Genomic DNA, 57,671 nt, shown 5'->3' on the forward strand with positions numbered 1-57,671 from the left:
CGGATAGGACAGGATCGCGGAGTCGAATTCGCTTTCCCGCGAGAGGAAATACCAGTTCTCCAGGCCGAAGCCGTAATACACATTCGGCTCGACCTGCTCGGGGTGCTCGAGTATCGCGCGCCAGAACGGGCCGTCGAAGATCAGTTCTTCGAGCAGTTTGTTCACCACGTGTTCGACACTGCTGAGCACCGCCATCGGCGATTCGGCCTCGGGTATCGAACGGTCGGCGAGCAGGCCCGCGATCTGCGCGGGTAGCAGGATCGTCGTGAGCTTGTCCGGCGCGACGCCGGTCTTCGCCGAGATCTCCGACAGCGAAGCGGTGCCGTCGGTCGAGCGCAATACCGCGCCGAGCTGCTCGGCGGTGATATCGTCTTCCGGCTCGACCTCGAATGTCACCTCCCCACTGCGCAATTCGAGAGTGTTGGCAGAGGTGTCCGACACCTCTGCCAAGAGCTGGGGCTTGCCCGGGATTGTTCGAGTCACCGCGCCGTCGACCTTTCGTGCCAGGAATTAAAGGGTCGGGTGGGGCGCCCCGTTCGGGCCGCCCCATCCTTACTCTGCTGCGAACTCAGAGGTGAACCGCGGTCAGAGCAACAACCTTCGAAGTGCGACGAATTTTCATGACCAAACCTCCCCTCGGGAATCCTGCGCCCGGTGCCAACCGCTGGGTGGGCTGACGCCGAGCGGTTGCTGAATTGTCCGATGATCGGACGAGCCAAGAATAACAGGACCGGTCCGATTCAGAGGTCAATTCTATTGGCACACTTGATATTTAGCGTTTAACCCCCTTTCTGGGGGGATGACAACTTGCAAAGTGTCAGTTACGTCAGTTCACCGCCGCCGCGACCCCGAGGAGTGTGCAAACGGCATAGCAGAAGACACCGAGGTAATTGAGCGATCACTTACTTCATGGCGGTGAGTTCCCGTGCGCCGCAACATATCCAAAAGAAGACACGACATCGAATAGCAAGGAGACCTACCGACCGAACCCGGAAGTGCGATGCACTCCCGGGTTCGAGGTAATCGGTTCAGTTACCTGACGTCAATGCTGAGCGGCGGCCAGCAGCGCGCGAATCTTCGCGGCATCGGCGGGCGCGGCGGCCTTCTCCCAGAACGGAACTCCCGTCGCGTACGCGTCGGTGTAAGCCGGGGTATTCGGCTGGAAGCGCCAGCTCTCACTCAACGGGCCGGCATCGACGGTGTCGTAGCCGAGCACGTCGAGCAGTTGGGCCGCAGCGGCTTTCGCGTCCACATCGTCGCCCGCGATCGGCAGCGCCGTGCGGTCCGGCGAGCCGACGGGACGAGCCAGCGCCGCGAGGTGCAGGAAGTAGATGTTGTTGAACGCCTTGACGACCTTCGAGGTCGGCAGCTGCTTCTGCAACAGCTCGCTCGTCGTCATGGCCCCGTCCGCCAGCTCGGGCAAGGTGCCGTCCCGGTCCGGGTAGTAATTGCCGGCGTCGATCACGACCTTGCCCGCCAACGGCGCCACCGGTATCTGCTGGTAATTGCGCAGTGGCACGGCCACCACCACGATGTCCCCCGCCGCGCCCGCCTCCTCGGCGGTCGCCGCCCGCGCCCGTGGGCCGAGTTCCGCAACGAGCTCGGCCAGGGTCTGCGGACCGCGCGAGTTGCTGAGTACTACGTCCAACCCCGCGGCGATCGCGAGCCGCGCCACCGTACTACCGATGTTCCCGCTGCCGATCAATCCAAGGGTGGTCATAGCGCCTGGAACACCGCCTAGACCTGCGATGTTCCCGCCGCATGCCGTTTACGGCGGCGGAGCGTGAGCGACGTCACGCGCAGCGCGGACTGCCGGGAACGCGCCTCGCCGTGAACCTGGTGGTGCGCACATCACCTCTTGGTTCCGCTCAAGGCACGTCGGCGTTGGCGGTGAGGTCGCGGATAAGCAGCGCGGCGTGCAGCGACGTGCGCGACTCCCCGTCCTCGAGATCGACGGCGAGGATCCGCTCGATCCGGGCCAGCCGGTCGTACAGGGTCGGCCTGCTGATATTGAGCCTGCGCGCGAGCTCGGTCTTGTTGCCCGCCAGGTCGAGGAACTGACGCAGCGTGCGGGTCAGGTCGGCGGTGTGCCGAATGTCGTAGCGCAGCAACGCACTAAGCTCCGTTTCGGCGAAACGCTGGACGCCGGGTTCGTTGCGGATCAGCGAGAGCAGGCCACGCAGCCGTACATCGCCGCTGCGGTAGAACGGCCGCGAAGTCTCCAGCGAGAGCGCCACTTCCGCGACGTGGGCGGCGTGCGGCAGCTCGTGCGCGGTGTCGAGCAGCGAATCCGATTCCGCGCCAACGCCGATCACCACGCGCTCGACGCCGTCGACCCGGCGCACCTCGCCGATGATCGCGGTGCAGGCGGCGGTCAGGCTGTCGTCGAGCGCGCCGGTGCGCGGCAGCGCCAGAATCATGCCGACCCGGTCCCCCTGGTCGGCGGCGGCTAGTGCGGTCAGCTTCGCCAACCCGAGGCCGTGGGTGACCGCGTCCAGGATGCCCGCGGCCCGGCGTTGCCTGGCCACCGGATCGGTCTCCGCGACGGCGGCGATGTCGATGGCCAGCGGCACATAGGCCGCGCGCCGGGCCAGGCCCAGCGCGGCGGCTCGGGCCACCGCGTCCCGCTCGTCGAGCACCCGGCCGTTGACCATGTCGTCGATGAGGCCGGTCTGCGCCTGCCGGTGCAGGCCGAAGCGGTCCTTCTCGATCATCCGGTGCAGGGTGAGCGTCTGCGCGGCCCGCTCCAGCACCATCCTGGCGCGGGCGGTCGGCACGTCGCCGGACGGCAGGATCAGCCGTCCCCAGCGCTGGGTGTGCGGGCCGACGGCCACCGCGTCCCAGCCCTCGGGCAGCAGCCGCGAGGTGGTCTCCCAGTTGTCCAGCAGCGCCGAGGTGGACGCGTGCCTGGCGGTGAGGGTGAGCACCCGGTGCGCCAGGTCCTCCAGCACCACCGACGAATCGAGCATCTCCGCAGCGGTTTTCACGATCTCGGCGAGCGAGGCGCGGCGCACGCTGAGGTCGGTGAAGGTCTCGTGCACGGTGCGCGCGAACTCGAGCTCGGCGTACTGTTCGGCCACGATGACCCGGTGCACCGCCTCGGTGATCTCGACGAACCGGGTGACCTTGTGCAGCACGATCAACGGCAGGCCCAGCGCGTCGGCGGTCGCGGCGACGACCGGCGCGAGTTCGGGCACGTAGCCGCCCAGCTCGATGACCAGTCCCGCCACCCCGGCGGCGGCCAGCGCGGTCAGGTAACCGACCGTCGCGATGTCGCCGTGCCGCATGGCCTGCCCGGTGGTGAGGATCAGTTCCCCGCCGACGAGCAGCTGCGCCACGTCGGCCACATCGCTCACGTGCACCCAGCGCACCGGCCGGTCCAGCGATCCACCGGCCACGACCTGGGGATCCCCGGCACGCACGGCCGGCATCGCCAGCACGTCGGCCACGGAGGGAAGCACCGACGAATCGTAATACGAAATCGGAAATCACGTACAGATCGTCGGGGCACCGAGGATCGTTGATGCCGCAGAGTAGTACCCAGGAGGCGTCCACCCGCCGACGCACCGCGACGCTCACGGATCGAATCGAGGAGAAATGCAGACAATCGCGCACTGGCTCGACGGCAAAGCTTTCGCAGGCACCAGCGAGGCGACCGCGCCGGTGACCAATCCGGCGACCGGGGTGGTGACCGGACAGGTCGCGCTCGCGAATGTCGCGGACACCCGCGCTGCGATCGACTCCGCAGCGGACGCCTTCCCGGCCTGGCGGGACACCTCGCTGGCCCGGCGCACCCAGATACTGTTCCGGTTCCGTGAGCTGTTGAACGAGCGCAAGGAAGAGCTGGCGCAGCTGATCACCGCCGAGCACGGCAAGGTGCTCGCCGACGCCATGGGCGAGGTGAGCCGCGGCCTGGAGGTCGTCGAATTCGCCTGCGGCGTCCCGCATCTGCTGAAGGGCGGCTACACCGAAAACGCGTCAACGAAGGTGGACATCTTCTCCATCCGGCAGCCGTTGGGTCCGGTGGCCGTCATCTCGCCGTTCAACTTCCCGGCGATGGTGCCGATGTGGTTCTTCCCGCTGGCCATCGCGGCGGGCAACACCGTGGTGCTCAAGCCGAGCGAGAAGGATCCGTCGGCGTCGCTGTGGCTGGCCCGGCTGTGGGACGAAGCGGGTTTGCCCGCAGGCGTTTTCAATGTGGTGCAGGGCGACAAGGTCGCGGTCGACGAGCTGCTGGACAACCCCGCTATCAAGGCCGTGTCGTTCGTCGGCTCCACGCCGATCGCGCAGTACGTCTACCAGCGCGGCACGGCGGCGGGTAAGCGCGTGCAGGCACTGGGCGGCGCGAAGAACCACATGGTGGTGCTGCCGGATGCCGATCTAGACCTGGCCGCCGACGCCGCGGTGAACGCCGGATTCGGTTCCGCCGGTGAGCGATGCATGGCGATCAGCGTGGTCGTCGCGGTGGCCGGCGCGGGCGACGAGCTGGTCGGCAAGATCACCGAGCGGGCCACCACCATCAAGACCGGCGACGGCACCCGCGACGCCGACATGGGCCCGCTGGTCACCCGCGCGCACCGCGATCGGGTCGCCGAGTACATCGCGGCGGGCGAATCCGCCGGTGCCACCGTCGTTCTCGACGGCCGCGGGATCGACGCCGACGGCGAGTCGGACGGGTTCTGGCTCGGCCCGACGATCCTCGATCACGTCGGCACCGACATGAGCGTCTACACCGACGAGATCTTCGGCCCCGTCCTCTCGGTGGTGCGGGTGGACACCTATGACGACGCGCTCGCGCTGATCAACGCCAACCCCTACGGCAACGGCACCGCCATCTTCACCAACGACGGCGGCGCGGCCCGGCGCTTCCACAACGAGGTGGAGGTGGGCATGGTCGGCATCAACGTGCCGATCCCGGTTCCCATGTCCTACTACAGCTTCGGCGGCTGGAAGAACTCGCTGTTCGGTGACTCGCACGCGCACGGCGCCGACGGCGTGCACTTCTTCACCCGCGGCAAGGCGGTCACCACGCGCTGGCTCGATCCGAGCCACGGCGGGCTGAATCTCGGGTTCCCTGAGAACAAATAGCTGCCTACCCCCTTGCCGACAACACCAGCGACGCAGGAGAACTCGCCGATGACCCTCCCGAACGGATTGACACCGGAGACCGCCCGTGCGGCGGCCGAACGCGCCTACGAGCTCGATCGCCGCCATGTCTTCCACTCCTGGTCCGCCCAGGCGCACCTCGACCCGATGACGATCAGTGCCGCCCAGGGCTGCTATGTCTGGGACGGCGAGGGTAACCGGCTGCTCGACTTCTCTTCCCAGATGGTGAACACCAATATCGGCCATCAACACCCGAAAGTCGTTGCGGCGGTGCAGCAGCAGGCGGCCAAACTGTGCACCGTCGCACCGCCGCACGTCAACGACGCACGCTCGGAGGCGGCCAGGCTGATCGCCGAGCGGACCCCCGGCGAGCTGAACAAGATCTTCTTCACCAACGGCGGGGCCGAGGCCATCGAGCACGCGGTGCGGTTGGCCAGGCTGCACACCGGTCGCTACAAGGTGCTGACGCGCTACCGCTCATACCACGGTGGCACCGAGACCGCGATCAACCTGACCGGTGACCCGCGCCGCTGGCCCAATGATCACGGGAACAGCGGAGTGGTGCACTTTTTCGGTCCGTTCCTGTATCGCACGCAGTTCCACGCCACGAACGAGACCGAGGAAGCCGAACGCGCGCTGGCGCATCTCGAACAGACCATTGTGTTCGAAGGCCCGAGCACCATCGCCGCCATCGTGCTCGAATCCATCCCTGGCACAGCGGGAATCATGATTCCGCCGCCCGGGTATATGGCCGGGGTCCGGGCACTGTGCGACAAGTACGGCATCCTCTTCATCGCCGACGAGGTGATGTCAGGGTTCGGCCGCACCGGAAAGTGGTTCGCCATCGAGCATTTCGAAGGCGTCGTCCCCGACCTGCTGACCTTCGCCAAAGGCGTGAACTCCGGGTACGTGCCGCTCGGCGGGGTGGCGATCAGCCCGGCCGTCGCCGCGACCTTCGACGACCGGCCGTATCCCGGCGGGCTCACGTACTCGGGTCATCCACTGGCCACCGCCGCCGCGGTCGCCACGATCAACGCGATGGCCGACGAACACCTCATCGAGAACGCCGCCGAGATCGGCGACCGAGTGCTCCGCCCCGGCCTGCGTGAGCTCGCCGCGCACCACCCGAGCATCGGCGAGGTGCGCGGCACCGGGGTGTTCTGGGCGCTGGAACTCGTCCGCGACCGGGCCACCCGCGAACCGCTCGCGCCCTACGGCGGAACCAGTCCGGCGATGACCGAGGTCGTCGCCGCGGCCCGGGCCGCCGGCCTGCTGATGTTCGTCAACTTCAACCGGCTGCACGTGGTGCCGCCGTGCATCGTCGGCGAGGCCGAAGCCAAGGAGGGCCTGGCCATCCTCGACCGCGTGCTGACCGTGGCCGACCAGCACACTTCCTGACGCCAACGGCCGGGGCCCGCGATGGCGGGTCCCGGATCTCGCCGGGCCGGAATGTCTTTGGCGCACCGAGCGTTCCAGTTGTGCGTGACCGATACGGCTGAGCTTTCCCAAGATCTGAAGAAGCATCTGGACGAGTCGAAGGTGTTCGCGACCGTGGCGACGGTCAACCCGAACGGGGAACCGCACCTGACCGTCATCTGGCTGAAGCGCGACGGCGACGACCTGCTGTTCTCCACCACCACCGATCGCCAGCAGGGCAAGAACCTGGCGCGCGACCCGCGAGTCACCGTCATGATCAACCCGCCGGAGAGCCCGTACACCTACGCGGAAGTGCGCGGCACCGCGACGCTCACCCCGGACCCGGACAAGACGCTGCCGGACGAGCTGTCACTGAAGTACACCGGTCAGAAGTACCTGGACTTCAATCCCGCCTCGGTCAACGACGGCCCGCGCGTGATCGTCCGGGTGACGCCGCGCAAAGTCGCGGGTCGCCTCTGACATCTGGCGGCGGCGCTACAGCACTGCCCGTCACCGGCCTGGCAGGCACTCGCCTATGGTCGGCTCCGTCGAGCGCCCGGCAGGCTCACGCCTGCTGGGCCTCTTCCTGCGCGTGCTGCGCCTGCGCGAGCTGCTGCGGCGTGAACCGCAGCGTCAGCGCGATGAGCCCGGCCACGAACGCGACGATCGCGCACACGAACAGCACCAGCGTGTAACCGCTGCCCAGCGCCGCGACCTCGGTCGCGTTCATGTCGGTCACCTTGCCGGTACGGCCGCCCAGCGACAGCGTGCGCGAGGCCGCGATCGGGCTGAGCAGCCCGATCGCCACCGGCGTCGCCAGGTTCATGAACATCTGCCCGACCGCGGACAGCGGCCCGATGTTCTCGGCGGACACCCCGACCAGCACACACAGCGGCGCGAGCACCATCGCCATGCCGACGCCGAAGCCGATCACGATCAGCAGCGGCAGCAGCGTGGTCAGGTACTGCACGTCCCCGTCGAGCGTCGCGCCGAACAGCAGTCCGATCCCGAGCACCGTCGCCGCCCCGGCCAGCAGCCAGCGTGGCGCGACGAACATCGCGGCCTTGGAGGCCAGCGCGCCGCCGATGCCGATACCGATGGTGAACGGAATGGCCGCGACACCTGCTTGCAGCGGGCTGTAACCGATCACGTTCTGCAGGAATTGCGCGACGAAGAAGGTCATCGCGCCGAGCACGCCACCCGCCAGGAAGATCAGCAGGAAGGTCGCCACCCGATCGCGGCTGTCGAACAGCGACCATGGCAGCAGAGGATCGGCGATCCGGCGTTCCATGAGTACGAACACCACGAGCAGCACCGCGCCGCCGACCAGCGCGCCGATGATGGCCGGATGGTCCCAGCCCATCTCGGGCCCCTCGGTCGCGCCGAACACGATGGCGGCGCAGGCGAGCGTGCCGAGCACCGCGCCGCGCACATCCAGCGGCGAGCGGTGATGGGCGGTGTCGGCGAGCTTGTACACCGCGCCGAGAATGATGAGGGCACCGATCGGCACGTTGATCAGGAAGATCCAGCGCCACGACACCTGGGTCAGCGCACCGCCGACGACCAGGCCACCCACCGAGCCGATGCCGACCATCGAGCCGACGATCGCGATCGCCTGGTTACGCGCCTTGCCCGGCGCGAAAGTTGTTGCCACCAGGGCGAATGCGGTCGGCGCCGCGATCGCCGCGCCCGCACCCTGGATCGCCCGGGCGGCCAGCAGCATGCCCTCGTTCTGCGCCAATCCGCACAGCAGCGAGGCGAAGGTGAAGAGCGCGACGCCGATGATCAGCATCCGTTTGCGCCCGAACGCGTCGCCGAGCCGGCCGCCGAGCAGCATCAGACCGGCGAAGGTGAGGCCGTAGGAGGTGACCGTCCACGCGCTGCCCGCGCTGGACAGGCCCATCTCCTCCTGCAGCCGGGGCAGCGCGAAGATCACCACGGTGCCGTCGAGCACCACCATGAGCTGCAGCCCGCTCAGCACGAGAATGGCGAGTCCGAAGGCCCGCTGCGTCATCGGATACTGCGTTTTCGCAGCGGGATTCTGGAGCACAGTGAGCCACTGTAATTGATGGGTCTATCGGCTTCCGGTCGCGTCGTCCGCCGAAAATCCCGCCGTGGGGCCGATCACCACGATCGCGGGCGGGCGGATGCCTTCCTCGCGCACCCGGGCGGCGACGGTGCCGAGGTCCGCGCGCAGCACGCGCTGGTTGCGCATCGTGCCCTCCTGGATGACGGTCGCCGGGGTGGTCACCGGGCGGCCGCCCTCGATCAGCACCGTCGCGAACTGCTCGATGCGTTCGACAGCCATCATCAGCACGATGGTGCCGCGCAGCCGGGCCAGGGCCGGCCAGTCGACCAGCGAGTCCGGGTGGTCCGGGGCGACATGGCCGCTGACCACCACGAATTCGTGGGTGACCCCGCGATGTGTCACCGGGATACCGGCGGCCGCGGGGACCGAGATCGGGCTGGTGATGCCGGGGACGACGGTCACCGGGATGCCCGCGTCGACGCAGGCCTCGAGTTCTTCGAAGCCGCGGCCGAAGACGTACGGGTCGCCGCCCTTGAGCCGGACCACGAACTTGCCCGCCTTGGCGCCCTCGATCAGCGCGGCATTGATCGCATCCTGGGCCATCGCGCGGCCGTAGGGGATCTTGGCCGCGTCGATCACCTCGACGTCGGGGCCGAGTTCGGCCAGCAGTTCCGGCGGGGCCAGCCGGTCGGCGACCACCAGGTTCGCGCGGCCGAGCAGCCGGCGCCCGCGCACCGTGATCAGGTCCGGATCGCCCGGTCCGCCGCCGACCAGCGCGACGCCGGGCGTGATCGGTGTCGAATCGTCGGTCACCACACCGGATTGCAGCGCCTCGAGCAACGCGTTGCGCACCGCGGCCGAGCGCCGATGCTGGCCGCCGGCCAGCACGCCGAGGGTCATGCCGTCGTAGCGGGCAGTGGCTGGGGTGACCGCGGTGCCGAGGCGCGCATTGTCGGCGCGCACACAGAAGATCCGTCGCCGAGTGGCCTCCTCGACGACGGCGGCGTTGGTCGCGGGCTCGTCGGTGCAGGCGATCGCGTACCAGGCGCCGTCCAGGTCGCCGTCGGCGTAGGGCCGCAGCGTGACGGTGAGTTGCCCGGAGGTCGCCATACCCTCGACCGCCGGGGTGACCTCGCGGCTGATCACGTGCACGTCCGCGCCGGAGGCGATCAGCAGGCCGAGCCTGCGCTGGGCCACCGAGCCGCCACCGACCACGACGACGCGGCGGCCGTCGAGATCGAGCCCGACCAGGTAGTTCGGATCGCCCTCATTGGGCGAGGCGGTCTCGGATACCGCCTGGTCGGCGGTGTGGTCTGACGTGTTCGGCACAGTTTTCGAGCCTACGGCCTGTGTGCGAGGTGACGGCAATCGACTCGGTCACCGCCGATAACGGGCTGTGGAAGCAGCGGGAATTGGCCGAAACCGGGTCGGCCGCGCGCGATGATCATTCCTATACTCGGCCGCATGAACCGCTGGAGTCGGGCAGTGCACGTGGTGGTGGCGTCGATGGCTCTGGCTTGGCTGCCTGCCGCGGCCGGTGTGGCGCACGCCGAACCGGCACCCTATGTGCCGGCGCAGGGAATCGAGTCGAAGTACTTCCAGCCGGGTCCCGCCGCGGTGACCGAGCGGATCGGGTTCGGTTGTTGCGACACCACCGGGGCGAAGTTCGATGTGTGGTATCCGACCGATCTGGGACAGGGTCGGCATCCGATTGTCTTGTGGGGCAACGGGACCAAGGCGGTGCCGAGCCAATACACCTATCTGCTGCGGCATCTGGCGTCGTGGGGCTTCGTCGTGATCGCCACCGAGAACCAGAACACCGGGTCCGGGGTGGACATTCGGAAGTCGTTGGACTTCCTGCTGGCGCAGGCCGACGATCCGGCGAGTGTGTTCTTCGGAAAGCTGGATACGACGGCCGTTGGCGCGATGGGACATTCGCAAGGCGCCTCGGGAGTGCTGAATGCCCTGCGTGATTCGGGCGGGGCGATCAAGACCGCGGTGCCGATGGAGATTCCGGCGCAGCACTTCTGTTCCACATCGGAAACCTGTGCCGACACCCGTTCGCTGACAACGGGCTCGGTGTTCTTGGTCAACGGGTCATCCGACGCTCTCGTCTCCCCCTCCCATCAGCTCGTGCCGTGGCAGGTCGAGGGCTTGCAGTCGAATCAGGCGTACTACGAGGCGACTCCGGCGAACTTGCCGAAGGTGTGGGGCACGCTGATCGGCCCGAATCACAACGACGTGCAGGGGCAGCCGGACTGTGCTTCCGCCTCGGACCCGTGCACGAACGGGGTGTACGGCTACCTCGGCTATCCGACGGCCTGGCTGATGGCGCAGCTGCGCGGCGATGCCGCCGCCCGCGAGGCCTTCCGCACCGGCAGCGGTGAGTTCTTCGCGCCATCGCCGAATTGGCGGCATCAGGTCGGCACCAGCTGAGGCGGGCGAACTGTCCGCCCTGCGGTGCCGACAGACGTACGGATCGTCGGTTGCCGACCCGGCCCGCACCGACGAGTGTTCAGGCATGGCTTTGACCGATGACCCGCCGCTGGCCTCCGGGTACGCCGACCGCGTCATCGCGGTGGAGCCCGGCGGCAACGAGTACATCCCCGACGACGCCAGGCACGGCAAGCCGCGGCAGCTGTTCTGGACCTGGATGTCGCCGAATCTGGAGTTCGCCACCATCTTCATCGGCGTGCTGTCGGTCACCGCGTTCGGGATGAACTTCTGGCAGGCGACGCTCGGTCTCGCGGTGGGCGTCGGGCTCGGTGCGGCGGCGCATTTCGTGCTGTCCGGCCGTGGGCCCGCGCACGGCGTGCCGCAGATGGTGCTGGGGCGCTTGGCCTTCGGATATCGAGGCAACGCGCTGCCTGCGGCGTTCATGTCCATCATGTGCGGCGTCGGCTGGTTCGCCACCAACAGCGTGAGCGGCGCGTGGGCGTTGAGCACGCTGACCGGCATGCCGAAGCTCACGGCGCTGATCCTGATCGTGGTGGCGCAGACCGGATTCGCCGTGTTCGGGCACAACCTGGTGCACGCGTTCGAGCGGTTCGTATTCCCGATTCTCGCGGTGGTGTTCGTCGTGGTCACCGTCGCGATCTTCAGCAAGGCCGAGCTCGGCGGGGGTGCGTCGTCCGGCGGGGTCGGCGGAATCGGCGGTTTCCTGCTGACGGTCGGTACCGCGTTCGGTTATGCGGGTGGTTGGAATCCGTACGCGGCGGACTACTCGCGGTACCTGCCCAAGACCGTTTCGCGGGTCGCCACGGGCGGATACGCGGCGGCCGGATTGTTCGTCTCGTGTCTGTGGCTGTCGACGCTCGGGGCAGCCTCGGCGACCATTGTCGGTGCGGCGCAGGGCAGTCCGACGGATGTGTTCACCGCGAATCTGCCTGACGTGCTGGCAAAGTTGACGCTGCTCGCCATCGCGCTCGGCGCCGTCGCGGCGAATGCGCTGAATGTGTATTCGGGCGCAATGGCATTTGTGACGATCGGCATCGAACTGCCGGTCCGTACGCAGCGAGCCGTGGTCTCGATCTGTTTCGGTGCCATCGGATTCCTGGTCGCGTGGTGGGCGCTGCCCGATGCCGCCGCCAGTTATGAGGCGTTCTTGCTGATCGTCGCGTACTGGATCGGGCCGTGGCTGGGCGTGATGTTCGTCGATCAGTACCTGCGTCGTGGACGCAGGATCGATGACCTGCTCTACAACCGCGCATACACCAATTGGCCTGGCGTAGCGGCATTTCTGTTCGGTCTGGTGCTGTCGGTGCTGTTGTTCTCGCACCAGGCGAAGTTCACCGGCTATCTCGTCCGGCAAGTCCCCGAGCTGGGTGACATCACTTTCTTCGTCGGCTTCCTTGTCTCCGCCACCGCCTACTTCCTGCTGGCCCAGCGGCGCACCACTCCCGCCTGAGCGACCCGCTGTTTGTCCGCGGGCATCAAGAAAGGCGGTGGGCGCAGAGGGCGAGCAGGAGGGTGCCGGTGAGGGCAGGGGCGGCCGGGTCGTAGCCGAGGAGGTCGCGGATGCGGTCCAGGCGCTGGTAGAGGGATTGGCGGCCGATGTGCAGGGCGGTGGCGCAGCGGGTCGGGCTGCCGCCGTGGCGCAGATAGACCTCCAGGGTGCGCGCCAGATTGCTGTGATGCGTTGTGTCCCAGGCGATCAGCGGGGCGATCGTGGTGGCGATCAGGCGGCTTCGTTCCGCCGCGGGCAGAGATTCGACGACGAGCTCGGTAGCCAGTTCGCGGCAGGTGGAGATGGGACTGCCCGCCAGCCAGTCACGGCGATGACGGGTCGCCAAGCGCAGCGCGGACCGGGCGGCGTCCAACGATCCGGTGAGTGCGGCGGAGGTGAAATCACAGGGATCACCGACCACCAGCGTCACACCCTCGACGGCGTTCGTAGCGAAAGCATTGCGCAGCAACCGAACCGCTTCGCCGACCGGGTCGGCGGTCGCCGGGTCCATGGCGAACACCCCGTAGCTGGTGGCATGCACCTCGGCCACCAGCCCGGGTCTGCCGAGTTCCTTTGCCGCGGTGTCGATCAGACGCGTTGCGATGCGGGTCTCGGGTGCGTCGGCCGCTACTGGAACAAGCGTGCGCCCTGCCAGCGCGGGCACTCCCGCCGCCGCGGCTCGTACCTTCAGATCAGCTTGACGAATCGTCTTACCGTCCAGCAGATCCGCGAGCAATGTCGCGGCCGCGAGCTGCGGACGCCCGGTCGGGGTGCCCGAATTCACCAGTGCCAGGCCAAGGCTCGGCGCGGACTGGTCGAGAACGGTTGCGAGGGTGGCACTGTCGAGAACCGAGCCGGGTCCCGCGGTGAGCGTTCCCCAAGTGTTCTCCCTCGCCCGGATGGACGCGGTGGCCGTCGCGGATTCGACTGCCGCCCAAGCCGATCGGTCGTCATCCACGCCGTGCGCGGCGATCAACGCGCCGTTGCCGCTCGTCACGATCAGCGCACAACCGGTGACCTCGCCGATCCGGCCGAGCAACTGCGCGAGGCCGTTGCCCGCCGCCAACTCGCCGACCAGGTCCCGGCCCAGCTCGTTGAGCAGCCGCAACGACCGCACCTCCCGCGACACGATCTCGGTATTCGCAGTGCGGCACAGATCGATGAACGGCACCACGGCGCGCAGCGCGATCAACGGCAGGCTGTGCCGCGAGGCCTCCGCCACCATGTCCTGCGGAATGGCGTCGAAGGTCCGGCCGAGCTCGACGGCCACCCCGGCGACCCCGCGCCCGGCGATCTCACCCAGGTAGTGTCGCCGCGTTCCCGCGTCCACCCCGGCCAGCCCGAGCCCGGTGGTGAGCAGGAGCTCGCCCCCGGACAGCAACGGGCTGATCTCGTAGATCTCGCTCGAATGCACCCAGCGCACCGTCCGCCCGAGGGCCCGGTGACCTGCCAAGACGAGCGGTTCGGCAGCCGCGAACTGGTCATCGAGCAATTCGCGCACGGTGGGCAACATACGGTCATCCTGTCATCCATGGCCACGACCTGTGCGGACGATCTGTACGTTGCGGTCGGTGGCCTTCCCTTGGAGGCTGGACCCATGACGCAGGCGACACCGGCACGACAACTGCTAGAGGTGGCATACGACGAGGCGCAGCGCGGGCTCGCCGAGGGCGGCATCCCGATCGGCGCGGCACTGTTCGCGGCCGACGGCACGCTGCTCGGCCGCGGCCACAATCGCCGCGTCCAGTCCGGCGATCCGAGCATCCACGCCGAGACCGACGCCTTCCGTGCCGCGGGCCGCCGCCGCGACTACGGTTCGACAATCATGGTGACCACCCTGTCGCCGTGCTGGTATTGCAGCGGACTCGTCCGCCAGTTCGGCATCGGCGCGGTCATCATCGGCGAATCCCAGACCTTCCACGGCGGCCACGACTGGCTGGCCGAGCACGGCGTCGCGGTGACCGTGCTGGAGGACGAGCGGTGCGTCCAGATGATGACCGACTTCATCGTCGACCATCCGGCCCTCTGGCACGAAGACATCGGTGTCGCAACGGAAGTCGAGACACAGTGAGCATCGGGCGCACGGCGGCACTCCAGCAGAAGTGAGATGACATGAACGCGATCGCATCGATCGACCTGTCCCGATGGCGTGCCGGTGGTCCGGCGGCGGCCGAGATCGAGCACGAGGTGGACGAGGGTCTGCGGCGCGCCGGTTTTCTGCTGGTCTACGGCCACGGCGTGCCCGAGGGGCTGGCCGGTGACGTGCGCGCCGCCGCACGGCGCTTCTTCGCGCTGCCTGCGGCGGTGAAGGAGAAGTACGCCGTCACCGTCGGCGGGCGCGGCTGGATCGGTCCGGGCAAGGAGGCCAACGGTTATGCCGAGGGCACCCGGACACCGCCGGATCTGAAGGAGACCTTCGCCGTGGGGGCCGACACCGCGACCGGCGACCGGGCCGTCGACGACGTCTGGTTCCTGCCCAATGTCTGGCCGGACGAAGTGCGCGAGCTGCGCGAATTGGTGACCTCGTACACCGCTGCCGTGCGCACGCTCTCCGACGAACTGCTCGCCCTGTTCGCCGCGGCACTTCACCTGCCCGCCAATCCTTTTCAGAACCTGACCGGCCGCCCCACCTGGACCTGCAACATCAATCACTACCCACCGTTGACCGCGGTCGGCGCACCCGAACCCGGTCAGTTCCGGATCGGCCCGCACACCGACTTCGGCACCGTCACCGTGCTGGACCGGGAGCCGGGCGCGGGCGGGCTCCAGGTGTACACCGAGGCGGAAGGCTGGGCCGACGCGCCATACGACCCCGCCGCGCTGACGGTGAACATCGGTGACCTGCTTGCCTATTGGAGCGGTCAGCGCTGGCCGTCCGGACGGCATCGGGTGCTGCCGCCGCAGGCCTCAGCACCCGAGGAGGACCTGGTGTCGCTGATCTACTTCTACGAACTCGACCATGACGCCGTCGTCACCCCGCTGACGCCGCCGATCGGGCGGGTCGGCGGCTTGCCACCCGTCATCTCGGCGGAGTTCCTGCGCGTCCGCCTCGACGCCATCACCATCGGCTGAGCTGTGCCCCGGTCAGAAGGCGGGATAGTCCTGGACCCATTTGAACCCGGTGCTGCGCAACGGGAATGACTGGAGGTCGACCTGTTCCAGCCTCAACGTCACCTGGTGGCCGTCGAGCTGGCCATCCAGTCGCAGCCGGTCCGGCGCCTCCTGGGTGAAGGTGAAGGAGGCGATCTGGGTCGGCGCGGCCTCCGCCATCACGCCCGGATTCGCACCGGGCGACGCCGAGAGGGTGAGGGTGTGCGCTGCGGTGTCCACCGCGCCGACGACGGGGACCAAGCTGTCGTCCATCTTCTGATACGCCATTCCGGTGACGTCGACAACCAGTCGCCGCCAACGGTTCTGGTCCGTTGTCAGCGGCGGGACGACTTGCCCGTCCCTGCTGAATTCCGACACCGTCCAGATCCCGTACAGCTCGGGTTTCGGGGTACCGCCGCCACCTTCGTTCCAGAACCGCAGACCCTCCTGGATACCGCCGGCCAATACCCACAGGCCGAGTACCGCCTGTAGACCGACCGCGAACCACCGCATGCGTCGCGAGCGGAACGGCTCCGGTTGCCGAGCCGGCTCCGTCCACCGCTGCAACACAAGGACATTCGCCAATCGACGCGCCTGTGGCGCCAGCAAGACCAGCGAGATCAGCAAGAGGTGACCCGACAGGATCTTCACCGGCACGTCGAAGCTCATGTTCAGGATGAACACCTGAAGCATGCTCACCAGGCTCACCAGCGCCCCCAAGGTCGCGGTTCTCGGCACGAAGAGCAACAGCCCGCCGAGCACCTCCGCGGCGCCGAGCAGAATCTCGTACGGTTGGGAACTGCCGACCTGGAACCAGAGCACCGACATCGGCGTGAAATCGCCGTACCGGGAGATCAGCGCCGTCAGCGGCGGCTCCGCCATCTGGGTCGGAATCACCTTTGCCATTCCGTACCACAGCATCTGCCCGCCGAGGCACAACCGCATGGCGAGCAGGAACCAGGCGTTGAGCCGGTGGTAGTTCGGACGGCGTCGGTCCAGCACACTCCACACCACGGCGGCGACGAGGGCGACGACCAGGACGCAGAACAGGAAGACCCAGATGATGGCCTGGTCGCCACTGCCCGAATCCAGGTGCAGCTCGACGTCGGCACCGAATACGTGGCGGCCGACCCACTCCCAGATCGGGCTCAAGGGATAGAGAAATCCGAGGATCGCCAGTTCGGGAAGCTTGTCTTTGAGGACCCCGGTGTATACCCACAGGAATTGCGGAAACATCAGGCAGAACAGGCTGAAATAGGCGAAGCAGAACCGGAATGCGGTGCGGGTCACCGGATTCCATCTCGAATCCGGGTCCTGCGCTTCCGTCGCTTCCCTCGCATTCGCCCGATCGACCGGCTCCACACCGACAGCACTCACAACGAACCCCTCACTCCGAACGCTCTGCGTCAGCGAACGGTATCGAGGTGCGCAGGGCTCGAGCATCCAGGAAATCCCTGGTCTTCCCCTCGGCAATAAGTCGTACGTGCCAGCCACACCAAGCCGGTCGGGCCGGCCCGACCACGTGCCGATCCTCGCATGTCAAGGCCCGGTTCCAGCCAGTGAGCGGGTTCGGTGGCCTCGCTCGTTTCCGCCCCACCGGCCGACTGGAACGCGTTACTGTCGCGTATCGCGGCGGACCGCCGCCGAGGTGGGCTGTGCCGAAGGCACGCCCGCGTGTCATGGCGTCAGGAGGACAACGATGGCCGAAGATCCGGATCCCGCTGAGCGGCAGCAGCTGACCGTGAGCGAGCGTGATCTCGACGTGCTCGCCGAGGACCTGGCGCGCTGGCTGGATTCGAAGGTCTCCGCCGATCACCCGCCGAAGGTCGCGAATCTGTCGCGGCCGCAGTCCGGCGGAATGTCCAGCACCACCATTCTTTTCGATGCGGAATGGAGCGTGGACGGACGGCACGAGAGCGGTTCGTTCGTCGCCAGGATGGCGCCGGAGAGCGGTTCGTTCCCGGTGTTCGAGACCTATGATCTGGCCACCCAGTACCACGTGATGGCCGGCGTCGCCGAAAACACCGACGTGCCGGTACCTGCGTTGTGCTGGCTGGAGGAAGACGAGACACCGCTCGGCACACCGTTTTTCGTGATGAAGCGGGTCGACGGCCGCGTGCCGACCGACAATCCGCCGTACGTGTTCGTCGGCTGGCTCTTCGACGCGACCCCCGAGGAGCGGGCGCAGCTCACCGCGAACACCGTCGCGGTGATCGCGAAGGTGCACGCCATCGCAGATCCGGCCCAGCGATTCCCGGCCCTGCGCGGGGCGGGCCAGTCGCTGCGCAGGCATGTCGAGGCCCAGAAGGCTTGGTACCGATGGGCTTTGGCCGATGACGGCTTCGAGATTCCGTTGCTCGAACGAGCCTTCGCGTGGCTCGACGAGCACTGGCCCGCCGACCCGGGGCCCGACGTCCTCAGCTGGGGTGACGCCCGGCCCGGCAACATCATCTACCGGGGCTTCGAGCCCGCGGCGGTGTTGGACTGGGAGATGGCCGCATTGGGCCCCCGCGAACTGGATGTCGCCTGGGTGATCTTCATCCACCGGTTCTTCCAGGACATCGCCACCCGATTCGATCAGCCGGGCCTGCCGGACTTCCTGCGCCGGGCCGACGTCGTCGCGAAATATGAAGAACTGACCGGACATACGGTGCGCGACCTGGACTGGTACCTCGTCTACGCCGCACTGCGGCACGGCATCGTGATGGCCAGGGTCAAGCGCAGGATGATCCATTTCGGCGAGGACACCGACACCCCGGACCGGGATGACTACGTGATGCACCGAGCAAGCCTGGAACGGCTGCTCGACGGAACCTACGAGTGGGATTGAGGGCAGCCATGCCAGTTCCTTTGGACGAGTACCCGATTCATCAGACCGGGCTGTCACTGGCGCGGGTCGCCAGTAGCGACCGGAACTTCTACGACCGCAGCTATTTCAACGGTCACGACCGCGACGGCGGCACCTTCTTGATCACCGGGTTCGGCGTGTACCCGAACCTCGGGGTGACCGACGCCTACGCCGCCGTCCGGCGCGGCGATATCCAACGGACCGTGCGCTTCTCCGACGCGCTCGGTGACCGCAGCCTGGAGCAGCGGGTCGGCGGCTATCGCATCGAGGTGCTCGAGCCGCTGCAACGGATCCGGGTGATCTGCGAGCACGACGACCTGTCCTTCGACCTCACCTGGGAGGGCGCGTTCCCCACCGTGCAGGAGCAACCACACCTGATCCTGGCGGGCAACCGGCCGATCATCGACGCGAGCCGGTTCGCCCAGGTGGGCTCGTGGGCGGGGACGCTGCACGTCGACGGCGACGACATCACCGTCGACCCGGCGGTGTGGACCGGCACCAGGGACCGGTCCTGGGGCATCCGGCCGGTCGGCGAGAGCGAGCCTGCGGGCCGGGCGGCCGCCGAGCCGTCCGGCGGTTTCTGGTGGATGTATGTGCCGCTGCGCTTCGACGATTTCGCGATCGTGATCATCGTGCAGGAGGAACCCGACGGCAAACGCACCTTGAACGACGCCGTGCGGATCTGGCCGGACGGGCGCACCGAACAGCTCGGCTGGCCGCGCATCGCGATCGATTACCGTTCCGGCACAAGGCTTCCCGTCGGCGCCCGGCTCGAGATGCCCACGCCGGACGGCAAGCCGCTGGAGATCGAGGTGACCACGGGCACCCATGTGCCGCTGCACGTGGGTTGCGGCTACGGTGGCGATCCCGACTGGCAGCACGGGCAGTGGAAGGGCCGGGACTGGTCGCTGGCCAGCCGGTACGACCTCACCGATCCGGCCATCGTCGCCCGCGCACCATACGGCGTGATCGACCATGTGGCACATGCCCGCTGCGGCGACGCCGAGGGGTGGGGGTTGTTCGAACACGCCACCTTCGGCCGCCACGATCCCAGCGGTTTCGCCGACTGGGGTGCGGTGGCGCCGTAGGTCAGAACGCCGGTCGTGCCAGGTCAGGGCGTTTGAGGTAGTCGGTCAACCCGATCACGTTGCCCCACGGATCGGCCACCTCCACACTCCAGCCGGTCGCGACTTCGAAGGGCGCGGTGAGCATGTCGACACCGCGTCCTTCGAGTTCCGCCGCGGCGGCCCGCGCATCCGGCACCTCCAGCCAGATCCGGATGGCCGGCGGCGACCCCTGCCCCGCAGCGGGATCCACCATCGCCATGATGCCCGGCGTCTCCGCCGCGACCCCGAACAACGCGATCCCCCGCTCCGGCACCGTGAACCGCACCGAAAGCCCGAGCCCGTTCGCGTAGAACTCCAGCGCCGCAGCCAGATTCCCCACCGGAACCAGCACATTGTCGATCCCTCGGATATCCACCCCGCCATAAAACCACGCGGGAGACCCAAGGTCATCTGGTTCGATCACCCAGTTGCGCGCCGGACAATCAGCCCGTTGTGCGTTGCGCCGCAGCGATAGTCACCCCGGCGACGATACGTTTGGTGATCACCAACGTGCCGCGCCCAGCCGCAAGGATGGCAGCCGCCTCGGCAACACTGCCCGTGCCGACGGCAGCCGCCGTACGCGAGTCCGGATTCGGTACAGGAACGTCGGCCAGCTCGGCGGCAGCGTACCCCCGCACCGCCACTCCCAGCTCGGCAGCCGCATCACGCAGACCGGGTTCGCCGATCCGGCGATCAATGGTCGCCAAACAACTGACCACGTTGTCGCCCAACACCTCCCGCACGGCGGCAACGATCGAGTCAGCGTGCGTACCAGAGCGCAGACCGAGCCCAACGGCGAACTCAGCCACCTGCCACCTGCACTAGCGCACGCCTTCGCTCAACGGTCCGCACGAGCGCCTGCGTACTCGGCGACTGCGGTAACGAAACTGCTTGTAGCTCTCGGGTTTCCGGCTGGGTGAGTGTGCAGGTAGGAGGCGTGGACCTGCTGGACCAGCGCGCCCTCCTTGACGCGCGCGCCGTCACTGCCGTGCCAACCCCAGGCTGGGGTGTCCGAGCCTGCCGCGGTCAGGCGGGTGCGGTGGAATTCGTGGCCGCGGACGCGTTCCCCGGCTCGCCACAGCGGCGAATCGACCAGCGCGACCGCGTCGCGGTAGCCGAGGGTGAGGCGGGGGCCGAACTCGGCGTCGGCGTCGATGACCCCGGCCATCGGGTGTCCGTCGAGGGAGCGGGTCAGGTAGAGCAAGCCCGCGCATTCCGCGTGTACGGGCATGCCGCGCCGGGCCTGCGCCGCCACTGCGGTCAGCAGTGGGGTGTTGGCTGCCAGCGCTGCCGCGTGTTCCTCCGGGAATCCGCCGGGCAGCACCAAACCAGCTGTGCCGCTCGGTAGTTCGTCGCGTAGCGGGTCGAATACCACCACCCGCGCCCCAGCGGCCAGCAGCAGCTCGCGGTGCTCGGCGTAGCCGAAGGTGAACGCAGGCCCGCCTGCCATGGCGATCAATGGACCGGATCCCGCTGCGGCGACAACTCCATCGCGCTCCGGCCTGCCTAATCCAGGTGATACGCCGGAAACCGCTGCGGCGTCAGCTCCAGCGTGCTCCGGCCGGTTTGAACCGAGCGATACGCCGGACCCCACCGCGGCAGCAGCTCCATCGTGCCCCGGCCGGGCTGAGCCGGGTGATACGCCGGAGACCACCACGTCAGCTATAGCTTCCGCCGGATCCCAGGCCGGACCAGCCGCGGTCGAACGGGCCAGCGCAGCGATTGCTCGCAGATCCACATGTGCCGCAACCAAATCCGTCATCGCCGATACCGCTGCCGTGGCGGCCGTACCATGCTCCACCGCGGGGATCAGCCCGAGATGCCGCGACGGCACCTCCAACTCGGTCATGCGCGGGAGCGAGCCGAGCACCGGCAGCCCGACTCGATCGCAGGCCGCACGCAGCACCTGGTCGTGCCGTTCACTGCCGACCCGGTTGAGAATCACCCCACCGAGCCGAATACTGCTGTCGAAAGTCGCAAAGCCGTGCAGCAATGCCGCCAGGCTCTGGCTGTGCCCCCTGGCATCCACCACCAGCACCACGGGCGCACCGAGCAACCCGGCGACCTGTGCGGTGGAACCTTCGGCGACCGGCCCGGCATGGTTCTCATCGATACGGCCATCGAACAGCCCCATCACGCCCTCGACCACCGCGAGATCACATTCTCGCGCACCGTGCTGATACAGCGGCACAACACGTTCCGCGCCGACGAGCACCGGATCCAGATTGCGTCCCGGCCGCCCCGCCGCCAGCCCGTGATACCCGGGATCGATGTAATCCGGCCCCACCTTGAAGGGTGCGACCCGATGACCGACCCGCCGCAGCGCACCGATCAATCCCGTTGCCACCGTGGTCTTCCCGCTCCCCGACGCGGGCGCGGCGATCACCACTGCGGGCACACCCCCGCTCATCGACACCACCGCCGCACGACCGCGCGAGCCGACGCGACGCAGCAGCCGCACCACCTCTCGGGATCCGCACCCACTCCGGGGGCCCGGAGCGAGTGCGAGTCCCGAGAGTCGGTGCGGGAGATCACCATTCGATGCCGCGCTGGCCTTTACGGCCCGCGTCCATGGGGTGCTTGAGCTTGGTCATCTCCGTGACGAGGTCAGCGGCGTCGATGAGCGCCTGCGGAGCGTCGCGCCCGGTGATCACCACGTGCTGGTTGCCGGGACGGCTACTGAGGGTGTCGACGACCTCGTCGATGTCGACCCAACCCCATTTGAGCGGGTAGGTGAATTCGTCGAGGACGTAGAAGCGGTGCTGCTCGGCCTTCAACCGGCGGGCGATCTCCTGCCAACCGGCGAGCGCCGCGGCGGCGTGGTCCTCGTCGCTCCCTTGTTTGCGCGTCCAGGACCAGCCCTCACCCATCTTGTGCCACTCGACCGCGCCGCCGGCACCGGTCTCCTCGTGCAGGGTGCCGAGGGTGCGAAAGGCAGCCTCCTCCCCCACCTTCCACTTGGCGCTCTTCACGAACTGGAACACCGCGACGTCGAAACCTTGGTTCCAGGCCCGCAGCGCCATCCCGAAGGCGGCCGTCGACTTTCCCTTGCCCGGCCCCGTATGCACCGCGAGCACCGGCTGATTGCGCCGCTGCCGTGTGGTGAGCCCGTCGTCGGGCACGGTCTCCGGAACACCCTTGGGCATGCACTCTCCTTGCTAGTTCGATCCCCTGTGGCTCAAGCGGCGCGAGCACCCGGGCGTCCGGACCCCGCACGCACCACCTCGGCGACCGAATCCCCGGTCAGCTCAGCCAGTCTCAGATATCCGCCACGCAGCTCCCGAGCCAGCTCGGCGGCCAGACCGAGCCGGATCATGCCGCGCTCGCAGTCGACCACGATCGAGGTGACCGCGTCGTTCGCCAGCAATGCGGCGGCGGCACGGGCGCGCGCCACCGGATCGACGCCGCCGGTGGCGCGACCGTCGGTGAGCAGCACCAGCATCGGGCGCCGGCGCGGGTCGCGGACCCGTTCCCGCAGCACGATCTCGCGGGCCTTCAACAGACCCGCGGCGAGCGGAGTCTTACCGCCGGTGCGCATGCCGGACAGGCGACGCACCGCGATATCGACCGAAGACGTCGGCGGCAGTACGAGTTCGGCGTCCTGCCCACGCACGGTGATCACGGCGACCTTGTCGCGGCGCTGATAGGCGTCACGCAGCAGAGCGACGACCGCGCCGGTGACGGCGGAGAGCCGATCCCTGGCCGCCATCGAGCCGGACGCGTCGACCACGAAGACCACCAGATTGCCTTCGCGCCCTTCGCGATACGCGCCACGCAGATCCTCGGCGACCAGCTTCAGCGGACCGTCGCCGCGACCACGCGACCGCTGGTGCGGCGCGGCGGCGAAGATGGTGCCGAGCAGGTGCAGGCCGGTGCCGGTATCCGTGCTCGGCCGCACGACGCGACCATGCCGGGACTCGGCCCTGGAGCGGCGGCCGGGAGCACCTTCGCCGATACCGGGAACTTCCCAGCGCGGCGGTGTCGCGGCGGCGGAAACCGGTGCGCCACTGCGGCTTTCACGGCCGCCGGGCCGCTGCCCACCACCGGGACCGTCGGGATCGTCGTCGGGATCGTCACCGCGCGGGTTCGATTCGTCCGTCCGCGACTGAGGATCGCCGGGGTCCGGCTCGTCGTCTTCCGGCGACCGGAAATCGTCGCCGCGCTGGTTCTGCTGGTCGTCCGCCCGTTCATTCTCCGTCGACTGGCTCGAGTCGCCTGAGTCCTGCTGCCCTCGGTTCGACGGCTCCGCGTCCTCGGGCACCTCACTCTGTTCGAGTTCCGCTGCGTCCTCGTCGGATCGGGCCGAGCGGTCCACCTCCGCAGCGGCATCCCGCATCGCATTGTCGAGCTGATCCTCGCTGATGCCCGGCTCGTCGAACGGATCGCGCCGCCGCCGGTGCGGCAACGCAAGTTCCGCGGCGACCCGCACATCGTCCTCGGTGACCGTATCCGCACCACGCCACGCGGCGTGCGCCGTCGCGGTCCGCGCGACCACCAGGTCCGCCCGCATGCCGTCGACGTCGAATGCGGCGCACAGCGCGGCGATTCGACGCAGCTCGCCATCGTCGAGCCGCACCTGCGCGACCCGGTCCCGCGCGCCGAGGATGCGCTCGGCCACCGCCCGGTCGGCGGCGGCGTAGCTCTCGGCGAATCCGGCCGGATCGGCCTCGTAGTCCAGTCGCCGCCGCACCACCGCCATGCGCACGTCCACGTTCCGCGAGGCCGCCACGTCGACGGTGAGCCCGAACCGGTCGAGCAGCTGCGGGCGCAGCTCGCCCTCTTCCGGATTCATGGTGCCGACGAGCACGAACCGCGCCGGATGCGAATGCGAGACGCCGTCGCGTTCGATGTGCACCCGGCCCATCGCAGCGGCGTCGAGCAGTACGTCGACCAGATGGTCGTGCAACAGGTTGACCTCGTCGACATAGAGCACGCCGTGATGCGCCGCAGCCAGCAGTCCGGGCCGGAACGCCTGTTCCCCGTCGCGCAGCACCCGCTCCAGGTCCAGCGAGCCGACCACCCGGTCCTCGGTGGCGCCGACGGGCAGCTCCACGAGCCGCGCGGGCCGTGCGCCGGTCTCGTCCACCACCGGCGGCAGCAGCTGCGCCAGCGCACGCACCACGGTCGATTTCGCGGTGCCCTTCTCGCCGCGCACCAGCACACCGCCGATGCCGGGGTGCACCGCGCACAGGATCAGCGCCAGTTGCAGCCGCTCCTGACCGACCACGGCGGAGAACGGAAAACCCGCCTCACCCTCGGCGGCCGGACGCGTCCGCGATCCGGTCAACGAGTGAGGCGACACAGTTTCGGCATGGGACAAGGACACGCCCCAACTCTATGCGCGCGACGCGCACCCGCCGACGCGGCCCTAGGCCCTGTGTCGAAGTCCGGCCGGATGCATCCGGGGGCTGGATCGTCGCCTGGCAAGGCGGAGGAGTTGCCGATACCGGGTTTGTATCGGCGACGACGACAACGCGGCCAGGCGGCGATCCAGCCCCCGGAGGCGCCGGATGGGACTTCGACACAGGGCCTAGGCGGACAGGACCGCCCTCGTCGCTCAGGTGCGACGAGGGCGGAGCCGGCCAGCGGGACGGTCACCCCTTGCGCATCGGAATGTGCAGGACCCCGTCCTCGTCGAATTCGTCGCCGTCGGGCTTGAACCCGTGCTTGGCGTACATGTCGACGAGATAGGTCTGCGCGTTCAACCGCACGGTCGCCTCGCCGACCTCGGCGAGCGCGGCCTGCAGCAGGCGCGTGGTGTAGCCGTGGCCGCGGGCCGGGACGACGGTGCACAGGCGCCCGATGCGGAAGGACTTCACGCCATCGTGGTGCTCCTCGAGCAGCCGCAGCGTGGCGATCACCTCGCCCTCGTCATCGAGCCAGAAGTGCCGGGTCTCCGGCAGCAGGTCCAGCCCGTCCAACTCGGGGTACGCGCACTTCTGCTCGACGACAAAGACTTCGACGCGAAGTTTCAACAGCTGATAGAGGGTGGCGGTATCGAGATCCAACGCCCATGACCGTTTGAGAACAACCGTTGACATCATCGCCTGTTGCTATCACACCTAGCGGCTCGCCGCGACCCCCGCATGCCTCGGCGTGTTATCTGTGCCACCCGCGAGGTTCAGCGTCTTGGACGTCCAGTCCCATACTTCGTGGAACAACGCCTGGTCCTCGGACAGCTTGACGCCCAGTGAGGGAATCATCTCCTTGAGCTTCGGCGTCCACTGCGCGTACTCGGTGGGGAAGCAGCGCTGCATGACGTCGAGCATCGCCGTGACGCCCGTCGACGCGCCCGGGGAGGCGCCGAGCAGACCGGCGATGGTGCCGTCGGCCGCGGCGACCACGGCGGTGCCGAACTCCAGCACGCCGCCCGCGCCCTTGCGCCGGATCACCTGCACGCGCTGGCCCGCGGTGATCAGCTCCCAGTCCCGGCCGTCGGCGCGCGGGATGAACTCCGAGAGGGTGTCGACCTTGCCCGCCTGCGACTTGAGCAGCTCACTGATCAGGTACTTGGTCAGGCCGAGTTCGGTGACGCCGACACCGAGCAGCGAGAACAGGTTGTTCGGCTTCACCGACTTGAACAGGTCGGTGAGTTTGCCGTCCTTGAGGAACTTCGGCGTCCAGCCCGCGTAGGGGCCGAACAGCAGGCCGGGCGTGCCCTTGATGACGCGAGTGTCCAAGTGCGGCACCGACATCGGCGGTGCGCCGACGGCGGCCTTGCCGTACACCTTGGCCTCGTGCTGCTGGATGAGCTCCGGGTTGGTGCAGCGGAAGAACTGCCCGCTCACCGGGAAGCCGCCGAAGCCGTCGATCTCCTTGATGCCGGACTTCTGCAGCAGCGGCAGCGCGCCGCCGCCCGCGCCGACGAAGACGAATTTGCTGATGAGCGTGCGGGTTTCGCGGGTGCGCAGGTTGCGCACCTTGACCAGCCAGGATCCGTCGGACTGCTTGGACAGGTCGCGCACCTCGTGGCCGAAGGCCAGGTCCGCACCGCTGGCGCCGAGGTAGGCGAGCAGTTCCTGGGTGAGCGCGCCGAAGTCGATGTCGGTGCCGCCGTCGGTCCAGTTCAGCGCGACGGGGTCGGAGAAGTCGCGGCCGCGCGCCATCAGCGGCAGCCTGCGCGCGAACTCGTCCGGGCTGTCGATGTACTCCATGCCCTCGAACAACGGATGCCGCGACAGCGCCTCGTAGCGCTTGCGCAGGTACTCGACGTTGTCCGCGCCGTGCACGAAGCTCACGTGCGGGATCGGGTTGATGAACCGGGACGGGTCGCCGAGGATGTTGTTCTCCACGGCGTAGGACCAGAACTGGCGCGACACCTGGAACCGCTCGTTGATGTCGATGGCCTTGGTGATGTCCACCGAGCCGTCGGCGTTCTGCGGGCTGTAGTTCAGTTCGCACAGGGCCGAGTGGCCGGTGCCCGCGTTGTTCCAGGGGTCGCTGCTCTCCGCCGCTGCGGCGTCGAGCCGCTCGAACAGGGAGATCGACCAGTCGGGCTGCAGTTGGCGCAGCAGCGCACCGAGAGTGGCACTCATGATGCCGGCGCCGATGAGTACAACATCGGTCTTTTCAGTCATGGCAGCGTTCGGCACGGCTAGATCGACTTCCTTGTCCTTCTCGCGGGCCCACCGGGCGGGTGGACCTGCCTGGGCACGGTGCTTGCGGTTCTTGCCTCGGTCGGTAAACCACGGCGGGAGTTAGGTTACCCGCCGTTCACCTAGCTTCAATTGTGCACCTCACCACGTCGATCCCCCGCGCCGAAACCGCGGAATGTGACTTAGATTGTGTATGTGACAAAGGAAACTTCACTTGCCGCTACGAAAACCGACACCCACCACGGGGCGGAGTGGAAAGCCGATGTCCTAGGCGAGAAGTACCAGCAACGCACGCTTTCTTTCGGGCCTGATCCCGATGGTGAAGGCGAGGCCGTGGCCACGCTGGTCCGCTATCTGCCCGGCGACGATGTCGAACTGACCGCCGGCGCCGTGCTGTATGTGCACGGGTTTACCGACTACTTCTTTCAAGAGCATCTCGCGGAGCATTTCGCGACGCTCGGATACCACTTCTACGCGCTGGACCTACGCAAGTGCGGACGATCACTGCGTGACGGGCAGACACCGCATTATGTGACCGATCTCGCACTGTATGACGACGAGTTGAACGAGGCATTGCGAATCGTGCGGGAGGAGACCGGCGCTCCGGTCGTCCTGAACGCGCACTCGACCGGCGGCCTGATCTTGCCGCTGTGGCTGGATCGGCTCAATCGGACCCGGGGGACGGCCGCGGCCGGGGTCTCCGGTTTGGTGCTCAACAGCCCTTGGTTCGACCTGCAGGGACCGGCGTACTACCGGACCGTCGGGACGCCGATCATCAAGGCGCTCGGCCGTTTTCGGAAGATGATCGAACTGCCCGGCGGCAAGGTCAGCACCTACGGCGACAGCCTGCACCACAGCGTCGCGGGCGAGTGGGATTACAACCTCGACTGGAAACCGTTGCACGGCTTCCCCGTTCGGTTCGGCTGGCTGCGTGCCATCCGCAACGGCCATGCGCAACTGCACGCCGGGCTCGACATCGGGGTGCCGTCGCTGATCCTGCGTTCCCGGATGACGAAGTTCGCCCGGCGGTACGGCCCCGCCGTCGACGTGGCCGATGCGGTGTTGGACGTCAAGCAGATTCAGCGTTGGTCGGGGTGCCTCGGCGACCGCACCAACATCGTGCCGATCGACGGCGCCAAGCACGATGTGTTCCTGTCCGCGGCCGAACCGCTGGCTCATGCCTTCGCCGAACTCGACAGCTGGCTGGAGTGGCTTGCCGTCTATCAAGCCAAGTCCGGCAACGGCTCACCAGGTGCTGGTGCGTAGCACGATCTCGGTCGCCAGTTCGTGGTCGGCCTCGGTCGCCACATTGGTGACGTCGACGTCGACCACGCGGAACTCGCCGTAGACGAACCGCCCCGAGGCGTCGGCGACCGAGCGCGGCAGGTTCTTGCTGACCAGCACCGTGGTCGGCAACTCCACTGGACGGACCGTAGCGTCGGCCACGGTCCCGTCCGGACCCGGAGCCGCCGGATGGCCGCGATCGGCCACCACGAGGCTGATGAAGCGGCCGAATCCGGCCGCGCACGCCCGCCACGCCAGGTCGGCGCCCGCGCCACGGGCAGCGACGTTGGCCCAGGGCACGCCGATCTGGTCGAGGATCGCGGTGACGCCCGCCGCATCGAGGCCCTCGATCGACTCCAGCACCACGGTGCGCAGATCCGAATTGTGCAGTCGGGCACATACCTGGTCGTAGACGTCCGCCGGGTCGCCGAGGTCGGGCAGCAGCAGCACGCTGTGCCGAGATTCCGGGCCGTCTACCCGCACGGTCCAGGTCCCGTCACCTACCGTGATCTGCCGAGATTTCATGCCGAATGACGCTACACGGGTCTGCTGAACGAAGCCTTATCTTCGGGTCAGGCCAGTAGACGCATGCCCGCGCGTTCCCCGGCGTTGTGGTCGAAGGTGACGGTGAGGTCGCAGCCCGCCTCCTGGCCGAGTTGCTGGATCAGCGCGTCGGCGAAATCCGCGCCTTCGGCGGCCTGGCGCAGCGCCTGGCGCACGGTGTCGGCGCGCTCGACCACGATCTCGGTCGAGTCGAGCAGGCCCAGCAATACGTCGGTGACTGCCTCGGGGTCCTGTTTGTAGCCGCGGCGTAGCACCCAATGGATCTCGGCGAGCACGATCATCGTCACATAACCCGGGCGGCTCTCGCTGAGGCCGTCGATCACCTGATTGGCGCGCGCGGACTGCTCCGGATCGTCCTGGGTGAGGTAGCGGATCAGCACATTGGCGTCCAGACCGATCATTTCTGCTTGCCTTCCACGACATTGCCGGTGATCGCCTCGTTCATCTCCGCGAGGCCGATGGGCGAGCCGGACCAGCCGACTATCCCCTTGAGCGACTTGATGGTCCGGGTCTCCGGCACCAGTTCGTAGGTGCCGTTGTCGGTGGGAACGAAGGCGACCCGGACACCGGCCCGCAAACCCATGGCGACTCTGACGTCGATCGGAATGGTGATCTGCCCCTTGCTGGTCACCGTCGCGGACACCACATTCCCCGCCCTACCGGCGGACTTCTTCTCTGCTGCCACTTCGATCACCGACCGTGCTTCTCCCGCGCCCATCGACCCGCGCCTTACCCGGAGCCGAATTCCTTACTGAAAGGTAAGGGGCGACGTTCGTCACGTCAACAGTTCAGCTACCGAGGGTCGCGGTGGTGGGGAACAGCTGGGTGGCCAGCGTCGGCAGATGGGCGGGCGCACCGTCGGCGAGTAGGCGGTCGAGCTGGTCGAGATCGAGGTGTTGTTCGATCAGGTCGGCGAGCAGATCGAGTTGCGCCGAGCGGACGGCGGCGACGGAAACGTCCTCGGCGACAACGAAACCGGTGCGTCCGGCGGCTGTGGCTACCGAACGCAGCCAGGCGCGGCGGAAGTCATCCGATTCCAGCAAGCCGTGCAGATGGGTGCCCCAGAGCGGCCCGCGCACACTGCCTTCCGGATTTCCCTCGAGGTCGAGCCAGGCCGGATCGCCGCTGCCGGCCACCCGGCCGTGGTGAATCTCATAGCCGTGCACCGGTATTCCGGCGGTGTCGGCGGTGGCCCCATGGCCGGTGCTGTGGCGCAACACTTTCGGATCGGCGAAGGCGATCTGTAGATCGAAGAGGCCCAACCCGTCGACTTCTCCCCGGCCCGACTCCACCGGGTCGACGATTCGCTTGCCCAGCATCTGATAACCGCCACAGATGCCCAGAATCGGGCCGCCCGCCGCCGCACGTGCGCGCAGTGCCTCGGCGATTCCGCTGCGCCGCAACCACTCCAGGTCCGACACGGTGGCCTTGCTGCCGGGCAGCACCACGAGGTCGGCCCCGGCCAGCCGGGACGGCTCGCTCGCCCAGCGCACGGAAACCCCTGGCTCGCAGGCCAACGCTTCGATATCGGTGGAGTTGGAGATGCGCGGCAGGCGGATGGCGGCGACGGTCAGCCATTCGGTACCGACCGGCGGGAGCGGACGACCGACCGGTGCGTCCGCGACGGTGCCGAGGGAGTCCTCGGCGTCGATCCACAGGTCTTCGGCGTACGGGAGCACGCCGAGGGTGGGGCGGCCGGTCAGCTCCGTCAGCCGGTCCAGGCCGGGGCGCAGCAGCTCGACGTCGCCGCGGAACTTGTTGATCACGAAACCGGAAATCAGTTGCTGGTCTTCGGGTTCCAGGATGGCGACGGTGCCGAACAGGTGTGCCAGCACGCCGCCGCGATCGATATCGCCGACCAGCAGCACCGGCAGCCGCGCGGGCTGGGCGAGCCCCATGTTCGCCAGATCCGTAGCCCGCAAATTGATCTCGGCGGGCGATCCCGCGCCCTCACAGATCACCACGTCGAATTCGGCACGCAGCGAGGCGAGTTCGGCGGCGACCACCTCGCGCAGCTCCTGCCGGTGCCGGAAATAGTCCCGCGCGCCGACCGTGCCGACCGCCTTACCCCGCACCACCAACTGCGAGCGCCGATCGCTGCCCGGCTTCAGCAGTACCGGGTTGAACCGCACGCTCGGCGCGAGCCCGCACGCCTGCGCCTGCAACGCCTGCGCCCGCCCGATCTCGCCACCGTCGAGGGTGACCACAGAGTTGTTCGACATGTTCTGCGCCTTGAACGGCGCGACCCGCACGCCCCGCCGCGCCAGCATCCGGCAGATGCCCGCCACCACAACGCTTTTGCCAGCGTCCGACGTAGTCCCCGCGACCAGCAGGGCACCTTTCACGGCACCAACCACTTGCCGCACACTTTCTGATGCGCCGCATACGGATTCGCATGCGATTCCCTGTGCGGCAAATCAAGAAGTGTGCGGCTGTGGCGCCTCACGGGAGCGTGAGGATTTCCGCGCCGGTGTCGGTGACGACGAGGGTGTGCTCGAACTGCGCGGTCCACTTGCGGTCCTTGGTGACCACGGTCCAGCCGTCGTCCCAGATCTCGTAGTCGATACCGCCCAGATTGATCATCGGCTCGATGGTGAAGGTCATGCCCGGCTCGATGATCGACTCGATGGCGGGCTGGTCGTAATGCAGGATCACCAGGCCGCTGTGGAAGGTGGGGCCGACGCCGTGCCCGGTGAAGTCGCGGACGACGCCGTAGCCGAAGCGGTTGGCATAGGACTCGATGACACGGCCGATCACGTTCAGCGCCCGGCCGGGCCGGACCGCCTTGATCGCCCGCATGGTGGCCTCTTCGGTCCGCTCGACCAGCAGTCGGACCTCCTCGTCCACGTCACCGGCGAGGTAGGTCTTGTTGGTGTCGCCGTGCACGCCGTGGATGTAGGCGGTGACGTCGATATTGACGATGTCGCCGTCCTCGATCACCGTGGAGTCCGGAATGCCGTGGCAGATCACCTCATTGAGCGAGGTGCAGCAGGACTTCGGAAACCCCTTGTAGCCCAGGGTCGACGGGTAGGCGCCGTGGTCGCACATGTACTCGTGCGCGATCCGGTCCAGCTCGTCGGTGGTGACGCCGGGCGCGACGGCCTTACCCGCCTCTTCGAGCGCCTGCGCCGCGATCTTGCTCGCGATCCGCATCTTGTCGATCGTCTCGGCCGTCTGCACCCAGGGCTCCCGCCCCTCGTTGACAGTCTTCTTCCACGCGTACTCCGGGCGCTCGATCGTGCGCGGGACCTCGCGGGTGGGTGACTGGATGCCGGGGACGAGCGGCTTGCGAGTGCGGACAGACATGCGAACAGAGTAATCGGACTGCGCGCGCTGCGGCAGCGCCCGGCCGACGCAGGGCCGCAGAGTCAGATCCGAGCTGCGCCGAAAACCATGCGGAATACCTTCGGACTGCGGTCCGTTTACGGTATTGGTTGACATCGACACTACTGAGGAAAGAGGCTCGACCGTGGAATTGGGACTCACGACCTTCGCCGAGCTGTACCCCGTCGGCGACCGCCCCGCACCTACCGCGGGCGAGCGGTTGCGTGAGGTGGTCGAGGAGGCCGTCGCCGCCGAGCGGGCCGGACTCGACGTCTACGGCGTCGGCGAACATCACCGCAAGGACTTCGCCGCCTCCTCCCCCGCAATGGTGCTGGCCGCCATCGCGGCGCGCACCGAGAAGATCCAGCTGACCAGCGCGGTCACCGTGCTGAGCTCCGATGATCCGGTACGCGTGTACCAGGATTTCGCAACACTGGACGGACTGTCCAAGGGTCGCGCGGAGCTGATGGCCGGGCGCGGCAGCTTCACGGAGAGCTTTCCGTTGTTCGGGTACCAGCTGTCCGACTACGACGAGCTCTTCGAGGAGAAGCTGGCGCTGCTGCTGCACCTGCGCGAGGACGAACCGGTCACCTGGTCCGGCAAGTTCCGCGCGCCGCTGCGCGACGCCATCGTCTACCCGCGCACCGACAACCGGCCGCTGCCGGTATGGATCGCGGTCGGCGGCAGCCCCGAGTCGGTGGTCCGCGCCGGACTGCTCGGACTTCCGTTGGCCATCGCGATCATCGGTGGGCAGCCCGCAAGATTCAAGCCGCTGGTCGAGCTGTACCACCGCGCCCTCGCCGAAGGCGGCCACGAGAAGCAGCCGGTCGCGGTGCACGCCCACGGCTACCTCGCCGACACCGACGAACAAGCCGTCGCCGACTTCTACGAGCCGTACGCACACGCCATGAGCGTCATCGGCCGCGAACGCGGCTGGGGCCCGATGACCCGCCCCCAATTCGAGGCCCTGCGCTCCAAAGAAGGTTCCCTGTTCGTCGGCACCCCCGACTACGTCGCCGAAAAGGTCGCCGACATCCGCGACACCCTCGGCCTCGACCGCTTCATGCTGCACACCAGCGTCGGCACCCTCCCGCACGAGAAGGTCCTGCACAACATCGAATTGCTGGGCGAGAAGGTGGCCCCGCAGGTCCGCTGAGTTACTGGGTGAGGTGCGCTTCGAAGGCGATTCGGTCGCCGCGGTAGAGGCCGCGGACGCGTTCGATCGGATCGCCTGTGGCACTGGGAAATCCAACAGTCAGTTGCGCGGCGCGCGAACGACTCGGCGGGTCAGCGGGATTGGAGCCAGGCATAGAAGGCCTCGGCGTTGAGTTCATTGCCTGCCAACGCTGGGGTCTTTTCCGAGGAGATCACGGTGACTTGGGTTCGCGTCCAGCCGAACCAGGTATGGGTCGGGTAATCGAGCAGCAGTCGTGCACCGGCGGCACGTGGCCGGCTCGTCTCCTCTACCCCCGTTGCCATCGCCCGTGGCAGATACGGTGGCGACGGTTCCAACTGCAACGTGTCAACGGCATTGCGCCGGGCCACCCGAACCGGCACCGCGATGTAGGACTCGATCCCGGCACGCTCGAGGGAGTGTCCGGGATGGTCAGCGGACGACGGGTAGGTCGCATACACCATGACCGGGGCGCCGGCTCGCTGAAGTGTCACGGCCGCAACATCATTCGACGCACCCGACGATCGAAGGAACGATCCGACGAGACGCTGCGCCGCCGGAGTGTCGATCGCGCTGTCGATGGCGCTGCCGTCCGGCTCGCTCTCCCACACCGTCGCGGGTGCACCGCGATCCGCACACCCCGACAGGCCCAGACCAACAACTAAGAGCCCGATCGCGATGCGCAGGACCGATCCACTCATCGGAGTGCGATGCCGTAATCCTCGCCGAACCACATCCAGTCCGAATTCCGGGTGTAGGAGTCGAGCGACTGTGTGACGCTACGCCGCGAGGTGGGCCAAGGATCCCCGTAGGTGACGGTGCCCGCATCGGTGTCGAAGCCGTAGATCACCTGCGCGTGCCCGCCGCCTGCCGTCCACGCGATGCCGGTGAGGATCGGCCGGTCGGCCGAGATCTCATCGATGACCTTGGCCATCGACAACGGCGCACCGACGGCCGCGGCGAAACCGATCCCCCGGAAAGCGGATGCGATCTGCTCGAGCGACGCCTCCTCATCTGGGCAGGCGCCCTCGGTGCTGACGCCGTGTACCAGTGCGCAGTACTGATTCTGGCTGATCGGCCGGTGCAGATACGTGGCTATCGACGAGCCGTCGGCGGCCCAGCACCACTGATCCGCGATCTGGGTCTGCTGGAGATACGGCAGGGTTTGCGCGCCGAAGGCGGCGGCGCGAGGTTCCGGAACAGGAGGCAGATTCGGCGTCACCACCAAACCGTAGGAATGCCCGGCGGCATTCCACTCGGCGGGAACCGGCTCGGCGACGGCGGAGCCGTGCAGTGCGAAGGCGAGGAACATCGAGACCAGGCAGCACAGCTTCCATTTCGACGTCACATCTCATCCTTCCGAACGGAAATACCATCGCACGGTACATATCCGCGCCCTCGGCCGCAATACCACCGGATCGAATCACAGGGCAAGTGGGCGACTTGGGTGAATTTACTTGTGCGACACCGCCGTTAACCGCGACTTAAATGAATCAGGGTGACTTTTATCTAGTCGTCGCCGAAATGCCGTGGAACACTCCCTGTTCAGTTCACCGATCATTCCATCCGGAAGTGATGGATCGTGGGGCTCAGCAGGAGGAACCTTGCACTATTCGCGCTTGTCCACCGCTTTCGTATCCGTCCTTGGAATCAGCCTCGCGGTGACCGGTACCGCGCACGCCGACCCGGACGCGCCCTCGCCGCAGATCAAGCACCACGCGTTCGGACTCGACCGCGCGGCCGCGCACGACAGCCTCGGCCGAGACACCACCGTCGGTTCGGCGCTGCCGGTTCAACTGGGCGCGGCCGGTACACCACCGGCCGCATATTCGCTGCGCCAGTATGCTTTACCCGCGGGCGATCAGGGGCCGGTCGGATCGTGCGTCACCTGGGCGACCGGATATACCGGGTACGGGGTGCTGATGAACGAGCAGCAGATCGCAGGCGATCCGATGGCCCCGATGTTCATCTACGCGCAGATCGCGCAAGGCAATGATCAGGGCACCTACGCCGGAGTCGCGTTGCCGCTGGAACAGCAGCAGGGCATCGACACCAAATCCGACTACTGGCAGGGCGATTTCGACTACACGACCCAGCCCGACGCCGCAGAACGCGCGAACGCCACCCACTACAAACTGTCCGGGGCACAGGATCTCACCAAGGGCGATATCGTCACCAACATCAAGAAGGCGATAGCATCCGGCCTGCCGGTCCCCTTCGGCTTCGACGCCAGGGAAAGCTTCGAAGCCCTGGACAGCACCAATGACAACTACAACCCATCGGCCCGCGAGAAAATCCTCGGCGGCCACGAGGTCACCATCGTCGCCTACGACGCAAAAGGCGTGACAGTCGAGAATTCATGGGGCCCGAACTGGGGCAAGAACGGTTTCTTCACCGCTCCTTGGTCCTTCATCACCGGCGCCGATGTGAACGAAATCCACTCGATGGGCCGATTGCTTCCCGCCTGACGGCGGCCATCGGCGGGGGCTATTGGGTGAGGTGCGCTTCGAAGGCGATGCGGTCGCCGCGGTAGAGGCCGCGGACGCGCTCGATCGGATCGCCTCCGGCGTCGAGGCTGCGGCGGTGCAGCAGCAAAAGCGGTAGGGCCGTAGTGCATTCGAGCAGTGCGGCCTCGCGGGGGGAGGCGAGCACCGTTTCGATGCGTTCGGTGGCCTGCCCGAAGATCACGCCCGACCCGCGCACCGCCGCGTACAGCGAGGTGCTCGGGTCGTAGGTGGTGCGCAAGCCGGCGAAGCGGTGCAGCGGCAGGAAGGTACTTTCCAAGCCGATGCGTTCACCGTCGGCGAGCAGGACGCGTTCCAGGTGCATGACCGAAGTGCCCACGGGCACAGCGAGATCGCGGGCGGTGTCGGGGTCGGCGGCCACGTCGTCCCAGCTGACGAGCAGGCGGCCGGGGACGCGACCGTAGCTGATGGCGCCTTCGGTGTAGGAGCGAAGCGACAGCGGCTGCACCATTTTGGGCCGGGAGACCACGGTCCCCCGGCCTTGCCTGCGAATTCGGCCTTCCACCAAGAGATCTCGCAAGGCCTGGCGAACGGTCTCCCGCGCCACCTCGAACCGGACCGCGAGGTCACGTTCGGAGGGCACCGGATCGCCCTCGTTCAAATCGCGCAGGATCGTCTCGAGTTCGGTGCGCACGCGGTACGACTTCGGCAGCCGGTCGGGCAGCGCGAATTCGGCTCGCCCGCCACGCGTGTCGCCGGGCGTCACGTCGGCACCGACCTCCGTTGCTTCCATGCGGCACAGCCTACCCGGAATTGGTCTATACCAATTATTAACCTGGCGTTCGCACAGGCAACACCGCTTGGTCTAGACCAATGTGCACGATGAGTCCATGCGATTGGTCATCATCGGAGGTGGAATCCTCGGCACCGCACACGCCGTGGCCGCCGTCCGCCGCGGTCACGAAGTGGTGCAGTTGGAGCGGGAGACCGAGGCCCGCGGCGCCACAGTCCGCAACTTCGGCCTGGTCTGGGTCTCCGGGCGCTCCGCCGCCGAACTGGAACTGACGCTGCGCTCGCGGCAGCTGTGGGAGGAGATCGGCGGCAAGGTCCCCGCTGTCGGATTCCGTCCCGCCGGATCGATCACGCTGGTGCGCACCCCTGCGGAACTCGCCGTCGCCGAGCAGGCCGCGGCCGGACCGACCGCCGAGGCCCGCGGCTTCGAACTGCTCGAGCCCGACCGGGTGCGCGCGATCAACCCCGCCCTGCGCGGGAAATTCCTTGCCGGACTGCACTGTTCGACCGATGCCGCGGTCGAGTCGCGCCAGGCGCTGCCCGCGCTGCGCGCCTACCTGGCCGCCACCGGCCGATACACCTTCCACGCGGGCACCGAGGCCAGGTCGGTCCTCGACACCGCCACTGGTGCCACCGTGCTCGACGATCAGGGCCGCCGCTTCGAGGCCGATCTGGTGCTGGTCTGCCCCGGCGCCGCACACAGCGGGCTGACCCGCGAGCTGGTCGCGGATCTGCCGGTGCGCCGGGTCCGCTTGCAGATGATGCAGACCGCGCCGCTGGGCGACCCGCTCACCACCGCCATCGCCGACGGCGACAGCTTCCGCTACTACCCGGGCTTCGCGGGCGACGAGGTGGACACGCTGAACCGGGAACAGTCCCAGTCCGCGACCGCCGCCGAGCACAAGATGCAGTTGCTCTGCGTGCAGCGGTTGCACGGCGGGCTCACCATCGGCGACACCCACGAATACGACGAGCCGTTCGCCTTCGACGTGGACGAAGCGCCCTACGAGCACCTCACCGCCGTCACCGAGGAACTACTCGGACGCAAACTGCCGCAGGTGGTTCGGCGCTGGGCCGGCGTGTACAGCCAGAGCGTCGACCCGACCGCGATCGTCACCCGCGCCGCGGCGGGCGAGCACATCTGGGTGATCACCGGCCCCGGCGGCCGCGGCATGACCCTCGGCCCCGCACTCGGCGAGCACACCGCCGACCTGCTGAATTTGTGAGGATTGCAGTGTCCGACAACACCATTCAACTAGTCGTCCTGGATATGGCGGGCACCACCGTCGCCGACGGCGGCCTGGTCCTGCGCGCCTTCGAGGCCGCCGCCACCGCGGCGGGCATCGCGGCGGACGGGCCGGAACGCGAGAAAGCCCGGCAGTACGTGCTGGACACGATGGGCCAGTCCAAAATCGCGGTGTTCCGTGCCTTGCTCGGCAATGAAGAGCGCGCGCAGGAAGCCAACCGGGCCTTCGAGTCCGCCTACGACGCGCTGATCGACGAGGTCGAGATCACGCCGATTCCCGGTGCCGCCGAAGCGATCAGCAAGCTGCGTGGCGCCGGCGTGCGGGTCGCACTGACCACCGGGTTCAGCCGGACCACCCAGGACCGGCTGCTGAACGCGCTGCGCTGGACCGACATCGCCGACCTGACCTTGGCTCCCTCGGACGCCGGACGTGGCCGCCCCTACCCCGACATGGTCCTCACCGCGCTGCTCCGCTTGCAGGCCGACGCCGTGGATCGTGTTGCGGTGCTGGGCGATACGACCAGCGACATCGCCACCGGACTGTCCGCAGGAGCCCGCATCGTCGCGGGCACGCTCACCGGCGCACACGACGAAGCGCAGCTGCGCGCGGCAGGCGCCACCCACGTCGTGCCGTCGGTCGTCGAGTTCGCCGAACTGGTGCTCGCCGAGCACAGCTGAACCGTTCCGGCAGCCGCCGGCGCATCCACTCCCTTCGACTCCGACACTCCTCACGAACCGAAAGTTGTAGTCATCGTGCGTACTTCGTACCCGCCGGCCCGCCTGGCGCGCACCCTCGCCCGCACCGCGTTGCTCTTCGCCACCGCCACCGCTGTCGCCGCCACCGCCGCCTGTGGTGGCACCGGCACCGAGAGCGCGAGCGGCAAGACCGTCACGGTCTACTCCGCCGACGGTGTCGGCAGCTGGTATCAGACCCAGTTCGCGGAGTTCGAGAAGCAGACCGGCATCGCGGTCAACCTGGTCGAGGCGGGCTCCGGCGAGGTGGTCAACCGGGTCGACAAGGAGCAGGCCAACCCGCAGGCCGACGTGGTCGTCACGCTGCCGCCGTTCATCCAGAAGGCGAAAGCCAGTGGGCTGCTCCAGGACAGCGGGGTCGATACCAGCGCGGTCCCGGCCGCCGACAAGGACGCCGAGGGCAAGTACGTCACCCTGGCCAACAACTACCTGTGCTTCATCGCCAACCCGTCGGTCGACACCACCGCCATCCCCTGGGACGACCTGCTGAAGCCGGACTTCAAGGGCAAGCTGCAGTACTCGACGCCGGGCCAGGCCGGTGACGGCACCGCCGTACTGATCCTGTTGCAGAAGCTGCTCGGCAAGCAGGGCGCGCTGGACTACCTGAACAAGCTGCAGGCCAACAATGTCGGGCCGTCCTCGTCGACCGGCAAGCTGCAGGCCAAGGTCGACAAGGGTGAGCTGAGCATCGCCAACGGTGACGTGCAGATGAACCTGACCACCATCAAGGAGAAGGGCGCGAAGTTCAGCGTCTTCTTCCCGGCCACCGCCGACGGCAAGAAGTCGACCGTCGCGGTGCCCTACGTGATGGGCCTGGCCAAGGGCGCCCCGCACAAGGACGACGCCAAGAAGCTGATGGAGTTCCTGCTCTCGGCCGAGGCGCAGAAGTCGCTGGGCTCGGACGCTTTCGCGGTGCCCGCCCGCGCGGAACTGCGTGCTGCCCCGGCCGGATCGGGACCGTCGCCGAGCTCGCTGCTGCAGGGTGTCGAACTGCTGCCGGTCGACTGGAACACGGTGCTCACCGACCTCGACGGCGATCTGGCGGCCTACCAGAAGGCCACCGGTAGCTGAAACGCCCTCAATCCCAAGGGAGTCGACCATGTCCACCGGTGACGCACTCACGAAGTCATCCACCACCGCCCTGTCCCGACCGGCCGCTACCGAACCGGCGATCGTCTTCGACCGGGTCGGCGTCAGCTACCGCAGCGGCCGCAAAACCACTGTCGCACTGGCCGATTTCACGCTGCGCGTCGCCGCGGGCGAGACCGTCGCCCTGCTCGGACCGAGTGGTTCCGGCAAGTCGACCGCGCTCAAGGCCCTGGCCGGATTCGTCCGGCCGACCTCGGGCGCGGTCCGGCTGGCCGGGCGCGACGTCACCGACCTGTCGCCCGCCAAACGCGGCATCGGTGTTGTCGTGCAGTCCTACGCGCTGTTCCCGCACATGAGTGTGCACGGCAACGTCGCCTTCGGACTGAAGTCGCATCGGGTGCCGCGCACCGAGATCGGCGCACGGGTCACCGAAGCATTGGCCATGGTCGGTATGGGCGCTTACGCCCAGCGGCTGCCCAGGGAACTGTCCGGTGGTCAGCAGCAGCGGGTGGCGATCGCCAGGGCGCTGGCCATCCGGCCCAAGGTGCTGCTGCTGGACGAGCCGCTGGCTGCACTCGACGCGCAGCTGCGCCAGTCCATGCTCGGCGAGCTCCAGCAGCTGCGAAAGGCGTTGCCGGACACGGCGATGCTGTACGTGACCCATGACCAGTCCGAGGCGCTCGCGCTGGCCGACCGGATCGCGGTCATGTGCGACGCCCACCTGGTCGATATCGACACCGCGGAGAACCTCTGGCGGCGGCCACCCAGCGACTTCACCGCCGCCTTCCTCGGCGGCGCGAACCTGCTGCCCTGCACGGTGAACCGGTTGTCGGGCGGTTCGGCGCTGGTCACCGTCGGCAACCGGACACTGCGGGCCGAGGCCCCCACCCCCGGTGTCGGACAGGAGAACTGGGTCCTCGACTCCCCCGCTCTGCTGTGCGTGCGCCCGCACACCGTGCGCATCGGCGCCACCTCCGAACGAGACGCACTGCGCGGCACGGTGGTCTCCGCTGTCTGGCGCGGCGCATCCACCCGTTTGACTGTCGCGGTCGACGGCTTGGCCGACGAAGTCACCGCCGACGTCCCGGGTCAGCTCGACACCGCCACCGGCACCACCGTCGGCGTCCGCTTCCCCGACCCCGCCGGCGTGCTGATCCCCCGCACGGTCGGCCGCACCGAGGCCCCCCGATGAGGCGGGCGCAGAATTGCCGCACACCTTCTGATTTCCCGCATACGCAATCGCATGCGATTCCATGTGCGGGAAATCAAGGAGTGTGCGGCATGTCCGCGAGACAACGGCGTAGCGGCGGCCGAGCATGAGCGCGCCGGTGGTACTCGCGCCGGTGGCCGCGCCGGAGCCGCAACCAGCTGCGCGGCAACGCAACTGGAAGCCGGTGCTGTGGAGCCTGCCTCCGTTGCTGGTGGTGCTGTTCATCGCCGTGTACCCGATCGTGCGGGTCCTCGCCGAATCCACGGTGACCCCGACCGGTCGCGGCACCTCGGTCTGGTCACAGGTGCTGGGTTCCGAATCTTTCCGTGATGCGTTGTGGCGCACGGTGTTCATCGCAGTCAGCTCGACCGCGGGCTGCCTGGTACTCGGCGCGTTCCTGGCAATCGTGCTGGCGTTCGTGCCGTTTCCCGGGTCGCAGGTGGTGGGCAGGCTCATCGACACCGTGCTGACGCTGCCGTCGTTTCTCATCACCCTGGCCTTCACCTTCCTCTACGGCACGGCAGGTGCGGTCAACGCGCTGATCACCAGCATCACCGGGCACAACGAACCCGCACTGAACTTCCTGAGCACCCCGCTCGGCGTGATCCTGGCCGAGATCACCTTCTTCACACCGTTCGTCGTACGTCCGCTGCTCGCCGCGTTCGCGCAACTACCGCGCGAACAGCTCGACGTGGCCGCGAGTCTCGGCGCATCGCCGTGGCGGGTGCTGCGCCAGGTGGTGCTTCCCGAGGCGTGGCCCGCGCTCGCGGCGGGCGGCAGCCTGGTATTGCTGTTGACGCTCAACGAGTTCGGCATCGTGCTCTTCACCGGCGCCAAGGGCGTGATCACGCTGCCCGCGCTGATCTACACCCGCGGCATCGTCACCTTCGATCTGCCCGGCGCCGCGGTGCTCGCCTCGGTGCAGGTGCTGCTCTCGCTCACGCTGTACATCGGGTACCGGCTGGTTTTCGCCCGGTTCACAGCCCAGAAGGAGAATTGAACCGATGCTCATGTGGACCAGACGCGGCCGGGTCGCGGTGCTCGCCGCGTTCGCCCTCGTGGTGTTCGTGGTGTTCGCCGCGCCGATCGCCACCGTGGTCGCGGCCGCCCTCGCCGGGCACTGGACCGGCCCGCTGCCGTCGGACCTGGGCTTCGCCAACTTCGAGCGCGCATTGTCCGGCGAGCAGGCCGCCAGCCTCTCGGTGAGTTTGCAGACCGCGCTGCTGGCCGGTGCCGTCTCGCTGGTCCTCGGCACCTGGGCGGCCCTGGCGGCGCGCGAGGCACCCGGCTGGTGGCGGCGCTGCACCGACGCGGTGTTCCATCTGCCGGTCGCGGTGCCGTCGGTGGCCATCGGCCTCGGGGTGCTGATCGCGTTCAACGAGCGGCCGGTGCTGCTCGGTGGCACCAAATGGATTGTCATCCTGGCACATTCGGTGCTCGTGCTGGCCTACGCCTTCAGCGCGGTCGCCGCCGCACTGGACCGCATCGACCCCGGCTACCGCCAGGCCGCCGAATCCCTCGGCGCCGGCCCGGTCCGGGTGCTCTGCCAGGTCACGCTGCCGCTGCTGCTCCCGGCGCTCGGCGCGGCCGCCGGACTCGCCGTCGCGCTGTCCATGGGCGAGCTCGGCGCCACCATCATGGTCTATCCGGCCACCTGGAAGACCTTGCCGGTGGGCATCTTCGCCCAAACCGACCGCGGCGAGGTGTTCGACGCGGCCGCGAGCACCACGCTGCTCGTCCTGGTCACCCTGCTGGCGCTGGTCCTGCTCGGCCGCCTGCGTAGCCGCGCCGCCCTGCGCTGACCGGCCGCGCACCTCGGGATTTCCCGCGTCCGCAGTGGCATGCGTGACCCTGGGAAGTGTGCGGCGGCGCGCGGGTTTGCGGTGGTCAGGGCGGGTGGCCGGGTCTCGACCTAGGATGGCGACGTGTCAGCACTTCCCCTGATCTTCACCGCGAGCTGGGCGAGCGGAGTCAACGCCTACGCCGTCGTATTGCTGCTCGGCCTGTTCGGTCGCACCGGCCTGTCCGACTCGGTGCCCGAGGCGCTGCAACGCACCGACGTCCTGATCGCCGCCGCGGTGCTGTTCGCGATCGAGGCGGTCGCCGACAAGATTCCGTACTTCGATTCCTTCTGGGATTCGCTACACACCGTGGTCCGGCCTGCCTCGGGCGCCGTCGTCGCGGCATTGCTTGCGGGACAGGATGGTTCGCTGTCCGAGCTGGCCGCGGGCGCGGTCGGCGGCGTCACCGCTCTGGCGAGTCATCTGGTGAAGGCCGGCACTCGAATGGCGATCAACACCTCGCCCGAACCCGCGAGCAACATCGTGGCGAGCACCGCGGAGGACATCTCCGTCGCGGGCCTCATCACCCTCGCCATCTTCCACCCGCTGCCCGCGGCCATCATCGCGGGCATCCTGCTGCTGATCGGCTTGATCCTGGTCACCTTCCTCGCCACCCGCATCCGCCGCTATCTGCGCCGCCGCCGACAGCGCAGGGCGACGCGGGCCGCCGCCGCGACCTGAACGCCGGGCGGCGCATCGTCGGCGAAAACTCGGTGCGGGCCGCCGTTTCGAGCTCGTTCCGCGAAACCCGGTGTGCGCGACATATCCTCACAACGACCACGGGGTGATCCCGCGACACCCGAGGAAAGGTTGGCGGTCGACGAATGGCAGCACCGGCGACGAAGCTAGTGAAGGACCTCGAGCCGTTGTCCGCGCCGCAGCGGCGCCGGGCGCTCGCGACGGTGGCATTGCGGTTGGCGGGCACCGCGGAGCTCCGCGCACTGCTGACCGATCTGGCCGGGCGCGGTCACTACGAACGCGTCCTCTCGATTCACCTCGCCGCGATCGCCGCCGACCGTGATCACCTTGTCGGCCAGCTGGACTCGGCCGAGCAGGAGTTCGTATCCCGGGCCATCGTCGCGCTGGTCCGGATCGGCGTCGAGCCACCGGTGCTCGTCGAGCGACTGCCACGGATGGCGCACCGGACACGGACGACGCTGTATCGAGCGATCGGGCGCCGCAAGCACAGTGCGGCCCTTGCCGATGCCCTGTTGCCGGAGGTCCGACGCCGCTTCGGTGACGCGGAGGCGGTGCGCGTGCTGCCGTATTGCTCGACAGCGCTCGTCACCGAGCACCTGGCCGAGTTCGCGTATGCGGCGCCGAACTGGCAGACGTTGGGCCGCAGGCACACCGAGGTGGTGCTCACCTATCTGGCGGACCTCGCGACGCAGGCGGGCGAATCCGACTGGCCCGAGCTGTGGCCGCGCATTGCCGCCGGTGCGAGCAGCTTCGCGCTGCGGGACCCGGACCGCCTGCTCGCCCTTGCCGCACAAGCGATTCGGTACGTGCAACCGTACGGATTGCATGCCGTCGCGGGAAAGCTCGCTCGGCACAACACCGATGCCGTCGTCGAACTGATCCTGCATCCGAGCGGGCGCGGCACCTGCCTGACCGGGCGTGCGCTGTTCACGGCGTTGCGCGAGCTCCCCGACGAGCGCCTGATCGCCGTGTGCGCCGCGTATTCGGGTTATCACCAACGGCATTTCCTGCATGTGCTGCCGCCGAGCCGGCGCCTCGAGCCGGTGCGGCAGGTCTTCATCCGGCCCGGCGTCGACGCCGCGCAGGTGGATCTCGACGCCCTCGACAGCCTGCCCCGGCACGAACGCGCCACGCTGGCCCGCGAATTGCTGTCGCGCCAAGGCGGATCCGATGATCGGCTGTCCCGTGAGCGGCTGATCGCCCGGCTCCCCTGGGCGGACGCGGAACCCGTGCTGCGGGAGAGCATCCGCCGCCCGACCGCCGACGAGCGCGCGCAAGCCTATCCGCTGCTGGTCGCCGCGGCGATCGGCAGTCGCGACCCCGCAGTGGTCGGCGCGCTGTTCGAGGGGATGCGACGGCTGCGCAACGAACAGGACCCGGTGCGGCGCACAGCTTTACAAGCGATCAACCAGATCCCACCCACCCTGTTGCGCACCGACCACCTACCCGCGCTGGAAGAACTGGGCACGGACGCGCTGCAAGCCCGCGATCGCTCCGCCATGACCACCGGCGCGGTGGGTGCCATAGCTCGCACGCTGCTGGTGCACGGCGCCAGAGCCACCGATCCGGCCTACACCGAGGCGGCGCTGCGCTTGATCGAAAAGCTTGCGGCACAGTCTGTCTCGCTACCGCTGTGGGAACTGGACCGCGATCTGCCCCGCGGCGCGGAGCAGCGGCTCTGCACCGCACTGCGCCGGCGACTGGACGGCGATGCGGTGCGCGATGAATGGGGGCTGGCACTCGATCTGGCCCAGGGCCTGAACAAGCGCGCCTGGAACGTTGTGCCGCTGCAGCAGTTGCTGCTCCGGGCGTGCGGCGCGCGCAACGACTCCGTCATCCACCGCGCGGTCGACCTGGTACTGGCCGACCCGGCCACCCGCGACGAGCATCTCACCACGCTGCTGAACCGGGACCGCTCGCTCATCTCGCTACCCCGGGTGCAGCACTTGATCGCCACGCGCCGCACCGACCTGCTCGACACGGTGCTCAACGGCGCCACACCGGGGCGCTTCATCGCGCCGAAAGTGCGCCTGGTGCCGGATTTTTCGGAGGGCTTCGGCGGCTGGACCGCACGGCAGGTCGAGTTGTACGCGCGAGCGCTCACCGGACTGGTGCGCGCCAAGGAGTCCTCGCCGTGGGAAAAGGCCTGGGCGGTGCGCCGATTGGGCAGGCTGCCGGGCAGCTTCGCCCGGCTCGTCGGCTACACCGATCATCCCGAGCTCACGGTGGCCGAGGCGGCGCTCACCGCGCTCGGCCGCAGCACCGAGGCCGAGGCCGCGATCGGCGTGCTCAGCAGGTACGTGGACTCCGATCGAGCGCGAGTCGCGGTGAGCGGCATCGCTTCCCGGGCCACGAGTATCGCCCCGGATCGGCTCGCGGCCGCGCTCACGCCGCTGCTGGACTCCCCGAAGATCACCTCGCTGAAGGAGGGCGTGCGGCTGCTCGCGGCGCTGCACGCACCGGAGGCGTTGGCCGTGATCCGAGCGATCTGGGACCGCCCGAACCAGCATCGGGATGTCCGGCGCGCGATCGTCTTGGCGTGCCGCTGGCTGCTCGACCACGAGGACGCCTGGCAGATCCTCGACGCGGCGTCACGCGACCCGGCGGTGGCGGGCGAGGCATTGAATCTCGTTCCCGCCCTGCTGCCGATCCCGCAGCGGCGCAGGATGGCCGGGCTGGTGCGGGAGATGGCGGGCGGCGCCGACGTCCAGCTGGCCACCGAGGCGATGCGGGTCCTCGGCGGCTGGCAGCGCTGGGCACCCGCCGATACCGGCGACATGCTGGTGCACCGGCTCGCCGACCTCAGCGAGACAGGACTCTGGCGGCACGCCGCGCGCGTGCTCGTCGCCAGCGACTTCCGGGCCGCGGTGCCCGCGGCGGTGGACCGGCTGCTCGCCGCCGAGGATGTCGTCATTCCTGGGCGCGATCTTCCTGCCCGGCAACGACTCTCGACGCTGCTCGGCAACCTGGGCAGCTCGGCCGGTGTGTCCGATGCGGCGCGCGAGACGGCGGTCGCCGTGGCCGAACGACTGGCGGTCGAACCGCAGTGGCGCCGGTTCGCGATCGACCTGCTGGTGGCCCAAATCCGTTGGGCCGACGTCGATTCGAGCGTGCGCTCGATCCGGCAGGCGTGCGGGTTCGCACGGGGCGCCCTGGTGGTCTATCCGGCCGAACAGTTGCGCACGCGGCTGTCCCGCAACGGGCAGATGGTCGATGCCGGCACCATGACGCGGATGGCGCGCGAGTTGTCGGTGGACGTGGACAGCGCGGTCGCGTTGGCCGCGTTGGCGTTGATCGCACAGTGCGGCAATCACTTCGGCTGGACGCCCGCCTGGGTGGAGCTACTTACCCGGATGCGGACGCACGGACAGAGCAGCGTCCGGGTGGCGGCACACGAAATCTTCACTATTGCCGAATGATTGCAGTGAATGAGATTCCAGCGGGCGTGCCGCGCCAGTCGACCACGCGGCACGCCGGGCGGGGCGCCCCGTTGCGCCCGCCGTCACTGTGACGACGTGATCATTCAGAGAAAGCCACTGGTCGGATGACTACGCTGAACGTCGCCTTCTTTGGCAAGCGACGCTGTCGGGGCAGTGTCACTATCGCGGTGCGAACATCGGTCGAGAAGATCACTGCTCAGGCAATCGACGCCGGCCACCGGCCACGTCGGTTACCAGATCAGTGTACCCATCAACAAGTTCGGCCAGGTGATACCAATGTTTATGGGTATTGTCGCTGCGCGCGCCCGAGACGTCAATGGCTTGGTTCGCGTCCACCCAGCTGCGCGCCATCCGGTCCACCACCGCGCCGAGGCTTTCCGTGTGCAGCGACGCACCATTGCGATGCTGCGGCATTTCCTTACCGATCCAATCATTGATCTCGTCGACGAGTTCACCCCGGCGGTAGTCTATTTCGATGATCAATGCGGTGTCTCGCACCTGCTGCCTGCGCGCATGCAGTTCGGCGAGCGCATGCGCGGAACGCAGCATTTCCCGATCTTGGAAACGACGTCCTTGAAAGGCACACAATAATTGCGGAGCTGTCGGCAGTACCCCTACGGTCGGTGCACTCATCGTGTCACCCCGAGTGCGCCCGATACCAACACGCTTTGTACCAACATAATTGGCTCTCGATTCCGTAATCCCGGTCATCGGATCGGTTGTTCACAACTAGGCTAGCTGGATCATGCTCTTACATATGCAAGAACGCAAGAGTGCGTCCGCATTGCTGCAACCGGCCGCTACGCGGGGGATCAAGCGCCCGCTTCCGCAGGCTCGCCGCACCTTCAGCGCCACCTGAGCCGAGGGCCTCGCCGCGGATTACGCGACGATATGAGAGCCGACTTCCACTGCACGCCAGCGTAGGTGCGGAGCTACCGCGAGGGGTGCGAATCGACGCTACTTCCCCACCATTCGAGTGGATGCCGATCGGTTGCCGGACCCGCCGCGGACCCCGAGAGCAGCCGCCGATCATGTCAAGGCGGGTTACCAATCGAGCCGCGGTCCGGTCCAGCCCATTCAGCGCATTCGAGTGAAGCTGGCGTAGTGATCACCGGTGTACCAAGCGGATCGGTCGCTGCCGGTGACAATGCGTTCGGCGTCGCGAGTCTGCCCCGGCTTCTTTATATTGACGTCCCACTCCTGGTAAGCGATCCGACTGCCCGCCGAGTCGGTAGCGGGCAGCCGCCCCTCCCGGTTCGACCAGACCCCACCACCTTTGGTGCCCGAACCGTCGTTCGGCGGCCACGTGCCTGCGTCGATCCGCGCCAGCGTGTCCCAGGCCCGCTGCGGGACAGCGGCACTGACCAGCATGATCGACTCGTCCGCCCGCACCGGCCGCGCCTGCTCCGGCGCGCCCGTGGACAGCCCGAAAATCAGCGCCAACGCGGCAGTCACCACAACGACGATGTGCACGAACCGCTTCGAGGTCGAACCCGCCCCAGTCATAACGCGTGAACCTACGTGACCGATCCGAACTCCAGGTTTCCGCAGGTTTCCGATCCGTGAAGCTTTGGTGCCCGACAGCACTTTCCGCAGTTCGTGGCCTATCCGCGCGGGTCATCGGATCGAATACCAGGAATGCACCCTGCGCCCGACCACATGAGCACCGAGGAATTCCGCCGACACGGCCGCGCGGTCGTGGACTGGGTCGCCGACTACTGGGATCGGGTAGCGTCGCTGCCGGTGTTGTCCCAGGTAACACCCGGACAGGTGCGAGCCGGGCTGCCGGACACACCACCCGAGACCGGCGAACCCTTCACCGCGGTACTGGCGGATCTCGACTCGATTCTGGTTCCCGGGCTGACGCACTGGCAGCATCCGGGGTTCTTCGCCTACTACCCGTCCAGCACGTCGGGCCCCGCGGTGCTCGCGGAACTACTGTCCGCCGGCCTCGGCGTGCAGGGCATGATGTGGCAGACCAGTCCCGCCTGCACCGAACTCGAACAGCACGTGCTCGATTGGCTCGCCGGCCTGCTCGGACTGCCCGAGTGCTTCACCTTCGCCGGCAGCGGCGGCGGCGTCATCCAGGACTCGGCCTCCAGCGCGATCCTCGTCGCCTTGCTCGCCGCGCTGCACCGGACATCGGCGGGTCGCGTGCAGACCGAGGGCGTGGACCGGGCTCGCTACCGCGTCTACACCTCGACCGACGCGCACTCGGCGCTGGAGAAGGCCGCGCGCATCACCGGTCTCGGCACAGCGGCGGTCCGGTTCATCGGTACTCGCGCGGACTATTCGATGGACCCAGAGGCGTTGCGGACCGCGATCGCGGATGACGTTCGGGCGGGCCTTATCCCGGTGATGGTGATGGCGACCGTCGGAACGACCTCCACGAGTGCCATCGATCCGGTGGACCGAATCGGCCCGATCTGCGCCGAGTTCGGTACGTGGCTACACGTCGACGCCGCGTATGCGGGAGTCGCCGCGGTGTGCCCTGAGCTGCGCTGGATCCAGCACGGCGTGGCCGACTACGCCGACTCCTATGCGACGAATCCGCACAAGTGGCTGCTCACCGCCTTCGACTGCGACGCCTGCTATGTCCGCGACCGCACGGTGCTCGTCGGCGCGCTCTCGGTGGTGCGAGAGTATCTGCGCAGCAATGTGAGTGACGCGGTAGTGGACTATCGCGACTGGCAGGTGCCGCTGGGGCGGCGGTTCCGCGCGCTTAAACTGTGGGCCGTTATCCGCTGCTACGGCGTCGAAGGGCTGCAGGCGCACATTCGGCACAGTGTCGCGCTGGCGCAGCAGTTCGCCACGTGGGTGGCCGCCGACGACCGCTTCGAACTGATGGCCCCGCATCCTCTTTCGCTGGTCTGCTTCCGGTTGCGCGGCCCCGACGAACCCAATCGGCAGCTGTTGCAGGCGGTCAATACGTCCGGGCGAATCTATCTGTCCCACACCATGGTCCGGGATGCGTTCACCCTCCGGCTCGCCATCGGCGGCACCGCGACGCGAGACGAACACGTCACCGCCGCATGGGATCTGCTCAGCAGCACCGCATCCGGGCTACTCGGCGACTGAGCGGCCACGGTCCTATCGATCTGCGGATCCACCTACCAAGCCGAGTCGACGTTGTCCCAGTGCACGCAGTACCCGCACCGCCGCGGACTGCTGCCCGGTGGCCGCGGTGCGGAGACTGGGCGCCTGCTCGCCGACGAAACGCTCGCACACACCCACGTGCGCCGCGTATACATCGGCAAGGGCATCGCGCAGCAGCGCGGCTCCCCCGGACAACTCGCGGATCTCGCTGTGCCTCTGCCACTTTCGCAGAGCGTCGACCAGCGCACGATGGTCGACGGACAGGATCCCGCTGAAGCCTGCGGTAACTCGCGGCGGTTCCATCAACGGCCGCACCCGCTCCCGATACTCATCGGCGGCGAATCCGGCAGTGAGTCGCAGAGCCGCTGCACTGCAACGAAAGACGGATGCCGTAGTCTCGAGGCTGGCTGCGGCAGCCGTTGTATCACCAAGTCGTGCCCGCGTGCAGGCATGGCGCATGCTCACCGTGGCGGCCTGAGTCAGGACCGCGAACAATTGATGGCCGCGGACCCAGTAGTCGAGGCCGGTCCAAAGCGGCTCATTCGGTCGCTGCGCCGACGGCACAAGAAGCGCGGGGAACGTCGAGGTCAAAGCGCCGCAGATCTCCTCGTGCTGATGGCTCGGAGTATGTGCCACAACCGCTTCGACAACACGCGCGAACGCAGCATGCCAGAGCGACTCGGCATCCCCTGCCGCACGCCGGATTCCGAAGAACTCGTCGTGTTCGGCCTCGCCCGTGGTGAGCGAATGCGTTGCCGCGCACGTGACAAGCGAGTGTTCGTTGTGCGCGGCTCGGCGGTGGAACACCGTCAGCTGGTCCGGGAGAGCGTGTGGGTGCGCGAGCAGAATCGGCTCCGCCCGGAGCGGCCCGAACGCGGAAGGGTCCGGCATTTGGTCAGAAGATGTAGAACTTTCCGGTGAGCACCCCTGCGGTCACACCCGGGCAGGTGCCCTCCACCGTCACGTCATTACTGTCCACTGCCTCATGACCTTTGAAATGACCCGACTCGATCTTGATCGGGAAGTCGCCAGGGCCGGAGCCGTCGGTTTTGGTCTGCCCTTCACTCGTCTGACTGATCTTGCTGGTGGTTCCGTCCGACCAGGTGATCGCCCCGGTGCCTTTGTGCTCCTCGACCGGACCGTCGCAGGCGACCTTCTCCGTCCCCGCGATGGCCATGCTGACCGGTTTCGGCTCGGTCAGCGAGATGTCCGGCCCCGAGCAACCGCTGAAGAGAATCGTCGCCTGCCATCCGACGGGCAAGGCTTTCTCTCCGATTCCCACGTTGAGCCAGGTGACCTGGCCACTTTCCTTGCAGATGATGCGCGCCTTGTCTCCGTCCGGATCCGGACTGGCCGAGCTGGGCGCGGCAAGTATGCACGCGCCGAGTACCGCGCCTGCGAGGATTGCGGCACCGGTAGAACGGTAGCTGAGGGACACGGGAACTCCTTCGATGGATTCGTGCTCGCCGACAGGCCGAACGACGCCCCGAGTCGACCCGGGTCATCACTTCCGACCAGAACGTATTCGGCACCGAAGCCCCGCCGGATCTGCCGGACTGTGCAGAAGTGCTGACTACGCCCCGCGCCCGGACTGCGGGTAACGGAGCAGCTGATCGAGCTGTGCCGCGACTCGCTCGAGCGGAGTGACCGAACGGGCGGCGATGGACATGACAACCGCACCCTCGATGGCCGCCACCGCCGTAGTCGCCAACGATGCCGCAGTCGCACCGTCGAAGTCCTCGGCGATCAACTGCTCGGCGATCAGCGCCTCCCACTCGGCGAATGCCTCGGCGGCGATGGCAGGCGCCGCAGGCACTTCCGACCCGGCCAAGGCCGCCGCGACCACCGGGCAGCCCGCGGTGAAGTCGCCATTCACCAGCGTGTCCTTCCACATCCGCACGAAATCGGCGAGTCGTGCGGCGGCGGTGCCGGATTCGGCGGTCGCGGCAATCGCCGCGGCCATCACCTTGCCCGCCGTCCGAGTGGCCTCTTCGACCAGCTGCTGCTTGCCGCGCGGGAAGTTCTGGTAGATCGACCGGCGGGCGGTGTTGCTGTGCGCGAGCAGCTCGGTCATGCCGGTGCCCGCGACGCCACGGCGGCGGATCAGGTCGATCGTGCCCATGATGAGCCGCTCACGGGGACGCATCGTCATGGTCGCAGCTTACCTATTTCCTGCTTGCGGTAGACCGATCATGCTACTACCGTGTAGGAAACCGTGACCTTTGGTAACAGCAACGGTCCAGCTCGCCGCGGCGAGGCCCGATCATGGAGGAACACATGACCGCTCTCGTCGAGCAGGACGCGGCCACCGCGGACCACACCTTCGACGCGATCGTCGTCGGCGCGGGCATCGGCGGCATGACCGCCGCCGCGTATCTGGCGGCGGCCGGCCGGCGCACCTTGGTGCTCGAGGCCTACGACGTGATCGGCGGCTGCACCCACGTGTTCCGGCGGGCCGGAAAGTGGGAATTCGACGTCGGGGTGCACTATTTGGGCGACTGCGGGCCGAACGGTCAGATCCCGACCATCCTGCGCGGCCTCGGGCTGGACCAGAAGATCGAGTTCCTGCCGCTGGACCCCGACGGTTTCGACACCATCGTCTTCCCCGACCTGACGCTGAAGATCCCGCGGGGTTGGGACAACTACCAGCGCAACCTGATCGAGGCGTTCCCGGCCGAGGCACGAAAGATCCGCCGGGTGGTCGGCATTCTGCGGCGGATCGGCGCGAGCATCGACCACAGCCGCACCCCGGCGTCCCTGCTCGGCAACGCGAAGTTCTTGCTGGCGGCCGGTATTCACGCGCCGTGGGCGATGATTCCGCTGACCCAGCTGTTGAACGCCCATCTACTCAGTCCCCCACTCAAAGCCGCGATGTCGGTGCAGTACGGCACCTATGCCAGCCCGCCGCACCGCACCCCGGTCGCGGTGCACGCGTTCATGCTGCAGAACTTCCTCAGCGACGGCGCCTGGTTCCCCAAGGGCGGTGGACAAGTGCTCTCGACCCGGCTCGGCGAGGTCGTGGTCGCCAACGGCGGACAGATTCGTACGCGGTCCGCCGTGCGCCGAATCCTGGTCGACAACAAGGCAGTAGCGGGCGTCGAACTCGAGGACGGCAGCCAGTTCACCGCGCCGATCGTGGTCTCCAACGCCGACCTCAAGCAGACCTATCTCCAGCTCGTCGGACGAAAACACCTGCGCCGCACCACCATCACGCGGGTCGAGCGGTTACGGATGTCGCAATCGTTCTTCAACTGCTATCTAGGCGTCGACCTCGACCTGAGTACCCGGATGGCCAACACCAACTTCTACTCGCTGCCGACCTCCGAGGATGTCACCTCACTGTTCCAAGCCCTGTCGGAGAACAAGCCGGGCTACACCAAAGATGGACGCATCGCGGAGGCTCGAAAGCGGTTGCCCGCGTATGTCAGTGTCACCACGGTCAAGGATCCGGACAACCCGCACGGTGCGCCGACGGGCTCCTCGGTACTCGAGGTGATGACCCTAGTCCCCAGCGAGCCCGAATTCTGGGGCCTGGCCGCCTGGCCCGCGGCGGGCGACGACAGCTACCAGCGCAACCCCGAATACCTGCGTGTGAAAGCGGCTTTCACCGAGATCATGATCGCGCGGGTCGCCGAGGTCATCCCCGGCATCGCGGACCACATCGTGTGGTGCGAGGCGGCCACCCCGCTGACCCAGCACCGCTACACCCGCGCCAGTGCGGGCACTCCATACGGACTCGAGTTGTCCCTCACTCAGTTCGGGCCGTTCCGGCCGGGTACCCGCACCGAAATCGACGGCCTGTTCCTGTGCGGCGCGAGCACCGCGTGGGGTCCCGCGGTCGAAGGCGCGATGCTGTCCGGCCTGCATGCGGCGGGGGCGGCGTGCGGGCGCGACCTGGACGCGGAGATCCGTGCGGGCAACGTCCTCGGCGTCGCCGACCATGCCGCCGACCCCGCGAAGTGGGAGCCGCTCGCGGCAGCCAAGGAGCTCGCGGTCCGTACCGCGCGTGCCGCACGATCCTGAACCCGTTGCCCAGCAGAAGGACTCAGCATGACCTCCGTCACCACCCTGGCCGACCCGCTCGCGCTGCCGTGCGGCCAGATCCTGCCCAACCGGCTGATGAAATCGGCCTTGAGCGAAGGTTTGGGCAACACCGCCAACGCACCCGACCAGCGGCTGACCCGGCTCTATACGCGGTGGGGCGCAGGCGGTTACGGATTGGTGGTCACCGGCAATGTGATGGTCGACCGCGGCCATCTCGGCGAGCCGGGCAATGTGGTGGTCGACGACGAGCGCGATCTCGACGCGTTGACCGCCTGGGCGAAGGCCACCCACGACGGCGGCGCGCCGATCTGGATGCAGATCAATCACCCTGGCAGACAAGCCAATCCGTTGGTGACGCGGACCCGTCCGGTCGCACCGTCGGCGATAGCCCCGAAGATCCCCGGCATGCCGACGCCGCGGGCACTCACCGACGCCGAGATCGAAGAGACCATCGACCGCTACGCGACGACGGCGCGGATCGCCGAGATAGCGGGGTTCGACGGCGTGCAGATCCACGGAGCGCATGGATACCTGGTGTCGCAGTTCCTGTCGCCGCTCGCCAACCAGCGCACCGACCGGTGGGGCGGTAATCCCGAGCGCCGCATGCGCTTCGCCGTCGAGGTTCTCCGCCGCATTCGCGCCGCGGTGGCGCCGGGCTTCGCCGTCGGCATCAAGCTGAACTCCGCCGACTTCCAGCGCGGGGGTTTCACCGAGGACGAGTCGCGCGGGGTCATCGAACGGCTCGTCACCGAAGGCCTCGACCTGATCGAAATCAGCGGCGGCAGTTACGAATCCCCCGCGATGATGGGCCGCAAGGACGCACCCGCGGCGAGCACCCTGGCCCGCGAGGCCTACTTCCTCGACTACGCGCGGACCGCCCGCGCCGCAGCAGGCCCGCTGCCGATCGCCGTCACCGGCGGGTTCCGCTCGCGCACCGCCATGGCGGACGCCCTCGCCTCCGGCGGCTGCGACGTGATCGGCATCGGCCGCCCGACCTGTGTCACCCCCGACGCCGCCGACGCCGTGCTCACCGGCCGCGACGAACGCCTCCGCACCGTCGGCATCGCAATGGGCCTGCGCGGCCCGCTGTCCAAGGTCACCAGCCTGCGCTCGCTCGACGGTGCGCTGGACCTGCAGTGGCACACCGATCAGCTGCACCGGCTCGGCGCGGGCAACGATCCCGACCCGGCCCGCCCCTGGTGGAAGACCACGTTCAGCATGCTCAACCGCAATGGCCTCGACGCCTTCCGCCACAAACGCGGCTGAAAAACCTACTGAGCGAGAACCTAAAACCTTGGATTGCAGCGAGATCGAAAGCGGTACGCTTCGTCTACGAACACGCTCCCGTGGCACTTCAGCCGTCGACGTGGACTTTCCCCACCGACTTGCCAGTGTGCCGAGCAGCGCGCAGACCGAAGGGAAGTGGTCATGGCAGGCAAACGCACCGTCCTGACCGTGCGATTACGCCGGTTGGCCTCGATGCTGCAGGTCATGCGCGAGCAGGCCGAGCTCAGCAAAGAAGACGTGAGTGGCAAGACCGGTATCAACGTCACCACGCTGTACCGGATCGAAACCGCGCAGGCCCGGCCGCAGCGGCGCACCCTGCAGGCGATGCTCGATCTGTACGGCGTGACCGAGGAGCAGCGCGAGGACGCGATGGAGTTGCTGTCGGACGCGCTCAAGCCGGGTATGTCGCGCGCGTACGAGGGCAGCGTCTCCGAGGTGTATGCGGCCTACATCAATTTCGAGGCCGAAGCTTTGTCCGCGCGGCATTACCAGACCTCCACCATCCCAGGGCTTTTGCAGACGATGGAGTACGCGACCGCCGTGATCGACACCTCGATGCCGAAGGTGGAAGCGGCGATCATGGAGGACCGGGCACGCGCCAGGATGGACCGCGCGGCCAACCTGACCAAAGAGGACCCGCTCGAGCTGTGGGTGGTGATGGACGAGGCCGCGATCCGGCGCACCGTCGGCGGGCCCGCCGTCATGCATGGCCAGCTGAATCGGCTGCTCCAGGAAACCAAACGAAAGAACGTGATCCTGCAGGTCCTCCCGTTCGACGCGGGCGCACATCCCGGCATGGCGGGCTCGTTCACCCTGCTCGACTTCCACGATCCGGCCGACCCGGAGCTGGTGTACGTGGAAGGCATCGCGGGCGACGAACTCATCGAGGGTCACCCCGAAATACGCCGCTTCGGTGTGATTTTCGACCAGCTGCGCGCGATGGCGCTGAGCCCGCGCGACTCCGCGGAGATGATCATGGACGCTGCGGCGCGGATGGGACATTAACTGCGGCTGGCACGCCGGTAGCCGACGGCTGCGGGCACCGCGAACACCACGATCGCGCCGACCGACCACGCCACCGTGGCCAGCAGCGGAGTTCGTACCGCTCCGCCTAGAGACAGCCCGCGCATGGCGTCGATCGCGTAGCTCATCGGCTGGTGCGCGACGATCGGCTGCGCCCAGCGCGGATACGCGGCCAGCGGCACGAACCCGGTGCTGAAGAACATCATGATCGACGAGCCCAGCGAAACCGCCTCCACCAGTGCCGCTTTCGCACTGAACACCGCGCACGCCGTGACCAGCGTCGCGAAGCCGAGCCCATACAGCAGCGGCACCCCGAACAGCGCGAGACCGGCGAGCAGCCCCTGCTCGAACCGGAAACCGAGCAGCATGCCTACCCCGAACAACACCATGGTGCACAACAGGATTCGCACGCCCTCGGCGAGAATGCGCGAGGCGAGCCCGGACGCGCGATGCACCGGCAGTACCCACAGCCGGGCGAGCAGGCCCTGATCGCGTTCCCGGCCGAGCGTGATCGCCCCGGCCAGCGACCCGGACATCACCCCGACCAGCGCCACCATCGGCACCGAGCCATATAGGGCGCTCGCGCCGGCGAACACCGAAATCTGCTTGCCGAGAACGTTATTCAGCACGATCAGCAATAGCGCCGGAAACACCAGCGACTGCACCATCGTCAACGGATCGCGCCACCAGCGCAGCAGCAGCCGCCGGGTTTGAATGATGGTCTGCGGCACCAGTAACCGCCAGGTCTCGGTGTGACCGTGCACTACAGGCAGATTCGCCGCGGCTACCTGATCGTCCGTCTGCGTCATCCCGTCCTCCGCATGGCGACGACCGCACTCAGCGCGCCGAACACCACGAGTATCCCGACCGCCCAGGCCAACCCGGGCCCGAGCACCGGCCAGCCGACGACGCCCGCGTTGCCGCTCGGATCACCGGCCAGCGCGCGCAGGCCGTACACGAACTGCGATACCGGCTGATTGCGCGCGAAAAGCTGGAGCCAGGACGGAAATTGGTGCGCCGGCGCGATACCAGTGGACACCAGGCCGAGGATCAACTGCGGGAAGATGAGCGCCTGCGTGATCGCCTCGGGGCTCTTCGCGAGGCTGCCGATCAGGTCGGCGCCCAGACAGAACGACAACGCGATCAATAAGGAGAGAGCCATGAAACCCGCTGTATGCCACCAGCTTCCATAGAACCTCACACC

General features: G+C 67.8%; 53 protein-coding genes (2 of these 53 running past the window's edge). 24 read left to right on the plus strand and 29 right to left on the minus strand.

Features of this window, described 5'->3' with window-relative positions:
- From DBO33_RS43165 to DBO33_RS31515, 3 genes are all read right to left on the minus strand, one after another.
- On the minus strand, window positions 1–483 hold the 5' portion of the coding sequence (locus tag DBO33_RS43165; RefSeq protein WP_159080629.1) for a hypothetical protein. Its footprint begins 567 nt before the window's first position; 483 of the gene's 1,050 nt are visible here — the first part of the coding sequence; its start codon is at window positions 481–483; the stop codon falls past the left edge of the window.
- A 559-nt stretch (window positions 484–1,042) separates the two neighbouring features.
- Window positions 1,043–1,720 (minus strand): NADPH-dependent F420 reductase, encoded by a 678-nt coding sequence (locus DBO33_RS31510; protein ID WP_107658290.1) that lies wholly within the window; start codon window positions 1,718–1,720, stop codon window positions 1,043–1,045.
- Window positions 1,721–1,868: 148 nt separating this feature from the next.
- Window positions 1,869–3,461: a PucR family transcriptional regulator ligand-binding domain-containing protein gene (locus DBO33_RS31515; RefSeq protein WP_107658291.1), complete on the minus strand. Its 1,593-nt coding sequence runs from the start codon at window positions 3,459–3,461 to the stop codon at window positions 1,869–1,871.
- 136 nt (window positions 3,462–3,597) lie between these two features.
- Between DBO33_RS31515 and DBO33_RS31520 the strand changes: the two genes are divergently transcribed.
- The 3 genes from DBO33_RS31520 to DBO33_RS31530 all read left to right on the plus strand — a co-directional run bounded on the left by DBO33_RS31520 (window position 3,598) and on the right by DBO33_RS31530 (window position 7,002).
- Window positions 3,598–5,088, plus strand: coding sequence for a CoA-acylating methylmalonate-semialdehyde dehydrogenase (locus tag DBO33_RS31520; RefSeq protein ID WP_107658292.1), 1,491 nt, complete (start codon window positions 3,598–3,600; stop codon window positions 5,086–5,088).
- A 48-nt stretch (window positions 5,089–5,136) separates the two neighbouring features.
- On the plus strand, window positions 5,137–6,504 hold the full coding sequence (locus DBO33_RS31525; RefSeq protein WP_107658293.1) for an aspartate aminotransferase family protein: 1,368 nt from the start codon (window positions 5,137–5,139) through the stop codon (window positions 6,502–6,504).
- An 84-nt stretch (window positions 6,505–6,588) separates the two neighbouring features.
- Window positions 6,589–7,002, plus strand: a complete 414-nt coding sequence (locus tag DBO33_RS31530) for a PPOX class F420-dependent oxidoreductase (protein ID WP_107658294.1) — start codon at window positions 6,589–6,591, stop codon at window positions 7,000–7,002.
- 85 nt (window positions 7,003–7,087) lie between these two features.
- On the opposite strand, the gene DBO33_RS31535 is transcribed toward DBO33_RS31530, so the two are convergent.
- Together DBO33_RS31535 and cobA are read right to left on the minus strand one after the other, a co-directional pair.
- The gene (locus DBO33_RS31535) at window positions 7,088–8,536 is read right to left on the minus strand and encodes an MFS transporter (protein WP_107660759.1); all 1,449 of its coding nucleotides are present in this window, start codon (window positions 8,534–8,536) and stop codon (window positions 7,088–7,090) included.
- A 60-nt stretch (window positions 8,537–8,596) separates the two neighbouring features.
- Window positions 8,597–9,802 (minus strand): uroporphyrinogen-III C-methyltransferase, encoded by a 1,206-nt coding sequence (gene cobA / locus DBO33_RS31540; protein ID WP_107660760.1) that lies wholly within the window; start codon window positions 9,800–9,802, stop codon window positions 8,597–8,599.
- Window positions 9,803–10,015: 213 nt separating this feature from the next.
- On the opposite strand from cobA, the gene DBO33_RS31545 reads away from it, so the two are divergent.
- On the plus strand, window positions 10,016–10,987 hold the full coding sequence (locus DBO33_RS31545; protein WP_159080630.1) for a poly(ethylene terephthalate) hydrolase family protein: 972 nt from the start codon (window positions 10,016–10,018) through the stop codon (window positions 10,985–10,987).
- Window positions 10,988–11,072: 85 nt separating this feature from the next.
- On the plus strand, window positions 11,073–12,458 hold the full coding sequence (locus DBO33_RS31550; protein WP_107658296.1) for a purine-cytosine permease family protein: 1,386 nt from the start codon (window positions 11,073–11,075) through the stop codon (window positions 12,456–12,458).
- 25 nt (window positions 12,459–12,483) lie between these two features.
- Here DBO33_RS31550 and DBO33_RS31555 read toward each other — a convergent pair whose 3' ends face one another.
- Window positions 12,484–14,010, minus strand: a complete 1,527-nt coding sequence (locus DBO33_RS31555; protein WP_107658297.1) for a PucR family transcriptional regulator — start codon at window positions 14,008–14,010, stop codon at window positions 12,484–12,486.
- Between the two features lie 111 nt (window positions 14,011–14,121).
- Here DBO33_RS31555 and DBO33_RS31560 point away from each other — a divergent pair, with 111 nt between their 5' ends.
- Both DBO33_RS31560 and DBO33_RS31565 read left to right on the plus strand, forming a co-directional pair.
- Entirely contained in the window at window positions 14,122–14,568 is a 447-nt protein-coding gene (locus DBO33_RS31560; protein ID WP_107660761.1) for a nucleoside deaminase, read from the plus strand.
- Window positions 14,569–14,609: 41 nt separating this feature from the next.
- Entirely contained in the window at window positions 14,610–15,569 is a 960-nt protein-coding gene (locus tag DBO33_RS31565) for an isopenicillin N synthase family dioxygenase (RefSeq protein WP_107658298.1), read from the plus strand.
- A 12-nt stretch (window positions 15,570–15,581) separates the two neighbouring features.
- Here the strand turns inward: DBO33_RS31565 and DBO33_RS31570 are convergent, their stop codons facing one another.
- Window positions 15,582–16,877, minus strand: a complete 1,296-nt coding sequence (locus DBO33_RS31570; protein WP_199856816.1) for a DoxX family protein — start codon at window positions 16,875–16,877, stop codon at window positions 15,582–15,584.
- 409 nt (window positions 16,878–17,286) lie between these two features.
- Here DBO33_RS31570 and DBO33_RS31575 point away from each other — a divergent pair, with 409 nt between their 5' ends.
- Window positions 17,287–18,417 (plus strand): phosphotransferase family protein, encoded by a 1,131-nt coding sequence (locus DBO33_RS31575; protein ID WP_107658299.1) that lies wholly within the window; start codon window positions 17,287–17,289, stop codon window positions 18,415–18,417.
- 8 nt (window positions 18,418–18,425) lie between these two features.
- On the plus strand, window positions 18,426–19,523 hold the full coding sequence (locus DBO33_RS31580; protein WP_107658300.1) for a hypothetical protein: 1,098 nt from the start codon (window positions 18,426–18,428) through the stop codon (window positions 19,521–19,523).
- Window position 19,524: 1 nt separating this feature from the next.
- Here DBO33_RS31580 and DBO33_RS31585 read toward each other — a convergent pair whose 3' ends face one another.
- The 7 genes from DBO33_RS31585 to mqo all read right to left on the minus strand — a co-directional run bounded on the left by DBO33_RS31585 (window position 19,525) and on the right by mqo (window position 27,133).
- Complete coding sequence (locus DBO33_RS31585; RefSeq protein ID WP_194834799.1) at window positions 19,525–19,917, minus strand: VOC family protein; 393 nt, start codon at window positions 19,915–19,917, stop codon at window positions 19,525–19,527.
- Between the two features lie 67 nt (window positions 19,918–19,984).
- Window positions 19,985–20,350, minus strand: a complete 366-nt coding sequence (locus DBO33_RS31590) for a cobalamin biosynthesis protein (RefSeq protein WP_107658301.1) — start codon at window positions 20,348–20,350, stop codon at window positions 19,985–19,987.
- A gap of 29 nt (window positions 20,351–20,379) precedes the next feature.
- Window positions 20,380–21,951, minus strand: coding sequence for a cobyrinate a,c-diamide synthase (locus DBO33_RS31595; protein ID WP_107660764.1), 1,572 nt, complete (start codon window positions 21,949–21,951; stop codon window positions 20,380–20,382).
- 121 nt (window positions 21,952–22,072) lie between these two features.
- Entirely contained in the window at window positions 22,073–22,687 is a 615-nt protein-coding gene (gene cobO, locus DBO33_RS31600) for a cob(I)yrinic acid a,c-diamide adenosyltransferase (RefSeq protein WP_107658302.1), read from the minus strand.
- A 32-nt stretch (window positions 22,688–22,719) separates the two neighbouring features.
- Window positions 22,720–24,828, minus strand: a complete 2,109-nt coding sequence (locus tag DBO33_RS31605; RefSeq protein WP_234391143.1) for a magnesium chelatase subunit D family protein — start codon at window positions 24,826–24,828, stop codon at window positions 22,720–22,722.
- Window positions 24,829–25,135: 307 nt separating this feature from the next.
- Entirely contained in the window at window positions 25,136–25,585 is a 450-nt protein-coding gene (locus DBO33_RS31610) for a GNAT family N-acetyltransferase (RefSeq protein WP_107658304.1), read from the minus strand.
- Window positions 25,586–25,603: 18 nt separating this feature from the next.
- Window positions 25,604–27,133 carry a malate dehydrogenase (quinone) gene (gene mqo / locus DBO33_RS31615; RefSeq protein ID WP_267897903.1) on the minus strand — a complete coding sequence of 510 codons (1,530 nt, stop codon included), beginning with the start codon at window positions 27,131–27,133 and terminating at the stop codon, window positions 25,604–25,606.
- 198 nt (window positions 27,134–27,331) lie between these two features.
- On the opposite strand from mqo, the gene DBO33_RS31620 reads away from it, so the two are divergent.
- On the plus strand, window positions 27,332–28,402 hold the full coding sequence (locus DBO33_RS31620) for an alpha/beta hydrolase (RefSeq protein ID WP_107660765.1): 1,071 nt from the start codon (window positions 27,332–27,334) through the stop codon (window positions 28,400–28,402).
- Here DBO33_RS31620 and DBO33_RS31625 read toward each other — a convergent pair.
- The 5 genes from DBO33_RS31625 to map all read right to left on the minus strand — a co-directional run bounded on the left by DBO33_RS31625 (window position 28,382) and on the right by map (window position 32,290).
- Window positions 28,382–28,945 carry a hypothetical protein gene (locus tag DBO33_RS31625; RefSeq protein WP_107658306.1) on the minus strand — a complete coding sequence of 188 codons (564 nt, stop codon included), beginning with the start codon at window positions 28,943–28,945 and terminating at the stop codon, window positions 28,382–28,384. The two genes, DBO33_RS31620 and DBO33_RS31625, sit on opposite strands and share 21 nt — an antisense overlap.
- Before the next feature lie 47 nt (window positions 28,946–28,992).
- Entirely contained in the window at window positions 28,993–29,385 is a 393-nt protein-coding gene (locus tag DBO33_RS31630) for a PIN domain-containing protein (RefSeq protein WP_107658307.1), read from the minus strand.
- Entirely contained in the window at window positions 29,382–29,702 is a 321-nt protein-coding gene (locus DBO33_RS31635; RefSeq protein ID WP_234391144.1) for an AbrB/MazE/SpoVT family DNA-binding domain-containing protein, read from the minus strand. The genes DBO33_RS31630 and DBO33_RS31635 overlap by 4 nt, the downstream gene beginning before the upstream one ends.
- 70 nt (window positions 29,703–29,772) lie before the next feature.
- Window positions 29,773–31,329, minus strand: a complete 1,557-nt coding sequence (locus DBO33_RS31640) for a cobyric acid synthase (RefSeq protein WP_199856817.1) — start codon at window positions 31,327–31,329, stop codon at window positions 29,773–29,775.
- Between the two features lie 97 nt (window positions 31,330–31,426).
- Window positions 31,427–32,290 carry a type I methionyl aminopeptidase gene (map, locus tag DBO33_RS31645; protein WP_107658308.1) on the minus strand — a complete coding sequence of 288 codons (864 nt, stop codon included), beginning with the start codon at window positions 32,288–32,290 and terminating at the stop codon, window positions 31,427–31,429.
- 163 nt (window positions 32,291–32,453) lie between these two features.
- On the opposite strand from map, the gene DBO33_RS31650 reads away from it, so the two are divergent.
- A complete protein-coding gene (locus DBO33_RS31650; protein ID WP_107658309.1) occupies window positions 32,454–33,464 on the plus strand; it encodes an LLM class flavin-dependent oxidoreductase in 1,011 nt (336 codons plus the stop codon).
- 131 nt (window positions 33,465–33,595) lie between these two features.
- Here DBO33_RS31650 and DBO33_RS31655 read toward each other — a convergent pair whose 3' ends face one another.
- Together DBO33_RS31655 and DBO33_RS31660 are read right to left on the minus strand one after the other, a co-directional pair.
- The gene (locus tag DBO33_RS31655; RefSeq protein ID WP_107658310.1) at window positions 33,596–34,183 is read right to left on the minus strand and encodes a hypothetical protein; all 588 of its coding nucleotides are present in this window, start codon (window positions 34,181–34,183) and stop codon (window positions 33,596–33,598) included.
- A complete protein-coding gene (locus DBO33_RS31660; protein ID WP_159080631.1) occupies window positions 34,180–34,830 on the minus strand; it encodes a papain-like cysteine protease family protein in 651 nt (216 codons plus the stop codon). The genes DBO33_RS31655 and DBO33_RS31660 overlap by 4 nt, the downstream gene beginning before the upstream one ends.
- 271 nt (window positions 34,831–35,101) lie before the next feature.
- Here DBO33_RS31660 and DBO33_RS31665 point away from each other — a divergent pair, with 271 nt between their 5' ends.
- Window positions 35,102–35,950 (plus strand): C1 family peptidase, encoded by an 849-nt coding sequence (locus DBO33_RS31665; protein WP_199856818.1) that lies wholly within the window; start codon window positions 35,102–35,104, stop codon window positions 35,948–35,950.
- 19 nt (window positions 35,951–35,969) lie between these two features.
- Here DBO33_RS31665 and DBO33_RS31670 read toward each other — a convergent pair whose 3' ends face one another.
- Window positions 35,970–36,740: a GntR family transcriptional regulator gene (locus DBO33_RS31670; RefSeq protein ID WP_234391145.1), complete on the minus strand. Its 771-nt coding sequence runs from the start codon at window positions 36,738–36,740 to the stop codon at window positions 35,970–35,972.
- Window positions 36,741–36,837: 97 nt separating this feature from the next.
- Here DBO33_RS31670 and DBO33_RS31675 point away from each other — a divergent pair, with 97 nt between their 5' ends.
- From DBO33_RS31675 to DBO33_RS31710, 8 genes are all read left to right on the plus strand, one after another.
- Window positions 36,838–37,965, plus strand: coding sequence for a TIGR03364 family FAD-dependent oxidoreductase (locus DBO33_RS31675; RefSeq protein WP_107660770.1), 1,128 nt, complete (start codon window positions 36,838–36,840; stop codon window positions 37,963–37,965).
- An 8-nt stretch (window positions 37,966–37,973) separates the two neighbouring features.
- Window positions 37,974–38,663, plus strand: coding sequence for a phosphonatase-like hydrolase (locus tag DBO33_RS31680; protein WP_107658312.1), 690 nt, complete (start codon window positions 37,974–37,976; stop codon window positions 38,661–38,663).
- Between the two features lie 75 nt (window positions 38,664–38,738).
- The gene (locus DBO33_RS31685) at window positions 38,739–39,809 is read left to right on the plus strand and encodes a 2-aminoethylphosphonate ABC transporter substrate-binding protein (RefSeq protein WP_199856819.1); all 1,071 of its coding nucleotides are present in this window, start codon (window positions 38,739–38,741) and stop codon (window positions 39,807–39,809) included.
- A gap of 28 nt (window positions 39,810–39,837) precedes the next feature.
- Window positions 39,838–41,019, plus strand: coding sequence for an ABC transporter ATP-binding protein (locus DBO33_RS31690; RefSeq protein ID WP_107658313.1), 1,182 nt, complete (start codon window positions 39,838–39,840; stop codon window positions 41,017–41,019).
- A gap of 124 nt (window positions 41,020–41,143) precedes the next feature.
- A complete protein-coding gene (locus DBO33_RS31695) occupies window positions 41,144–42,037 on the plus strand; it encodes a 2-aminoethylphosphonate ABC transporter permease subunit (protein WP_107658314.1) in 894 nt (297 codons plus the stop codon).
- A 4-nt stretch (window positions 42,038–42,041) separates the two neighbouring features.
- Window positions 42,042–42,839: an ABC transporter permease gene (locus tag DBO33_RS31700; protein WP_107658315.1), complete on the plus strand. Its 798-nt coding sequence runs from the start codon at window positions 42,042–42,044 to the stop codon at window positions 42,837–42,839.
- 123 nt (window positions 42,840–42,962) lie between these two features.
- The gene (locus DBO33_RS31705; protein WP_107658316.1) at window positions 42,963–43,559 is read left to right on the plus strand and encodes a DUF4126 domain-containing protein; all 597 of its coding nucleotides are present in this window, start codon (window positions 42,963–42,965) and stop codon (window positions 43,557–43,559) included.
- Window positions 43,560–43,702: 143 nt separating this feature from the next.
- A complete protein-coding gene (locus DBO33_RS31710; RefSeq protein ID WP_159080632.1) occupies window positions 43,703–46,996 on the plus strand; it encodes a hypothetical protein in 3,294 nt (1,097 codons plus the stop codon).
- A gap of 210 nt (window positions 46,997–47,206) precedes the next feature.
- On the opposite strand, the gene DBO33_RS31715 is transcribed toward DBO33_RS31710, so the two are convergent.
- Complete coding sequence (locus DBO33_RS31715; RefSeq protein WP_107658318.1) at window positions 47,207–47,566, minus strand: DUF4254 domain-containing protein; 360 nt, start codon at window positions 47,564–47,566, stop codon at window positions 47,207–47,209.
- 528 nt (window positions 47,567–48,094) lie between these two features.
- Complete coding sequence (locus DBO33_RS31720; RefSeq protein ID WP_107658319.1) at window positions 48,095–48,523, minus strand: ribonuclease domain-containing protein; 429 nt, start codon at window positions 48,521–48,523, stop codon at window positions 48,095–48,097.
- 132 nt (window positions 48,524–48,655) lie between these two features.
- Here DBO33_RS31720 and DBO33_RS31725 point away from each other — a divergent pair, with 132 nt between their 5' ends.
- Window positions 48,656–50,095, plus strand: coding sequence for an aminotransferase class V-fold PLP-dependent enzyme (locus tag DBO33_RS31725; protein ID WP_199856820.1), 1,440 nt, complete (start codon window positions 48,656–48,658; stop codon window positions 50,093–50,095).
- Between the two features lie 12 nt (window positions 50,096–50,107).
- Here DBO33_RS31725 and DBO33_RS31730 read toward each other — a convergent pair whose 3' ends face one another.
- The 3 genes from DBO33_RS31730 to DBO33_RS31740 all read right to left on the minus strand — a co-directional run bounded on the left by DBO33_RS31730 (window position 50,108) and on the right by DBO33_RS31740 (window position 52,265).
- Window positions 50,108–51,004, minus strand: coding sequence for a hypothetical protein (locus DBO33_RS31730; protein ID WP_107658321.1), 897 nt, complete (start codon window positions 51,002–51,004; stop codon window positions 50,108–50,110).
- Between the two features lie 4 nt (window positions 51,005–51,008).
- Entirely contained in the window at window positions 51,009–51,551 is a 543-nt protein-coding gene (locus tag DBO33_RS31735; RefSeq protein ID WP_107658322.1) for a hypothetical protein, read from the minus strand.
- 135 nt (window positions 51,552–51,686) lie between these two features.
- A complete protein-coding gene (locus tag DBO33_RS31740; RefSeq protein WP_234391146.1) occupies window positions 51,687–52,265 on the minus strand; it encodes a TetR/AcrR family transcriptional regulator in 579 nt (192 codons plus the stop codon).
- Window positions 52,266–52,390: 125 nt separating this feature from the next.
- On the opposite strand from DBO33_RS31740, the gene DBO33_RS31745 reads away from it, so the two are divergent.
- The 3 genes from DBO33_RS31745 to DBO33_RS31755 all read left to right on the plus strand — a co-directional run bounded on the left by DBO33_RS31745 (window position 52,391) and on the right by DBO33_RS31755 (window position 56,449).
- Window positions 52,391–54,136 (plus strand): phytoene desaturase family protein, encoded by a 1,746-nt coding sequence (locus DBO33_RS31745; RefSeq protein WP_159080633.1) that lies wholly within the window; start codon window positions 52,391–52,393, stop codon window positions 54,134–54,136.
- A 27-nt stretch (window positions 54,137–54,163) separates the two neighbouring features.
- The gene (locus DBO33_RS31750; RefSeq protein WP_107658324.1) at window positions 54,164–55,423 is read left to right on the plus strand and encodes an NADH:flavin oxidoreductase/NADH oxidase family protein; all 1,260 of its coding nucleotides are present in this window, start codon (window positions 54,164–54,166) and stop codon (window positions 55,421–55,423) included.
- 162 nt (window positions 55,424–55,585) lie between these two features.
- Window positions 55,586–56,449, plus strand: a complete 864-nt coding sequence (locus tag DBO33_RS31755; RefSeq protein WP_107658325.1) for a helix-turn-helix domain-containing protein — start codon at window positions 55,586–55,588, stop codon at window positions 56,447–56,449.
- Here the strand turns inward: DBO33_RS31755 and DBO33_RS31760 are convergent.
- Entirely contained in the window at window positions 56,446–57,276 is an 831-nt protein-coding gene (locus tag DBO33_RS31760; protein WP_107658326.1) for an ABC transporter permease, read from the minus strand. The genes DBO33_RS31755 and DBO33_RS31760 overlap by 4 nt on opposite strands.
- Window positions 57,273–57,671, minus strand: partial view of an ABC transporter permease gene (locus DBO33_RS31765; protein WP_107658327.1) — the end only. 417 nt of this gene lie beyond the right edge of the window; only the last 399 of its 816 coding nucleotides appear in the window; its start codon lies beyond the right edge, outside the window; its stop codon occupies window positions 57,273–57,275. The genes DBO33_RS31760 and DBO33_RS31765 overlap by 4 nt, the downstream gene beginning before the upstream one ends.

It is taken from the genome of Nocardia suismassiliense, assembly GCF_900269665.1.
GTDB lineage: Bacteria > Actinomycetota > Actinomycetes > Mycobacteriales > Mycobacteriaceae > Nocardia > Nocardia suismassiliense.

Bases quoted from the DNA above. Each gene is read 5' to 3' on its own strand.
- DBO33_RS31510 (WP_107658290.1), bottom strand. From the start codon at position 1,720: ATGACCACCCTTGGATTGATCGGCAGCGGGAACATCGGTAGTACGGTG.
- DBO33_RS31520 (WP_107658292.1), top strand. From the start codon at position 3,598: ATGCAGACAATCGCGCACTGGCTCGACGGCAAAGCTTTCGCAGGCACC.
- DBO33_RS31525 (WP_107658293.1), top strand. From the start codon at position 5,137: ATGACCCTCCCGAACGGATTGACACCGGAGACCGCCCGTGCGGCGGCC.
- DBO33_RS31535 (WP_107660759.1), bottom strand. From the start codon at position 8,536: ATGACGCAGCGGGCCTTCGGACTCGCCATTCTCGTGCTGAGCGGGCTG.
- DBO33_RS31545 (WP_159080630.1), top strand. From the start codon at position 10,016: ATGAACCGCTGGAGTCGGGCAGTGCACGTGGTGGTGGCGTCGATGGCT.
- DBO33_RS31550 (WP_107658296.1), top strand. From the start codon at position 11,073: ATGGCTTTGACCGATGACCCGCCGCTGGCCTCCGGGTACGCCGACCGC.
- DBO33_RS31555 (WP_107658297.1), bottom strand. From the start codon at position 14,010: ATGTTGCCCACCGTGCGCGAATTGCTCGATGACCAGTTCGCGGCTGCC.
- DBO33_RS31565 (WP_107658298.1), top strand. From the start codon at position 14,610: ATGAACGCGATCGCATCGATCGACCTGTCCCGATGGCGTGCCGGTGGT.
- DBO33_RS31575 (WP_107658299.1), top strand. From the start codon at position 17,287: ATGGCCGAAGATCCGGATCCCGCTGAGCGGCAGCAGCTGACCGTGAGC.
- DBO33_RS31580 (WP_107658300.1), top strand. From the start codon at position 18,426: ATGCCAGTTCCTTTGGACGAGTACCCGATTCATCAGACCGGGCTGTCA.
- DBO33_RS31595 (WP_107660764.1), bottom strand. From the start codon at position 21,951: ATGAGCGGGGGTGTGCCCGCAGTGGTGATCGCCGCGCCCGCGTCGGGG.
- cobO (WP_107658302.1), bottom strand. From the start codon at position 22,687: ATGCCCAAGGGTGTTCCGGAGACCGTGCCCGACGACGGGCTCACCACA.
- DBO33_RS31610 (WP_107658304.1), bottom strand. From the start codon at position 25,585: ATGATGTCAACGGTTGTTCTCAAACGGTCATGGGCGTTGGATCTCGAT.
- DBO33_RS31625 (WP_107658306.1), bottom strand. From the start codon at position 28,945: ATGAAATCTCGGCAGATCACGGTAGGTGACGGGACCTGGACCGTGCGG.
- DBO33_RS31630 (WP_107658307.1), bottom strand. From the start codon at position 29,385: ATGATCGGTCTGGACGCCAATGTGCTGATCCGCTACCTCACCCAGGAC.
- DBO33_RS31635 (WP_234391144.1), bottom strand. From the start codon at position 29,702: ATGGGCGCGGGAGAAGCACGGTCGGTGATCGAAGTGGCAGCAGAGAAG.
- map (WP_107658308.1), bottom strand. From the start codon at position 32,290: ATGTCTGTCCGCACTCGCAAGCCGCTCGTCCCCGGCATCCAGTCACCC.
- DBO33_RS31655 (WP_107658310.1), bottom strand. From the start codon at position 34,183: ATGAGTGGATCGGTCCTGCGCATCGCGATCGGGCTCTTAGTTGTTGGT.
- DBO33_RS31670 (WP_234391145.1), bottom strand. From the start codon at position 36,740: ATGGAAGCAACGGAGGTCGGTGCCGACGTGACGCCCGGCGACACGCGT.
- DBO33_RS31675 (WP_107660770.1), top strand. From the start codon at position 36,838: ATGCGATTGGTCATCATCGGAGGTGGAATCCTCGGCACCGCACACGCC.
- DBO33_RS31690 (WP_107658313.1), top strand. From the start codon at position 39,838: ATGTCCACCGGTGACGCACTCACGAAGTCATCCACCACCGCCCTGTCC.
- DBO33_RS31695 (WP_107658314.1), top strand. From the start codon at position 41,144: ATGAGCGCGCCGGTGGTACTCGCGCCGGTGGCCGCGCCGGAGCCGCAA.
- DBO33_RS31700 (WP_107658315.1), top strand. From the start codon at position 42,042: ATGCTCATGTGGACCAGACGCGGCCGGGTCGCGGTGCTCGCCGCGTTC.
- DBO33_RS31710 (WP_159080632.1), top strand. From the start codon at position 43,703: ATGGCAGCACCGGCGACGAAGCTAGTGAAGGACCTCGAGCCGTTGTCC.
- DBO33_RS31715 (WP_107658318.1), bottom strand. From the start codon at position 47,566: ATGCTGCGTTCCGCGCATGCGCTCGCCGAACTGCATGCGCGCAGGCAG.
- DBO33_RS31720 (WP_107658319.1), bottom strand. From the start codon at position 48,523: ATGACTGGGGCGGGTTCGACCTCGAAGCGGTTCGTGCACATCGTCGTT.
- DBO33_RS31725 (WP_199856820.1), top strand. From the start codon at position 48,656: ATGCACCCTGCGCCCGACCACATGAGCACCGAGGAATTCCGCCGACAC.
- DBO33_RS31730 (WP_107658321.1), bottom strand. From the start codon at position 51,004: ATGCCGGACCCTTCCGCGTTCGGGCCGCTCCGGGCGGAGCCGATTCTG.
- DBO33_RS31740 (WP_234391146.1), bottom strand. From the start codon at position 52,265: ATGACGATGCGTCCCCGTGAGCGGCTCATCATGGGCACGATCGACCTG.
- DBO33_RS31745 (WP_159080633.1), top strand. From the start codon at position 52,391: ATGACCGCTCTCGTCGAGCAGGACGCGGCCACCGCGGACCACACCTTC.
- DBO33_RS31750 (WP_107658324.1), top strand. From the start codon at position 54,164: ATGACCTCCGTCACCACCCTGGCCGACCCGCTCGCGCTGCCGTGCGGC.
- DBO33_RS31755 (WP_107658325.1), top strand. From the start codon at position 55,586: ATGGCAGGCAAACGCACCGTCCTGACCGTGCGATTACGCCGGTTGGCC.
- DBO33_RS31760 (WP_107658326.1), bottom strand. From the start codon at position 57,276: ATGACGCAGACGGACGATCAGGTAGCCGCGGCGAATCTGCCTGTAGTG.